The organism is Glutamicibacter sp. FBE19, assembly GCF_015524875.1.
Classification (GTDB): Bacteria; Actinomycetota; Actinomycetes; order Actinomycetales; family Micrococcaceae; genus Glutamicibacter; species Glutamicibacter halophytocola.
The window spans coordinates 1-57671 of record NZ_JACKQN010000012.1; the positions used below are offsets into that span (position 1 = coordinate 1).

The 57671-nt window shown below is 58.3% G+C and carries 51 protein-coding genes and 5 tRNA genes (1 of these 56 running past the window's edge); 27 read left to right on the top strand and 29 right to left on the bottom strand.

Annotated elements, in window-relative coordinates:
• Positions 1–268: 268 nt before the first annotated feature.
• The 14 genes from H6F58_RS15875 to H6F58_RS15940 all read right to left on the bottom strand — a co-directional run bounded on the left by H6F58_RS15875 (position 269) and on the right by H6F58_RS15940 (position 10963).
• Positions 269–1273, bottom strand: a complete 1005-nt coding sequence (locus H6F58_RS15875) for a hypothetical protein (RefSeq protein WP_171918396.1) — start codon at positions 1271–1273, stop codon at positions 269–271.
• Between the two features lie 539 nt (positions 1274–1812).
• Positions 1813–2748, bottom strand: a complete 936-nt coding sequence (locus tag H6F58_RS15880) for a hypothetical protein (RefSeq protein WP_146275269.1) — start codon at positions 2746–2748, stop codon at positions 1813–1815.
• A gap of 161 nt (positions 2749–2909) precedes the next feature.
• Positions 2910–3518 carry a DsbA family protein gene (locus tag H6F58_RS15885; protein WP_146275270.1) on the bottom strand — a complete coding sequence of 203 codons (609 nt, stop codon included), beginning with the start codon at positions 3516–3518 and terminating at the stop codon, positions 2910–2912.
• Between the two features lie 48 nt (positions 3519–3566).
• Positions 3567–4859 carry an ATP-dependent Clp protease ATP-binding subunit ClpX gene (gene clpX / locus H6F58_RS15890; RefSeq protein WP_060701801.1) on the bottom strand — a complete coding sequence of 431 codons (1293 nt, stop codon included), beginning with the start codon at positions 4857–4859 and terminating at the stop codon, positions 3567–3569.
• Between the two features lie 169 nt (positions 4860–5028).
• Positions 5029–5688, bottom strand: a complete 660-nt coding sequence (locus H6F58_RS15895) for an ATP-dependent Clp protease proteolytic subunit (RefSeq protein ID WP_146275271.1) — start codon at positions 5686–5688, stop codon at positions 5029–5031.
• Between the two features lie 46 nt (positions 5689–5734).
• Positions 5735–6331 carry an ATP-dependent Clp protease proteolytic subunit gene (locus H6F58_RS15900; RefSeq protein ID WP_060701803.1) on the bottom strand — a complete coding sequence of 199 codons (597 nt, stop codon included), beginning with the start codon at positions 6329–6331 and terminating at the stop codon, positions 5735–5737.
• A gap of 247 nt (positions 6332–6578) precedes the next feature.
• Positions 6579–7910 (bottom strand): trigger factor, encoded by a 1332-nt coding sequence (tig, locus tag H6F58_RS15905; protein WP_060701804.1) that lies wholly within the window; start codon positions 7908–7910, stop codon positions 6579–6581.
• An 88-nt stretch (positions 7911–7998) separates the two neighbouring features.
• Positions 7999–8073 (bottom strand) — tRNA-Pro (locus tag H6F58_RS15910).
• A gap of 157 nt (positions 8074–8230) precedes the next feature.
• Positions 8231–8305: transfer RNA gene (locus H6F58_RS15915), tRNA-Pro, on the bottom strand.
• A 143-nt stretch (positions 8306–8448) separates the two neighbouring features.
• A tRNA-Pro gene (locus H6F58_RS15920) sits at positions 8449–8523 on the bottom strand.
• Between the two features lie 447 nt (positions 8524–8970).
• A tRNA-Gly gene (locus H6F58_RS15925) sits at positions 8971–9044 on the bottom strand.
• 185 nt (positions 9045–9229) lie between these two features.
• A complete protein-coding gene (locus H6F58_RS15930; RefSeq protein ID WP_171918394.1) occupies positions 9230–10198 on the bottom strand; it encodes a DNA glycosylase in 969 nt (322 codons plus the stop codon).
• Positions 10199–10200: 2 nt separating this feature from the next.
• The gene (locus tag H6F58_RS15935; protein ID WP_146275273.1) at positions 10201–10674 is read right to left on the bottom strand and encodes a ribose-5-phosphate isomerase; all 474 of its coding nucleotides are present in this window, start codon (positions 10672–10674) and stop codon (positions 10201–10203) included.
• Positions 10637–10963, bottom strand: a complete 327-nt coding sequence (locus H6F58_RS15940; protein ID WP_146275274.1) for a hypothetical protein — start codon at positions 10961–10963, stop codon at positions 10637–10639. Before H6F58_RS15940 ends, H6F58_RS15935 begins: the two co-directional genes overlap by 38 nt.
• On the opposite strand from H6F58_RS15940, the gene pepN reads away from it, so the two are divergent.
• From pepN to H6F58_RS15955, 3 genes are all read left to right on the top strand, one after another.
• Positions 10962–13502, top strand: coding sequence for an aminopeptidase N (pepN, locus tag H6F58_RS15945; protein ID WP_171918393.1), 2541 nt, complete (start codon positions 10962–10964; stop codon positions 13500–13502). The genes H6F58_RS15940 and pepN overlap by 2 nt on opposite strands.
• Before the next feature lie 98 nt (positions 13503–13600).
• The gene (locus tag H6F58_RS15950; protein ID WP_075972471.1) at positions 13601–14095 is read left to right on the top strand and encodes an OsmC family protein; all 495 of its coding nucleotides are present in this window, start codon (positions 13601–13603) and stop codon (positions 14093–14095) included.
• Positions 14088–14588 (top strand): globin, encoded by a 501-nt coding sequence (locus tag H6F58_RS15955; protein WP_146275276.1) that lies wholly within the window; start codon positions 14088–14090, stop codon positions 14586–14588. The genes H6F58_RS15950 and H6F58_RS15955 overlap by 8 nt, the downstream gene beginning before the upstream one ends.
• Positions 14589–14651: 63 nt before the next feature.
• Here H6F58_RS15955 and H6F58_RS15960 read toward each other — a convergent pair whose 3' ends face one another.
• Entirely contained in the window at positions 14652–15311 is a 660-nt protein-coding gene (locus H6F58_RS15960) for a hypothetical protein (protein ID WP_146275277.1), read from the bottom strand.
• 173 nt (positions 15312–15484) lie between these two features.
• Here H6F58_RS15960 and H6F58_RS15965 point away from each other — a divergent pair, with 173 nt between their 5' ends.
• Positions 15485–16375, top strand: coding sequence for an acyl-CoA thioesterase II (locus tag H6F58_RS15965; RefSeq protein ID WP_060701809.1), 891 nt, complete (start codon positions 15485–15487; stop codon positions 16373–16375).
• A gap of 34 nt (positions 16376–16409) precedes the next feature.
• On the opposite strand, the gene H6F58_RS15970 is transcribed toward H6F58_RS15965, so the two are convergent.
• Positions 16410–18146 (bottom strand): 2Fe-2S iron-sulfur cluster-binding protein, encoded by a 1737-nt coding sequence (locus tag H6F58_RS15970; RefSeq protein ID WP_195182140.1) that lies wholly within the window; start codon positions 18144–18146, stop codon positions 16410–16412.
• 93 nt (positions 18147–18239) lie between these two features.
• Positions 18240–18725 carry a redox-sensitive transcriptional activator SoxR gene (gene soxR, locus H6F58_RS15975; RefSeq protein ID WP_146275279.1) on the bottom strand — a complete coding sequence of 162 codons (486 nt, stop codon included), beginning with the start codon at positions 18723–18725 and terminating at the stop codon, positions 18240–18242.
• 135 nt (positions 18726–18860) lie between these two features.
• On the opposite strand from soxR, the gene H6F58_RS15980 reads away from it, so the two are divergent.
• The gene (locus H6F58_RS15980; protein WP_146275280.1) at positions 18861–19364 is read left to right on the top strand and encodes a flavin reductase family protein; all 504 of its coding nucleotides are present in this window, start codon (positions 18861–18863) and stop codon (positions 19362–19364) included.
• Between the two features lie 71 nt (positions 19365–19435).
• Here the strand turns inward: H6F58_RS15980 and ettA are convergent, their stop codons facing one another.
• The 3 genes from ettA to H6F58_RS15995 form a co-directional block, all read right to left on the bottom strand.
• Positions 19436–21118 (bottom strand): energy-dependent translational throttle protein EttA, encoded by a 1683-nt coding sequence (ettA, locus tag H6F58_RS15985; protein WP_060701813.1) that lies wholly within the window; start codon positions 21116–21118, stop codon positions 19436–19438.
• A 112-nt stretch (positions 21119–21230) separates the two neighbouring features.
• A complete protein-coding gene (locus tag H6F58_RS15990; protein WP_171918391.1) occupies positions 21231–21680 on the bottom strand; it encodes a single-stranded DNA-binding protein in 450 nt (149 codons plus the stop codon).
• A gap of 76 nt (positions 21681–21756) precedes the next feature.
• Positions 21757–22593 carry a CPBP family intramembrane glutamic endopeptidase gene (locus tag H6F58_RS15995; protein ID WP_171918390.1) on the bottom strand — a complete coding sequence of 279 codons (837 nt, stop codon included), beginning with the start codon at positions 22591–22593 and terminating at the stop codon, positions 21757–21759.
• Between the two features lie 177 nt (positions 22594–22770).
• Between H6F58_RS15995 and H6F58_RS16000 the strand changes: the two genes are divergently transcribed.
• Positions 22771–22844, top strand: a tRNA-Arg gene (locus H6F58_RS16000).
• A gap of 75 nt (positions 22845–22919) precedes the next feature.
• Here H6F58_RS16000 and H6F58_RS18010 read toward each other — a convergent pair.
• Positions 22920–23159 (bottom strand): hypothetical protein, encoded by a 240-nt coding sequence (locus H6F58_RS18010; protein ID WP_206693759.1) that lies wholly within the window; start codon positions 23157–23159, stop codon positions 22920–22922.
• A 737-nt stretch (positions 23160–23896) separates the two neighbouring features.
• On the opposite strand from H6F58_RS18010, the gene H6F58_RS16005 reads away from it, so the two are divergent.
• Positions 23897–24991, top strand: coding sequence for an MFS transporter (locus tag H6F58_RS16005; protein WP_171918388.1), 1095 nt, complete (start codon positions 23897–23899; stop codon positions 24989–24991).
• 11 nt (positions 24992–25002) lie between these two features.
• Here the strand turns inward: H6F58_RS16005 and H6F58_RS16010 are convergent, their stop codons facing one another.
• Positions 25003–25449 (bottom strand): Lrp/AsnC family transcriptional regulator, encoded by a 447-nt coding sequence (locus tag H6F58_RS16010; protein ID WP_060703400.1) that lies wholly within the window; start codon positions 25447–25449, stop codon positions 25003–25005.
• A 156-nt stretch (positions 25450–25605) separates the two neighbouring features.
• On the opposite strand from H6F58_RS16010, the gene H6F58_RS16015 reads away from it, so the two are divergent.
• From H6F58_RS16015 to H6F58_RS16040, 6 genes are all read left to right on the top strand, one after another.
• Positions 25606–26328 (top strand): LysE family translocator, encoded by a 723-nt coding sequence (locus H6F58_RS16015; RefSeq protein WP_060701818.1) that lies wholly within the window; start codon positions 25606–25608, stop codon positions 26326–26328.
• A 149-nt stretch (positions 26329–26477) separates the two neighbouring features.
• Positions 26478–27167 carry an ABC transporter ATP-binding protein gene (locus H6F58_RS16020; protein WP_084793207.1) on the top strand — a complete coding sequence of 230 codons (690 nt, stop codon included), beginning with the start codon at positions 26478–26480 and terminating at the stop codon, positions 27165–27167.
• Positions 27164–27775: an energy-coupling factor transporter transmembrane component T gene (locus H6F58_RS16025; protein WP_060701819.1), complete on the top strand. Its 612-nt coding sequence runs from the start codon at positions 27164–27166 to the stop codon at positions 27773–27775. The genes H6F58_RS16020 and H6F58_RS16025 overlap by 4 nt, the downstream gene beginning before the upstream one ends.
• Before the next feature lie 39 nt (positions 27776–27814).
• The gene (locus H6F58_RS16030) at positions 27815–28390 is read left to right on the top strand and encodes a biotin transporter BioY (RefSeq protein WP_060701820.1); all 576 of its coding nucleotides are present in this window, start codon (positions 27815–27817) and stop codon (positions 28388–28390) included.
• A 4-nt stretch (positions 28391–28394) separates the two neighbouring features.
• Positions 28395–29831, top strand: a complete 1437-nt coding sequence (locus tag H6F58_RS16035; protein WP_195182141.1) for a class I adenylate-forming enzyme family protein — start codon at positions 28395–28397, stop codon at positions 29829–29831.
• Entirely contained in the window at positions 29828–30991 is a 1164-nt protein-coding gene (locus tag H6F58_RS16040) for a thiolase family protein (RefSeq protein ID WP_060701822.1), read from the top strand. Before H6F58_RS16035 ends, H6F58_RS16040 begins: the two co-directional genes overlap by 4 nt.
• Before the next feature lie 18 nt (positions 30992–31009).
• Here the strand turns inward: H6F58_RS16040 and H6F58_RS16045 are convergent, their stop codons facing one another.
• The 6 genes from H6F58_RS16045 to H6F58_RS16070 all read right to left on the bottom strand — a co-directional run bounded on the left by H6F58_RS16045 (position 31010) and on the right by H6F58_RS16070 (position 36283).
• Complete coding sequence (locus H6F58_RS16045) at positions 31010–31354, bottom strand: metal-sulfur cluster assembly factor (RefSeq protein ID WP_060703402.1); 345 nt, start codon at positions 31352–31354, stop codon at positions 31010–31012.
• A 228-nt stretch (positions 31355–31582) separates the two neighbouring features.
• Positions 31583–31927, bottom strand: a complete 345-nt coding sequence (locus H6F58_RS16050; RefSeq protein ID WP_060701823.1) for a metal-sulfur cluster assembly factor — start codon at positions 31925–31927, stop codon at positions 31583–31585.
• Between the two features lie 10 nt (positions 31928–31937).
• Positions 31938–32696 carry a Fe-S cluster assembly ATPase SufC gene (gene sufC / locus H6F58_RS16055; RefSeq protein ID WP_060701824.1) on the bottom strand — a complete coding sequence of 253 codons (759 nt, stop codon included), beginning with the start codon at positions 32694–32696 and terminating at the stop codon, positions 31938–31940.
• Positions 32697–32757: 61 nt separating this feature from the next.
• Positions 32758–34038, bottom strand: a complete 1281-nt coding sequence (gene sufD / locus H6F58_RS16060) for a Fe-S cluster assembly protein SufD (protein ID WP_084793209.1) — start codon at positions 34036–34038, stop codon at positions 32758–32760.
• A 2-nt stretch (positions 34039–34040) separates the two neighbouring features.
• Positions 34041–35501, bottom strand: coding sequence for a Fe-S cluster assembly protein SufB (gene sufB, locus H6F58_RS16065; protein WP_060701825.1), 1461 nt, complete (start codon positions 35499–35501; stop codon positions 34041–34043).
• Complete coding sequence (locus tag H6F58_RS16070) at positions 35498–36283, bottom strand: metalloregulator ArsR/SmtB family transcription factor (RefSeq protein ID WP_060701826.1); 786 nt, start codon at positions 36281–36283, stop codon at positions 35498–35500. The genes sufB and H6F58_RS16070 overlap by 4 nt, the downstream gene beginning before the upstream one ends.
• A 189-nt stretch (positions 36284–36472) precedes the next feature.
• Here H6F58_RS16070 and H6F58_RS16075 point away from each other — a divergent pair, with 189 nt between their 5' ends.
• The 3 genes from H6F58_RS16075 to H6F58_RS16085 are packed head-to-tail and all read left to right on the top strand — an operon-like array spanning position 36473 to position 39156.
• Positions 36473–37429, top strand: coding sequence for an ABC transporter ATP-binding protein (locus tag H6F58_RS16075; protein WP_060701827.1), 957 nt, complete (start codon positions 36473–36475; stop codon positions 37427–37429).
• Positions 37426–38187, top strand: coding sequence for an ABC transporter permease (locus H6F58_RS16080; protein ID WP_060701828.1), 762 nt, complete (start codon positions 37426–37428; stop codon positions 38185–38187). Before H6F58_RS16075 ends, H6F58_RS16080 begins: the two co-directional genes overlap by 4 nt.
• 30 nt (positions 38188–38217) lie before the next feature.
• Positions 38218–39156, top strand: coding sequence for a COX15/CtaA family protein (locus H6F58_RS16085; protein WP_060701829.1), 939 nt, complete (start codon positions 38218–38220; stop codon positions 39154–39156).
• Between the two features lie 478 nt (positions 39157–39634).
• Here the strand turns inward: H6F58_RS16085 and H6F58_RS16090 are convergent, their stop codons facing one another.
• A complete protein-coding gene (locus H6F58_RS16090; RefSeq protein WP_060701830.1) occupies positions 39635–40582 on the bottom strand; it encodes a heme o synthase in 948 nt (315 codons plus the stop codon).
• 785 nt (positions 40583–41367) lie between these two features.
• Here H6F58_RS16090 and tkt point away from each other — a divergent pair.
• From tkt to glgA, 11 genes are all read left to right on the top strand, one after another.
• Positions 41368–43482, top strand: a complete 2115-nt coding sequence (gene tkt / locus H6F58_RS16095; protein WP_146275290.1) for a transketolase — start codon at positions 41368–41370, stop codon at positions 43480–43482.
• Between the two features lie 18 nt (positions 43483–43500).
• Positions 43501–44604: a transaldolase gene (gene tal, locus H6F58_RS16100; protein ID WP_195182142.1), complete on the top strand. Its 1104-nt coding sequence runs from the start codon at positions 43501–43503 to the stop codon at positions 44602–44604.
• The gene (locus H6F58_RS16105; RefSeq protein WP_195182143.1) at positions 44605–46179 is read left to right on the top strand and encodes a glucose-6-phosphate isomerase; all 1575 of its coding nucleotides are present in this window, start codon (positions 44605–44607) and stop codon (positions 46177–46179) included.
• Between the two features lie 7 nt (positions 46180–46186).
• On the top strand, positions 46187–47707 hold the full coding sequence (zwf, locus tag H6F58_RS16110) for a glucose-6-phosphate dehydrogenase (protein WP_060701834.1): 1521 nt from the start codon (positions 46187–46189) through the stop codon (positions 47705–47707).
• A complete protein-coding gene (locus H6F58_RS16115) occupies positions 47704–48645 on the top strand; it encodes a glucose-6-phosphate dehydrogenase assembly protein OpcA (protein ID WP_146275292.1) in 942 nt (313 codons plus the stop codon). The genes zwf and H6F58_RS16115 overlap by 4 nt, the downstream gene beginning before the upstream one ends.
• Complete coding sequence (gene pgl / locus H6F58_RS16120) at positions 48635–49375, top strand: 6-phosphogluconolactonase (RefSeq protein WP_195182144.1); 741 nt, start codon at positions 48635–48637, stop codon at positions 49373–49375. The genes H6F58_RS16115 and pgl overlap by 11 nt, the downstream gene beginning before the upstream one ends.
• 80 nt (positions 49376–49455) lie before the next feature.
• The gene (locus tag H6F58_RS16125; RefSeq protein ID WP_195182145.1) at positions 49456–50442 is read left to right on the top strand and encodes an FAD-dependent oxidoreductase; all 987 of its coding nucleotides are present in this window, start codon (positions 49456–49458) and stop codon (positions 50440–50442) included.
• A 235-nt stretch (positions 50443–50677) separates the two neighbouring features.
• Positions 50678–53116 carry a glycogen/starch/alpha-glucan phosphorylase gene (locus H6F58_RS16130; protein WP_195182146.1) on the top strand — a complete coding sequence of 813 codons (2439 nt, stop codon included), beginning with the start codon at positions 50678–50680 and terminating at the stop codon, positions 53114–53116.
• A gap of 110 nt (positions 53117–53226) precedes the next feature.
• Positions 53227–55413, top strand: coding sequence for a 1,4-alpha-glucan branching protein GlgB (gene glgB / locus H6F58_RS16135; protein WP_195182147.1), 2187 nt, complete (start codon positions 53227–53229; stop codon positions 55411–55413).
• Positions 55410–56744 carry a glucose-1-phosphate adenylyltransferase gene (glgC, locus tag H6F58_RS16140; RefSeq protein WP_060701840.1) on the top strand — a complete coding sequence of 445 codons (1335 nt, stop codon included), beginning with the start codon at positions 55410–55412 and terminating at the stop codon, positions 56742–56744. Before glgB ends, glgC begins: the two co-directional genes overlap by 4 nt.
• A gap of 7 nt (positions 56745–56751) precedes the next feature.
• A protein-coding gene (gene glgA / locus H6F58_RS16145) for a glycogen synthase GlgA (protein ID WP_060701841.1) crosses the window boundary here: on the top strand, positions 56752–57671 show its 5' portion. It continues 526 nt past the right edge of the window; only the first 920 of its 1446 coding nucleotides appear in the window; its start codon is at positions 56752–56754; its stop codon lies beyond the right edge, outside the window.

Genomic DNA, 57671 nt, shown 5'->3' on the forward strand with positions numbered 1-57671 from the left:
GAATGGCCGCCCAATGCGTTTCAGCTCTTCTCCTCCCCCGCTTTTTGCTTTGGCGGTGAAGGGCGGATGAGTTTTCTTGGTTTTGCCTGGCGCCGGCGTTCTTCGTTGAAGTGCTCCAGTTGCTCCTCAGCGCATTGCTCTAAATCATGCCGTTGCGGTGGGCGGCTGGGCCCGTCTTTTGAAGAATGCTCTTGTGGCATCGTCTCTTCTTTCTCCTTGAAATGCCTCGAAAAGCCTCATTGCTTTTCCTCCGCCCACCTTCAGCGATCTAGCTTTGCGCGTTCTGGTACGCTTGCTGGATTACCGAGCCCCAGTATGGGCCGAACATCGTGTTGCGAACGGTGTTGTAGCCGAAGCTGTTTACCGAGTTCTGGTACGACGATGAGCCCGAGCCCAAGAACCATGGTCCGCCCGAGGAACCGCCAGTCATGTTGCAAGGAATACCTTGCGACTGAGTCTGGCCAAATGGATCGTCGGTTGCCGAACCGGCACAGGATTGCAGAGTCTCACCATTGAATGGTGAAGCAGCTGGGTAACCATAGGCTGTGTAGTACTCACCGCGCGGCTGGTTGAAGGCAACACCCGAAGCGCCAACGGTGTCGGTTAGTGTCGTGCCATTGCTGTTCGAAACCACAGCGAAGCCCGTGTCGTAGGTGATGTCGCCATCATCTGACCACTGGGCGGTAGTGACCAGTTCGGTGGCGGCGAAGGAACCGTAGGGCGCATTTCCATTTTCATAGGCAGGTACGAAAACCCAGCGAGTTGCAAAGGCGCCAGGGCCCTCGTTCAAGCAGTGGCCCGCGGTGGACACCGTGGATTCGTTCGTTGACACGACTGAATTGCCGGAGCAAACATAGTCCTGCCCGCCGAGGGTGAAGAACACCTTGCCGATATGCGATACGGGCGCCTCTTGTCCGCGGGTTTTCCCGCCAGCCTTTGTGCTGATTTTTCCTGCTTTAGCGTTGGCTGACTGGCCAGGAACTTTGGAAGCTTTGCTGGTATCCACCTTGGCTGCGGATCCCGACTTGCCAGCGACCAGTGCGTCAGCGCTCTTGGCAGCCTTCATTCGGTCGGCAGTCCAATACTCAAGCGCCGAATCAGACTTCTGCGACGATATCTTAATCGATTTGATGTCATCGTTTGTTGAGGTGGGTGCCGCACTGGCCATTGGTGCAACGCTGAGCATCATGGCGCCTGCCAAAAGTGCGGCTCCGGCCAGCCTCCGCCGGCCTTTGACCTTCGAGGAATTCGACTTTACTGAACGAACTTGCACGATATAACTCCTTGTCCAGTGGCGGATGGCCACTATCGATGGGTGTGCCGCAGCACTCGTGCAAATTAGTCAAACACACACTTCACACAATTTCTATAGGAATTTTTTCCTCCGCTAACGTCAACGAACGCGACGGTTTAGCCTGCGAACATGAAGCAACTCAGGTTCTTCACAGGTAAATCCGAGCCGTTGGATTCAGGAGACAAGACGACCCGTTACGTGGCGATCAGTTCCCGGCGACCAGGACAGTCCCAGAAAATTCGGTTTAGCCAGCTCTCATCAGAGGAACCCCCAGACATACGAAGCATCTGGGTTGCACTCAATAAAATTATGAAAGAAAAACTTCGGTATCAGGTACTTTATGCACCCGGGCCGGTCTTGAAGAGTGCAAAAATCAGTTACCGTTTTCGTTCAAAAAGGACTTATTGAACCGTTGGCCTCCTTGAACCAGGACGGTGCCGGCTCCTTCTCGAACCAAGATGTTGCGCAGTACTCCAATAGCGGACGTAAGCCGAATTCACTCAAGCAAAGCCGGTGGGTCAGTGGTTCGTGAGTTCACGCATGCGCGTGCGCAAAAGAGGCACTGACGCCATTCCAAGAATTCCCGCGGCAACAGCGGTGATGATGAAACTTGTGGCCAAGCCACCGGTAATCTGGTCAAAAATGGCGCGTGCCAGTTCCCTATCCATGTTGGCCAGTAAGCGCTCTTGGATAAAGTCGGGAATCACGGTTTTAATTGCGATGAAGCCCAGCGCGGTGACAACAGCGAGCCACAACAACGATTTTGAGAGGTACCGCGGAGCGAGCAGGATTCCGGCAACAAGCAAAGCGGCGTTCAGGTAGATTGCCCACGGTCCAATATTGCCAACCACCAGGTAAGCCTGTTTCACCATGGGCAGCGCATCGTTCTGGATCAATTTCAATTGCCAGTCGAAATGGCCCGATACGGGTAGATCCGGAATACCCAATCCAGTCAATGTCTTTGAAATCCCGGCGAATACTGCGTCCAGCTCGAAAGTTAGATTTCCTGCCTGGTCAAGAGAAGCTGAACTCTGACCAGTGAAGATTTGATCTGTTCGTTGATGACTCGCACGTAGTGCCGATTGCCAGTTCGTAGCGAAATTCTCAGATTGAACGACTCGCAATGCAGCATTCTCAATTGTCTCGTTTGCCTTTGATGCCAGCTCTTCAGCGGGGATGAGACGCGACAACCATCCTGAGCCAGCGACGGCGTCAAGGCGTTCCTCAATCCGAAGCTGCCCGGAAATTGACTGCGCGACTTGCCCAGAAACCAGTTCTTGGAGTTTTTGATTCTGCGCCAGTGGGCCCAACGTCTTTACAAAGCCGTCGGTATTGGTCAGATGCCCTGAGGCCCATAGAGCTCCGACCGAAAACGGGGCCACGATCACGCCCACAACTATGCAGGCAATGGACACTATTTTTCGCCAGAGAGGCATATGCACACGACTTTCCACAACGTACTCCCTAGATAAGGTGGCCACCTATCCCCCGGTGGGAATAATTCTGAGGATGACCACTGAAAGTGCCAGCTTTACCCAACGCGATGTCCAAGACTTAACGCAACGAAGGACGCCCCTGAATTGTGAGCGTCCTTCTATCGGTGCATCCGGAATACTTACTCGAAGGTTGGGCTCTCGGTACGAGTGCGCTTCATTTCGAAGAAGTATGGGAACGATGCCAGCTGTGCTGCTGCATCAAACATCTTTCCTGCGTCTTCACCAGTCGGAACTCGGGTGATAACCGGCCCGAAGAAGGCCACACCGTCCACAGCTACGATGGGAGTGCCCACGTCTTGGCCGACCTTGCTAATGCCGGTTTCGTGGCTGGCTCGCAATGCTTCGTCGTTGGCATCGGTATCGGCTGCCTCGGCCAGTTCTGCAGGCAGACCGGTCCTCTCAAGCGCCTTCTTGATCACTTCGCCCCGGTCGGAGATTTTCTCGTAATGGAACAGCTCGCCCATGGCAGTGTAGAGGCTGTCCTTGACTTCTTCGCCATGCACTTCTGCAGCTTTCAGAACTACGCGCACCGGACCCCACGACGAATCCATCATTGCACGATAGTCTTCAGGCAAATCCCGGCCCTCGTTGAGCACCGATAGGCTCATGACGTGCCAAGAAACGTCAATGTCACGCACCTTTTCAACTTCCTTGATCCACCGGCTCGTTGCCCAGGCAAATGGGCAAATTGGATCAAACCAGAAATCAACGTGCTGACGCTCAGCCATGCGTTACCAACTTTCCTACGAAAATCAAACTCTTGATCAATGAACAGGTTAGGCGGACTTCTTGTCGCGCTTGGCGACCATTGCGTGTGACAGCATTGCCGGTTCTTCACCGTCAATGACCGTGGCACGTGTCACGACAACTTCAGCAACATCTTCACGACTTGGCAGGTCAAACATGACTCCGCCAAGAGTTTCTTCCAGGATCGACCGCAGCCCGCGGGCACCAGTCTCGCGTTCGATGGCCAGTTCCGCAACGGCATCAAGCGCCGACTGATCGAAGCTCAGTGCAACCCCATCCATCTGGAACATCTTCTGGTACTGCTTGAGCAAAGCGTTCTTGGGCTCAGTCAAGACACGAACAAGTGCTTCCTTGTCGAGATGTTCAACAGTGGTGATCACTGGAAGGCGGCCGATAAATTCCGGAATCAATCCGAACTTTAGGAGGTCTTCGGGGCGAACATCCGAGTACGATGCTGTCTCGTTCTTGAGCGCCGTCAAAGGAGCGCCAAAACCGATACCCTTTTGTCCTGCGCGGGAGGAAATGATCTCTTCTAGACCCGCGAAAGCGCCGGCAACAATGAAGAGAATATTGGTGGTATCCAATTGAATGAAATCCTGGTGCGGGTGCTTTCGACCGCCCTGCGGTGGAACAGCAGCAACAGTTCCCTCAAGAATCTTCAACAACGCCTGCTGGACACCTTCACCGGAAACGTCGCGCGTGATCGACGGGTTCTCGCTCTTGCGGGAGATCTTGTCGATTTCGTCAATGTAGATGATGCCGGTTTCGGCTTTCTTAACGTCGTAGTCTGCTGCTTGCAACAACTTCAACAGGATATTCTCGACGTCTTCACCGACATAGCCCGCTTCAGTCAAGCTCGTCGCATCAGCTACAGCAAAAGGAACGTTTAGTTTCTTGGCCAGGGATTGTGCGAGATAGGTCTTGCCACAACCGGTCGGACCAATCAACATGATGTTCGACTTTGAGACTTCGACTTCCCCCAATGGGTCATCATTAGTCAATGCCGCCACGGGTCCATGATCCTGGTTTCCATGGATGCGCTTGTAGTGGTTGTAGACAGCGACCGAAAGCGCGCGCTTGGCGTTCTCCTGGCCGATAACGTACTCCTGCAGCGAGTCAAAGATCTCTCGTGGCTTAGCCAAGGAGAACTCCTCATGCACCTGTTCTTCTGCAAACTCTTCAGCAATGATTTCGTTGCAAAGTTCAATGCACTCAGTACAAATGTAGACACCATGGCCTGCAATTAGCTTCTTAACCTGCTTTTGGCTCTTCCCGCAGAAAGAGCATTTCAGCAGATCCGAGCCTTCACCCATGCGTCCCATCGCACCATTCTCCTGTTTACTTGAGTAGCTGTGGACTTACTCAATTCTAGGCTAGTTGTCCCCCAAATTAGATGAATATGGCGGTTTACCTGTGTTGCGCCACTTCAGTTGTCATGAAGTGGCCTCACTTGGTAAACCGCCATTCATCGGGGATTATTCCGAGTTAGTGCTAGCTGCCCAGCTGAGCGCGGTTCAGCTTGCGTGGCGTCAGGACCTCATCAACAATGCCGTAGGCCTTGGCTTCCGTTGCAGTCATGAACAGGTCGCGTTCTACGTCATCGCGAACCTTTTCAACTGGCTGTCCCGAATGCGAAGCCAGGGTGTCTTCCAGCCAGCTGCGCATGCGCATAACTTCTTCAGCCTGGATCTGCAGGTCCGTAGCGGTACCCCGCTCACCGCCACCCATCGCTGGCTGGTGGATCAGCACGCGTGCGTTTGGCAGTGCAAGGCGCTTGCCCGGCGTACCGGCAGCCAGCAGGACAGCTGCAGCCGATGCGGCCTGGCCCAAGCAAACGGTCTGTACCTCTGGGCGGATGAACTGGATCGTGTCGTAGATTGCAGTCATCGCGGTGAACGATCCACCCGGCGAGTTGATGTACAGGGTGACATCACGCTCTGGATCCATAGATTCCAGGACTAGCAACTGCGCCATGACGTCATCAGCCGATGCGTCGTCGACCTGAGCGCCGAGGAAGATGATGCGGTCCTCGAACAGCTTTGCGTATGGATCCTGGCGCTTGAACCCGTAAGGGGTCCGCTCTTCGAACTGCGGCAGAATGTAGCGAGCCGATGGCATCTGGCCACTGACAGCTTCAGTATTGAAGTTCATGGTTATCTCCTAGGACAAATCTTTGGGTATCAAGTGGTGGGTTCGGCTACTGACGTTCTACTCCGCCACCACCGGTGACAGACCCGGCGTGCTTTGCAATCTGGTCGAAGAAGCCGTAGGCAAGACCTTCTTCAGCGGTGAACCACTTGTCTCGCTGGTTATCAATCAGGATCTGCTCAACACTCTGACCGGTCTGCTCAGCGGTCAAGTCACTCATGACCTTCTTCATATGCATGATCAGCTCAGCCTGGATCTTGATATCCGAAGCAGTGCCGCCGATACCGCCAGATGGCTGGTGCATCAGGATGCGAGCGTTCGGAGTCGCGAAGCGCTTGCCCGGGGTACCCGAGGAGAGCAGGAACTGGCCCATCGAAGCGGCAAGGCCGGTAGCCACGGTGACAACATCGTTCGGGATGAAGTTCATCGTGTCGTAGATGGCCATGCCCGCGGTGATCGAACCGCCAGGCGAGTTGATGTACAGGTAGATGTCCTTCTCCGGATCCTCGGCCGAGAGCAGGAGCAACTGCGAGCAGATGGCATTCGCATTGTCGTCGCGGACTTCGGAGCCCAGCCAGATGATGCGCTCCTTGAGCAAGCGGTTGTAGATGTAGTCGTCACGGCTGGCCGGATCGACGGCTGCCATAGTAGGAGTGCGCGAATCATTTGACATGTTCTCTACCTCTTCCAAACGTGTAGATCAGATTCTGGGATTTCTATTTCCAACCCCAAAGCTGCAACTGGTTACTTTGAGATTACTTACTTCAAGGCTTTGATGGGGCGATTCATGCCCCTGTTTCGCTCACGGCGCATGATGCACGCCTGCAGCGAACAAAAATGGCCATTGGCCGCCTTTTTCAAGGCGGCCAATGGCCATAGGAGTCTAGAAAAGACTACTTTGCTTCTTCGACTTCAGCCTCGGCAGCTTCTTCTTCGCCTGCTGGCTTCACGAAGGAAGTCAGGTCAACAGCCGCACCGTTGGAATCGGTGACGGTAGCGAATTCAAGAACCTTGGCCAATGCCTTGCGACGACGAACCTCGCCCATCAGCATTGGGACCTGGCCGGCGCCGTCCAGCATCTGAGCGAACTGGTTTGGCTCCATGCCGTACTGGCCAGCGGTCTGAACGATGTAGTCGATCAGCTCGGACTGCTCCACGCCAACTTCCTCGGCGTCTGCGACAGCGTCCAGGATGATCTCATTCTTGAAGGCGCGCTCGGTGTTCTCGCGAACCTCTGAACGGTGCTCTTCGGTGTCGTGATCGGCTTCGGCGTCTGGAGCGTTGAAGTGCTGCTCGATCTGCTCATCGATAACCGAAGCAGGAACTGGAACCTCTACCAGTTCAACCAGCTTGTCCAGAACCAGCTCGCGAGCCTCTACGCCCTGCTCAACGATCTTTCCCTCTGCTGCATCCTTTGCCAGGTTTTCGCGCAGTTCGGCAATGGTGTCGAATTCCGAAGCAAGCTGAGCGAAGTCATCATTTGCTTCTGGCAGTTCGCGCTGCTTGACGGCGTTGATAACAACCTTGACGGTTGCTGCCTTGCCAGCGTGCTCGCCACCAGCCAGGGTGGTTTCAAAGGTTGCGTCTTCGCCAGCGGACAGGCCGGTAACAGCCTCGTCCATGCCCTCAAGCATGTTGCCGGAACCGATCTGGTAGGACAGGCCCTGAGCCGAGTCAACTTCTTCGCCATCTACCGAAGCGGTGAGGTCGATGGTGACGAAGGAATCTGCAGCTGCTGGAGCTTCAACTTCCTTCAAGGTGCCAAAGCGGCCACGCAGGTCGTCGAGAGCCTTCTCGATGTCCTCGTCAGCAACTTCCTTTGCCTCAACAGAAACTTCGATGCCCTTGTAATCCGGCAGCTCAACCTTCGGGCGGATGTCAACTTCGAGGGTGAAGACCAGCTGGCCTTCGCCTTCCTTCTCGATCGAAGGCAGCTCGGTGATGTCTACCTCTGGGCGGGACAGAGGGGTGAGTTCGTTCTCAACCATGGCCTTCTGGTAGAAGTCGTTCAGACCTTCGTTAACTGCGGTCTCGATGACGTAGCCACGGCCAACGCGCTGATCGATCAGGCGGGAAGGAACTTTGCCCTTACGGAAGCCTGGGATCTGAATCTGCTGAGCGATGGTCTTGTACGCCTCATCGACGCGGGGCTTCAGTTCCTCGTAAGGAACTTCAACGGTCAGCTTAACCCGGGTCGGGTTGACGTTTTCGACGGCGCTCTTCACAGCGTTGTACTCCTGAGTTGTCTAATATTAGGTCTAATCTGCAAAAAAACCCCGCAACATGGTGGCGTTGCGGGGTTGTTCGACAGAGTCGGGGTGACAGGATTCGAACCTGCGACCTCACGCTCCCAAAGCGCGCGCTCTAGCCAAGCTGAGCTACACCCCGATTAGCAGTGAACAGTCTAACCCGAGTCATCCTGTATCCACTAATCGTTTGTGATGCTTACTAGTTACCTTTGACAGTTTTTAGTGATCACAAGATCTAAATAATATTTAGCTCTCAATTTTCATGTTCAGAAATCCAAGGATTTCTTCTCATAAAGTCGGGGTGACAGGATTCGAACCTGCGACCTCACGCTCCCAAAGCGCGCGCTCTAGCCAAGCTGAGCTACACCCCGATTAGCCGGCCGCTCCGTGTTTTCACAGCGGATGACGCCTAACCGTTTATTGGCGAATCTGAGAAGTTATTTCTAACAATCAGTTTCATCAAACCCAATTTCTTGGATTCAAATTATGGTTGAAAATTTCTTCATCCATAAAGTCGGGGTGACAGGATTCGAACCTGCGACCTCACGCTCCCAAAGCGCGCGCTCTAGCCAAGCTGAGCTACACCCCGATTCAGTTCAGAAAACCGAACCTCATCTGGACTTTCCGTCCCATGACCTTCTCGGGAATCATTTGTTTCCCGTGCTGATCACAAGAAACTAAGTTACACGGGTTCGAACCAAAAGCAAAATCGAATCTCAGTCATGTCGCCACGCCCAGCGCGCCCAATTCCCTGAAATTCCGGTAATCACACGGTTGATCTGGGACTGCTTGAAGAGATAAGTGAGTTGAATAACAGCAACATTCCAACGTTGGCCCCCTCAGGCCCCTCGCGCTGGACTAAAGTCCTGCTCCCCCGGGGACCAAAGAGATCGCCCCGGCAGAGCGAAGTCCGTATGCCAGTTCAGGCGCAACGACAAAAATTGGAGAAGAATCCGCATCACGGACAAGCTGCCTCACCCTAGGCATTCAGGGCTCCGGATACGCGAAAAGGCCCCGCTATGCGGAGCCTTTTCTCTGGAGGGGATGACGGGAATCGAACCCGCGTAATCAGTTTGGAAGACTGAGGCTTTACCATTAAGCTACATCCCCGTTTCGAAGCCCCTGCGCTTCGAACAAGATTGAGTCTAGACCATAAAAGATGCGCTTTGCAAATCGGCCATTCCCCGTCTCACTTGGAACCTCTTGGATAGCATTTAGATTGCGCAACTCAAAGCCCTACACGCCGGAGAATCAGAGGAAAAGTATTCCGCTGATCTCATTTACGGCCCCGAACGCTATTCCGCTCTTTTCGATCGCGGCATCTTTTGGCACCGCGGGCACCAATAGAGCTTTCTTGAGGCGACCTCGGCAAGAGAAATTTTTCCAGTACAACGGCGACAACCCATACCCTGGCGCTGATATACGTAGTAGGCATTCTCAGGCCAAAGTGGCAATCCGTCTTCGCGATCCTCGGGCAAAGTTGTGATGATCTTTCCATCACGAACACCATCTTCCATGACAGTGACGATATCCAGCCAGAGTTTTTTGGCCTTCTGCGAGGTAAGTTGATTTGCAGGAAGCTCTGGCGCGATTCGATTGCGGAAAAGCGCCTCGGCCCGGTAGATGTTTCCAACACCACTGATCAGATTTTGATTCATCAAGGCGATCCCGATGGCAGTTTTTGTGCGAGACAGATTGTCTCGAAACTCCTTGCACCCCTCCTCCAGCACCGCTTGTGCCTGCTTCGGATCAGAACGTGACTTGGACGCTTGGAAGTCGGCCGCGGCTCCAGCCAACGGGTCAGGCCCGAGTTTACCTAGCTGGACTTGCACCTGCGCGTAATCAAGCACTTCGCAAGCCGTGGGACCGCGTAAATCCGCCCAGCCGTGTTCTGAGACTATGCGTGCGCGAACGACGCCAACAGGAGCGGGCGGGCCTGCATACTCCTCAGGCTTCCCACCAGCTCCAACTTCTCTCTCGCCAATTTTCCGTGGGGCGCCAATTGAAGATGCGCCGGCAAAATGCCCGTCTCCCCCAAAGCTGAACGCGCCGTACAGCCCTAGATGTACGCGCAAGTAGAGGTCGTTAGAAAATCGACAAAAGAGTTGCTTGCCCTTCGCGAAGGCCAATTCAAGTTCCTGCCCGTCAATACGGGCAGCATCCTCGCTGAAACGACCCTGTGGCGATGAAACCTGAACCACTTGCCCACCAAAGACGTCGTCGAATTGGCGGGCAAGACGGTGAAGGGAATGTCCTTCTGGCACGACTAGTCGATGACCTCGCCAGTGGTTTCGTAAGTAGCGATCTTGCCGATACGGCGCACGTGACGCTCTGCGTCACTGAACGGTTCAGCCAAGAAGGCTTCGATGAGCTCCGCTGCTTCTTCAACGGAATGCTGGCGTCCGCCGACAGCAATAACGTTGGCATTGTTGTGCTCACGGGCGAGCTTTGCCGTGTCCAGGTTCCAGGCAAGCGCGGCGCGAATGCCTTCCACCTTGTTAGCGGCAATTTGTTCGCCGTTACCCGAGCCGCCAAGGACAATTCCCAATGAGTCCAGACCAGCGCGCTGATCTTCCACTACTGCCTTGGCCGCGTTGATGCAGAAGGCTGGGTAGTCATCCTCCGGATCGTAGGCTTTGGGACCATGGTTAATCATTTCGTAGCCCTTGGCAGTCAGGTGTTTCACCAAGTGGTCGCTCAGTTCAAGTCCGGCATGGTCTGTAGCGATATGCACGCGCATAATCTAAAGCCTCGTTTATCTGGGAGGGGTCAAATACTTTCTCATCTAGCTTAGCGATTTCAGGCGGACCCATTGCCATGTTGAAGTGCATGGCCGGCATTTTTACGGGGCCACCCGCGGGTTCATGACCCAAAGCGCCATGTTTTCGGCGCAAATTTGAAAATTGAGTAAATTGATCACCGAGATGACTTGCTTTATACCCCGTCGCCAATGACACAATATAGAAATATTCAATATCCGTTTCATAACTGCCGCGGATGCACACCTCATGAAGAACTGGAGAACCCATGCCAGGTTTGAACCTCACTCGCGCCGAGGCTTCTACTCGCGCAGAACTGCTCAACGTCGACAGCTATGAGGTGAGCCTGGACCTTACCCGCGGCGACCGCGTCTTCACTTCCAAGACGACCGTGCGCTTCACTGCTGTCGAGGGGTCTTCCACGTTCATTGATGCCGTCACGGATTCAGTACGTTCCATTAATCTCAATGGAATTGATCTGGATCCGGCCGAAGCCTCGGATGGCATCCGCATTCAGCTTTCAAACCTCGCCGCGCACAATGTCCTGGTCATTGACGCAGACGCGCTGTACATGAACACTGGCGAAGGGCTTCACCGCTTCGTTGACCCGGTGGATCAAGAGGTTTACCTCTATACCCAATTCGAAGTGGCGGACTGCCGTCGCATGTTCGCCGTGTTCGAACAGCCCGATCTTAAGGCCACTTTCCAGTTCACGATCACCGCTCCTAAGTACTGGAACGTCATTTCCAATGCGCCAACTCCGCAGCCCGTTGAGCAGGGCGAAGCAGCAACCTGGGCCTTTGCACCCACCCAGCGCATCTCTTGCTACATCACCGCGCTGATCGCCGGACCGTATCAGGTTGCCCGTGATTCGCTCGTTTCCTCCAGCGGTCGCACCATCGAGCTCGGCGTCTTCGCTCGCGCCTCCATGATGGAATACCTGGACGTTGAAAATATCGTGACGATCACGCGTCAAGGCTTCGAATTCTACGAAAAGAACTTCGGCGCACCATACCCGTTCGAAAAGTATGACCAGTTGTTCGTTCCGGAATTTAATGCCGGCGCCATGGAAAATGCTGGTGCAGTCACTTTCCTCGAAGAGTATGTGTTCCGTTCCCGCCCTACCGGTGCCATGGTGGAACGCCGCGCCATCACCGTCCTTCACGAGCTTGCACACATGTGGTTCGGCGATCTGGTCACCATGAAGTGGTGGAACGACCTATGGCTCAACGAATCATTCGCTGAATTCATGTCCACTCTTGCTGCTGCCCAGAACACCGAATTCACCAGCGCTTGGACCACCTTCAATACGCTGGAGAAAAACTGGGCCTACCGCCAGGACCAATTGCCTTCAACCCACCCGATCGTGGCCGAGATCAATGACCTTGAAGACGTTGAGGTCAACTTCGATGGCATTACCTACGCCAAGGGGGCCAGCGTTCTTCGCCAGCTCGTAGCCTTTGTCGGCCAGGAAGAGTTCATGGCAGGAGTACGTGAATACTTCGCCAAGCACGCCTGGTCCAATACCGAACTGCCAGACCTGCTCAGCGAATTGGAGGCCTCCAGCGGACGCGATCTGAGCGGTTGGGGTGCGCAGTGGCTTGAAACGGCCGGAGTGAACACCCTCACCGCCGATATTCAAACAGACGCCGCGGGTGTAATCACTTCCTTCACCATTCGCCAGTCGGCCATTGCCGAGCACCCAACGCTGCGACAGCATCGCCTCGCCGTCGGCTTCTACAGCCTCGATGAGGCAGGAACCTTGCAGCGCGTGCACCGCGAGGAACTCGACATCTCCGGCGAGGCCACCGAGGTATCTGCCTTGGCTGGCCTGCAGCGACCAGACCTGGTGCTGCTCAATGATGATGATCTGACCTACGCGAAAATCCGCTTGGATGAAGGATCATTGGCTACTGCCACCGAGCATTTGAAGGATTTCAATGAATCCCTGCCTCGCACCTTGGTCTGGTCGGCTGCTTGGGATTCGGTGCGCGATGCGGAATCGCCAGCAAGCATCTACGTTCAGCTGCTCTTGAACAACATTGGCCACGAAGCCGACTCGACGGTCATCATGGTTCTGCTGCGCCAGCTGAATACTTCGCTGGATAGCTACGTTGCAGCCGAGCACAGCACAGAATTGTCGATTCGAGCCGCAGACCAGTTGTGGCAGCTTGCCTCGGACGCGAAGGCCGGTTCGGACGCGCAGCTGCAGCTGGCCAAAGCCTTCGCACATCGCTCGCGAACTGCCGAACAGCTGGACCGTGCCCAAGGCCTGTTCGATGGGTCAACCTCCCTTGACGGACTAGTGATCGATACCGATCTTCGCTGGTCCCTGGCGATCGCTTTGAGCGCCGGCGGCCGACTATCCGATGAACAGATTGATGCCCTTCTGGAAACCGACGACACCGCCAAAGGCAAGGCATCTTGGTACACCGCCCGCGCTTCGCGTCCTACTGCGCAGGCCAAGGACGAAGCCTTTGAAGCCGCCACGGCAGCGACGCTGTCCAATGACCAGCAGAGCGCCATCATTTCAGGATTCAACAACGTGCACGACAAGTCATTGATCGCCGGCTACACCGAAAAGTACTTCGGCCTGTTGATCAATGCGTGGGAAACCTTCTCCCACGAAATGGCTAAGCAAATCGTGCTTGGCTTCTACCCGAATTCCCAGGTCTCCCAGCAGACTTTGGACCAGACCGAGGCATTCCTCGAATCCCTCGGTGACAAGCACCCGGCACTGCGTCGCTTGTTGACCGAGTCTGCTGCTGATGTTCGACGCGCCCTGGCTGCGCGCCTAGCGGATGCCTAGAACCCAGCGTTAGCAGATACATCTCACCTCAGGGTGCACTCAGAGCTCACCATGTTCCTGAGTGCACCCTCATGGTTTAAAGATGTAAGAATGAACGTATGGATCTGTCGCGGCATGAATATCACATCAGTCTGGAATGGACTGGAAATCGCGGTACCGGCACCGAGAGCTACCGTGGCTACGGTAGAGACCACGTGGTGCGCTCAGTAGGCTTGCCAGATCTTCCAGGAACTGCTGACCCGACTTTTCATGGAGACAAGGACCGGTGGAATCCGGAGCAGCTACTGCTCGCGGCGTTGAGCCAATGCCACATGTTGTCGTATCTGCACGTCGCCGTGGCACACGGTGTCATCGTTACCGGCTACAGCGACTCTGCCCATGGCCTGCTCCAGCTCAACCGTGATAATAGCGGCGAATTCGTCCAAGCTGTCCTGCATCCGGCGGTTGGCCTTGCCGACGAAGCACAACGAGAACTTGCGGACTCGCTGCATGGGCAAGCGAACAAAGTCTGCTTTATCGCCAGATCCGTGAATTTCCCGGTCCTTCATGAACCTGTCCCTCCGAACCTTTCCCGAGGAATCAATAATGAGTGAACACCCCCAGATCCCGCATAGCGTCAAGCAGGATCCGTTCAGCAAACCCCTCGTTCTGGGGCCTTCCAGCCAAGAATTCCTGGACCTGGCGGAAGAATCTGTTGACGCTTCCCAATTCCCCGGGACCTTCTACCACGAGGTAGGCGGCCGCGAAGTCTTTGCTCAGCTGACCAAGAATTTTTACGCTTCGGTCGCCGAAGATCAGGATTTCCGCGCCATGTACCCCGAGAAGGATCTGCATCCAGCACAAGTACGGCTGCAGTTGTTCCTTGAACAGTATTGGGGCGGACCGACCACATATTCCGAACACCGCGGCCATCCTAGATTGCGTATGCGCCACGGTAGTTTCACCGTGAACTCGCATTACCGCGATGTGTGGCTGGGACATATGAACAAGGCAATTGACCAGCTAGAGTTGCCACCGCTCCAAGCCGAGACGCTCAGGGATTACTTCGAGCGAGCAGCTCACTCGATGCTGAACACTCCCGATTAATCTGGAGAAAAATCAAATGTGCTGGAACCAAATTTGGTTCCAGCACATCGTTTTAATGCTCATCTAACCGAGCAATGAAGATTGTCGAAGGACTGCATGTCCACGACCATTGCTAATTCTGCGCCATGTCCCCTGTCGCAGCACTCTGCTTTCGCCGTTTGGCGATAGGAACCCCAAGGCATGCATCGCAAACGCTGCGCCCATAGGAAGCGGCGGTTCCTGGCCAGCGATTTCGGAGGACCAAACTCGTTGACGGATCTGGGATATGACCGGCTTGCCAGGGTTTTCTGGCAACGCTTGAGCCACGGCGTCAATTCCCGTCTGTGCCGCTGATGACAGTGCGTGATCGGGAATTGTTCCTGAATCTTCCCATCCTGAAAGCGGAACAGAAATTCCAGCCCATCGGGCCGTGGCCTCTACGGGAGGCAAGGTGAACTCGACGGAAGAATCCCCCATTCGAGCTAATCGATCCTGAATCGACGACAGCGAATAACTCGCATTGATCTCGGCCGGTTGAGCTAGTCGATGCACTCGCATGCCTAAAATCGTGTACTGGCCTTGGCCCAGCTCGGCCGGGACCAAAACTGGGACGTAAACAGCTAAGGCAGTGCCTCTGGCAACAAATAGTGCAGCATCATCCTCAATAGTTTTTGCCCGACTCACAAAGTTCGCAAGATCGCTTACAGAGTTAACATCGTCAAGAATCAATACATCGCTTGCCATGGATTAATATTCTCACGCTCAATCGCTTCGGAGTCATTGAATTAGCTGATGGCGTGATGCGCACCCGAAAAATCGTATAGATTACCTACGAGCAGGGAAAACCAGATGTCAATATTACTTTAAAGTAATATTGATTTTGGTTCTGCCCCACCGCACTGCAAGGAGTTTAGAACGTGACCGGAGACCTAGGTACCACTCAGATATTGCTAGACCTTCTGGATCTGGACGGCAACCATCAGGCGCGAACTGATGAAGACATATTTGTCGGCCAGACACCAAGGCAAAACCGCAATCGGGTTTTCGGCGGCCAGGTGCTGGCCCAATCGATCATGGCGGCGACCCGCACTGTAGATGCCACTCGTTCAGTGCACTCATTACACGGATATTTCTTGAGGCCCGGCGACCCCAACCAAAACATTACATTCGGCGTGCAGCGGCTTCGAGACGGCCGGTCTTTCTCGGCCCGGCGGGTTCATGCCTATCAGAACGGTGAGCCGATTCTTTCGATGATCGCTTCCTTCCAGGAGCCAGCCGAGGGCTTGGAACATCACGATCCAATGCCGTTCCAAGCGCCTGATCCTGAATCGCTGCCAACAACTGCGGAGCTCGTAGGGCATTTGAACCATCCCGTGGCAAAGGAGTGGGCCTTTGAGCGCCCCTTCGACGTACGCCACGTCACCGAGCCGATTTATTTAGAAGGCGACAAAAACAAGGTTGCCGATAGCGCCGTATGGCTGCGCACGACTTCCGCCATGCCCGATGACTTGGCTCTGCACCGTGCGGCGTTGGCGTATGCCAGCGATTACGTCCTTTTGGAACCGGTGTTGCGCGCTCACGGCTTGGCCTGGGTGCACCAGGGGCTGAGTATTGCCAGTCTCGATCACGCGATGTGGTGGCACCAAGACTTTAGGGTCGATGAGTGGCTTCTATACGTTCTTCATTCGCCTTCCGCCTCATCAGCGCGTGGTCTGGGAACTGGACAATTCTTTAATCGCGACGGGCAACTCGTAGCAACTGTGGCCCAAGAAGGAATGGTCAGATTGCCTGAATTCGGCAAAAAATAAGAACCGCCCTTTTTGATTCCGGCCAATATCCAATTCAGAGATCGAGCTCGACATTTTCCGCTGGGACAGAAACACACGTAAGTATCTGCCCTGCGGGAACTGCGGCGCTCGGTTCCATCGGATACGTCACACTGCCCTTGAGCAGTTTCACCGCGCATTGCCCGCATGACCCTGCCCTGCACAAGCTGGGCGCATCCAGGCCTTCTGCTTCGAGCGAATCCAACAGGACACCGTCTTCGGGTTTCCAAATAAATTCTGTCCCTGAGCTCTGGCAGCGGACGCTCGCCGCGGGTAGCCCTTGGAAGAGTTTTGCTAGATCAGTTTGTGGCGAAACGAAGGTCTCCCCATGGATTTTCTCTGGCAGTATCCCCTGTTCCAGACAAAGGTCATGGACCTCTCGAGTAAATCCCTCAGGTCCACAAATCACGATGCTGTCGCAACCGTCGACAATGCCCGCGATCTCATGACGAGTAGGACGCCTCTCTGAACTGTCGAATCGTTGATATTCAGCATTGGCATCCACGAGGCTCGAAAGCTCCCGCACTTGCACGGACAATTGGCTCGGCCGACCGCGTTCGACATGCAGCAAGCGAAGCTCCTCAACTAGTGAGGCTGCCTTGGGGTCCCGCAGCAAACCAATAGCCGGGGTGATTCCGATCCCGGCAGTCACGAGGGCAGTTCGGCGACGCAGCACATTCGGTGCAGTCATTGTGCCATAAGGACCGGAAACCAATAGTTCGTCGCCGGCCTGGAGTTTTGCCAGACGCCGGGAGACATCACCTTGCACCTTTATCGCGATCTTGACAGTACCGTCGTTTACCGAGGTGATTGTGTAGTTGCGCCACAATGGGTCTGGGAGGTGAACCCGAAGATACTTGCCTGCTTCATCATGTTCGCTGAACCAGCCAAACGGGTCGCTCAGGGTGAGTTCGACAATTTCTGGGCTGTGCGCGGTGGTACTCAGCACGGTGGCAAATCTCGGCGAACGTTTAGCGGGCACGAGATGGGATTCTTCCTCGCGCATCTCTTCAACTTCTATCCCCGAGCCAACGTCTAAAGGGCCGGAGGTGAGGACGGTCCCATAGATTCCGCAGTGGAGATGGCCAAAATGAGTGGCAAGTAATCGGGGTCCGTTTGTATCGACTTCCGTTGTCTCTGGATTAACAGAGGTAGCCGAGCACCGTTCGATGGATTTGGTGATCGCAATCCTGGCGCCACCGATTCGCAGCACTTTCCCGATCAGTCCGAATTCAGCAAATGCGGGAAGGCCTTCGACGAGGATATTACCGCGATATCTGCGAGGGTCTAGGTCAATTCCTCCAGCTTTGGACAGCTGTCTCACGGTATTTGGATTAATAATTGAAATCCCCGATAGCTGCGAATCGAACATCCCATTGGGCGTAGAAATGACATCTCGCCGATAAGGTCCTTGCGTGGGAAGATGCACGGATAAATACTCGCGCAACTCACGACGGCCGTCCACGTGAGATGAATCGAAAGTCAGAGCATCCCCATCGGCTTCCCTAGGCGCCGATACAGTAATGAAAGGCGGTTCCGACTTTACCGACCACTTTTGCAGGCTCTTGTTGTTTTTGAGAATAGTGAAGCTAAGGCAGCTGTTCCATTCGCCGTCCGCGACCTCCACGGTGCCATTTGAGAAGGCCACGCTTCGATCGCCCAGTATTCCTCTGCCAACCTCAACTGGCGCGGAAGTAATCGGTTCTCCCGGCAGGCCCTTGATGGGAAAACGGAACATCTGATCAATTCTCATGGTCCCAGTCTAATTACTAGTCAAGGCAGGAAGCGACAAGATGAATATCTGCGATTCGACTCGCGGCTCACCAGTTCAAGACGCCTATTCTTCTCAGTCTTCGGCATCAAGTCGTCGGGCCCCAGATCCTTGGCGGGAAAGTTGATCTGCCGGGTTCAAGAGGCTGCATGCCTGCATGGATAGGCAGCCGCAACCAATGCAGCCCATGAGGCGATTTTCTAGTTCTTCGATTGCTCGCCTGCGCGCTTCAAGGACAAGCTTCCACTGCGCGGTGGCCCGAATCCAGTCCTCTTCGGAGGGCAATCGATCCATCGGCACGGGAGCTAGTGCTCTCTTAATGTCGCTGAGAGCAATGCCCAATTGCTTGCCAACAGTAATCAGTGAAATTCGGCGAAGCAGGTGCCGCGGATAACGTCGCTGGTTTCCTGCCGTGCGCAATGACGCGATTAGTCCGACCTCTTCATAGAAATGAAGCGCAGAGCGAGCCACACCGGTGCGCTCGCTAACTTGGCCAATGGACAAAAGTTCCTCGGCCGGAACATCTTTTGGGCCTTCGTCTTGACTTGACGTGGGAATCATCACCCATCCTCTCCTTGACCTCAAGGTTACTTGAGGTCTTAGCCTTGAGGTATTCAGTATCGTTGGCGGGAGATCAAAATCTTCCGTGTCGCCCGCTGAGCAACGCATTTCAACTCAGCTTAAAGGAGCTACTTGATGAGCCAATTGTCAGATGAATTCCGTGCCGCGTTCCGTCATCATCCAGCTGGCGTTGCACTCATTACCGCAACAGTGGACGAAATACCGTACGGATTGACGATTTCATCATTGGCTTCCTTGTCGATAGATCCTGTTGCCGTCTCATTTTCGCTTGCAAAAGAATCGGGAGCCGCGGGCGCCGTACTGGCAGCACCAAGTTTCATCATCCACATGCTCGGAGAAAAACATGAAGCTCTGGCGAATAATTTTGCACGGCCCGGCGCTCCCCGTTTCACGCCTGATCAGAACTTCCATTTGCTGCCTACGGGTGAACCGTACTTGGCAGATGCGCCCGTTGCCTTCAGGTCTACAATTCATTCTTCAGTGAGCGTCGGTGGCTCGCGATTGATAGCGGCAGAAGTGCACGACATTTTTCGCGGTGAAGAGCAGCAGCATCTACTGCACCAGAACAGGGAGTATCTAAAGCTCTCCGGGCTGTTCGCTGCCGTGCATCAGGACTGAATTTTCAGATCAGAATTGACCCCGGATACAGCTATGGCCGCCACAAGTGGCGGCCATAGCTGAATCTTGTCCTAGTCGCGGGTTAGACGGCGGTGGGTTACGCGATGCGGCTTCGCGGCATCAGCGCCCAAGCGCTCAATCTTGTTCGCTTCGTAGGACTCGAAGTTGCCCTCGAACCAGTACCAGTTCGAAGGGTTCTCCTCGGTGCCCTCGTAGGCCAAAATGTGTGTTGCGACTCGGTCCAGGAACCAGCGATCGTGGGAGACCACGACAGCGCAACCCGGGAAATCAAGCAAAGCATTTTCCAGCGATGACAGGGTCTCAACGTCCAAGTCGTTAGTTGGCTCATCGAGAAGCAACAGGTTGCCACCCTGCTTCAGGGTTAATGCCAGGTTCAAGCGGTTACGCTCACCACCGGAAAGCACGCCAGCCTTCTTTTGCTGGTCTGGTCCCTTGAAGCCGAACGCTGAAACATAAGCACGCGACGGCATTTCAACCTGACCAACATTGATGTAGTCCAGACCGTCGGAAACTACTTCCCACAACGACTTGTTGGGGTCGATGTTCTCGCGGTTCTGGTCAACGTATGAGATCTTGACGGTTTCGCCAATCTTCAGCGAACCCCCATTCAGATCTTCCATGCCAACAATGGTCTTGAAGAGAGTCGACTTACCGACACCGTTCGGACCAATTACGCCAACGATGCCGTTTCGTGGCAGCGAGAAGGACAGTCCGTCAATCAGAACGCGATCGCCGAAGCCCTTCTTCAAGTTGTCAGCTTCGATAACGACCTGGCCCAGGCGAGGACCTGGCGGAATCTGGATTTCTTCGAAGTCCAACTTGCGGGTGCGCTCTGCTTCCGCTGCCATCTCTTCGTAACGAGCCAGACGAGCCTTCGACTTGGTCTGACGGCCCTTGGCATTCGAACGAACCCATTCGAGTTCTTCAGCCAGTCGCTTGGCAAGCTTCTGGTCCTTCTTGCCTTGAACCTCCATGCGTTCGCGCTTCTTCTCCAGGTACGTGGAGTAGTTGCCTTCGTATGGGTGGAGGCGACCGCGGTCAACTTCACAGATCCATTCGGCGACGTGGTCCAAGAAGTAGCGGTCGTGGGTAACAGCAAGGACTGCGCCTGGGTAGGCGGCTAGGTGCTGCTCCAACCAGAGCACAGATTCTGCGTCCAAGTGGTTGGTTGGTTCGTCAAGAAGCAGCAAATCTGGCTTCTGCAGCAACAGCTTGCACAAGGCGACGCGTCGACGTTCACCACCGGATAGGTGCGTGACCATCTCGTCGCCTGGTGGACAGCGCAATGCATCCATCGCCTGTTCAAGCTGATTGTCGATGTCCCAAGCGTCAGCCGCATCAATAGCTTCCTGAAGCTTGCCCATCTCGTCGAGCAAAGCGTCGAAGTCGGCTCCTTCTTGAGCCATCTCTTCTGAAATCTCGTTAAAGCGCGTGATCTTCTCGTAGATCTCGCCAACGCCTTCCTGGACATTGCCCAAGACGGTCTTTTCTTCGTTCAGCGGTGGCTCCTGCATCAGGATGCCCACCGAATATCCTGGCGAGAGTCGTGCCTCGCCGTTGGACGGGGTGTCGAGACCCGCCATGATCTTCAAGATCGTTGACTTACCAGCACCGTTCGGTCCCACAACACCAATTTTGGCGCCTGGGAAGAACGACATACTGACATTGTCAAGGATGACTTTGTCACCAACGGCCTTACGAGCCTTGGTCATCGTATAAATGAATTCCGCCATGCTCTTAAGGCTAGTCGGTGACAGGGGTCAATTCCGAATTCTCAGCTAACTATTTTGGTTGGCGGTGTCCGGTTTCATATGAATGAACCAAACATCGCCAACCATCTCAAAATCAAGCCGCCTGATCGGTGCCTTTTGGCCAACTTGCATCGGCCTCCGTTGAACCCCCTTGGTGAACTTTACGGTCCGCCTCTGCCATGTCAGTGCGAACCCGTGTGAAGGAGCTTGTGCCGAATCGTAAATCATGCCCGATGCTATAGGCCTCAATATCCGCGCTATTGCCCTTCGTTCCATCCGCACGTTCAAATTCACGGATCTGCAGTTTTCCGAAAATCATCACATGGTCACCTTGCACCAGTGACTCCATGGTGTTTTCGGCCAATCCACGAAATGCGCTTATGGAGTACCAGTTCGTGGGCCCATCGACCCATTGGCCCGACTCTTGGTCCCTCTTTCGCTCATGTGTTGCAACGCGAAATTTTAAGACGGACACACCTTTTGAAGTCACGCTTAATTGTGGATCCGTGCCGACAATCGCACGGATAGTCACCTGATCACTCACGAGTATCTACTCCTTAGGTTCCCTACGCCGAGGACTCTTCTCGGCGTTGGTTCCCATATTGCTGCAGTGCTCGAAGCTAGTTTTCGAGGTTCTGGCGAACTGTGGAGATTGAACCTGGAACCCCTGATCGAATCGCGCTGACAAGCAGGATCACTGCAATAACTACCCCGGGGAGAATCCAGCCAGTCCATCCCAGGATTGACGATTCCGTTGAGTCCATCGACGCGCCGAGTGTCATAAAAAGTGAGGTCAAACCTACGCTGGCGTTAAACACGCCGTGCGCCAATGCGGCTGGCCAAACCGACTCGCTGTACGAACGAATCCAGCCGAGGAATGCGCCGAGCACAATGCAGACTCCGCACATTGCGATGACTCCCCATCCAGGGGACAGCGGGTAGTTATAGCCAAGAAGGATCAGAGGTGCGTGCCAGAAACCCCAAATAACACCCGAAAAGAGAATTGCCACCAATCTTCCCGTGGGCACCAGCCGCGGCCAAAGCCAACCACGCCAGCCGACTTCCTCGCCTATCGCTAGGAGTGCGTTGGCCAGCCCTGCAAGGACAATGAGTAACGCTTGATCTGCAAGGTAGAGCACTGGGCCCTTAGTCCCGGAGACGAAATTCAGGAGCGTGAAGTTTTGGAGATCGCCAGGAAAGACCCCAATCCACGTACCGATGAAGGGCGCCTGAACAACTAATGCAATGGGTATCAGCAACGCAAGAAGGACTGACACGAGAAATCGCATCGAGCGCTTTAACGGCCAGATACCTGTGTCACGCAGGAACGCGGACCCGCGTCGTTCGAGTAGAGATACCGCCAAAGCAGCCGCGGCAGGAGTGAACATCATGAGGGATGCAATCGTGGTGAAGCTCGGTTCGTTGAGCCCTTTGCCCAACCACAAGGGAGTCGCCACACACCAGGCGAGTATTAGGCTCAGTCCAATGAAGCACACGACACTCAGGCGACTGCCATATTTCAATCTCAGCAACCTAAGTACCCCTAGCCAGCGTTCTATGTTGAAGGATGCTTCCACCCTACCGACTTCAAGTCGAATTTTCGGCGAGCGATAAGCTAGACTATTTTCGGTTATGCCTCCGTAGCTCAGCTGGATAGAGCAAGAGCCTTCTAATCTCTAGGTCGTGGGTTCGAATCCCGCCGGGGGCACGAACACAAAAACCGCTGTTCGCTTGGTAAAACAAGTGAATGGCGGTTCTTTTTTGTGCCGATGCTCGGGACATTTCAAGCGTTTGCACCACAACAACACCACGATTTTGGTTTCACCCTCCCCCGCTCGGGCGCTCCCTCCGCGTTCCTTCCGCGTTCCTTCCGCGTTCCTTCCGGCGAGATGATACTGAATTCTGGCTCCAGATCAAGCAACCACTGATCAGTGAGCTTCGTCGCCACATCATCATGCATATCACCCAGCATCTGCTGCCACTTGGCGAGCATTGCCACCTGCGACCATTGGAAGATGTCCATGGGCACCCTCGATTCAGGTTCGAGCAAAAGCAGCCTCGCTGCTGCCGCATGCCCACTACCGCGTCCCCGCCCAACCGGAACACCAGACCAGGACGGAAACTCTTCCATGGCTGCCAGCCATCGCGGTAATAATGAATCGGGCATCTGGGCTACGACAACTGATCTGAATCGACGCACTGCGCATGCCTCCTAGGCTCTTCAAAACAGGCAAGGAATCCACTGACACGCGTTGAATGGCAAGTCGAACCGAACAGGCGCCCGCAGCCGGCGCCCGAAACGCAACCACGCCCGCATGGAAGTGCGCCCTCCCAGTTAGAGGCAGGAATTCTTCCGGGAAGATACTTCAATAACCACTGCTCGTCTACTCTTGCTCGTAGACGGCGGCCTCCTCCGATTCGCAATTGGCTGAGTCCGACCGCGGGTGCCCTCGATTCAGATTCAGCTCCCTCGACACAGGCACGTCTGGCGAAAAATGCTCTTCGGCTCCCATTTCCTATGCGCGAGCTGAGCAAGACCGACACATCACCGCTGAATATCACCCAGGGTTAACTGGCTAGTAACTTGGTAGACGAGATTGCGATAAACTCTAGGAAATATAGAAACCAAGGGAAAACAGGGAATACTGTCAGATGACCCAACCGGTCGCCATTAGAGCGCGACGCCTGCCTACAGAACGCACCAGTATCAATTTAATATTCCTGCTTGCGGGATTATCGTTCGCTTCCTGGGCAGGGAGGTTGTCGATCATTGATGATGTCCTCGGATTCTCGGGTCTAGGCCTCGGTTCATTTCTCCTCTGCATGACTTTGGGCACCTTGATCGGCTTGTCGGTGATCCCGCTGATTAGCAAATACATCCCAACCAAGCGCCTCCTTTGCATTCTGCCTCTAGGACTTGCACTTTGCCTGCCGGTTCTTGGCGTAGCGATTTCACTTGCGGAGAGCACTTGGCTTGCCTACCTGGCGCTCTTCATCAACGGAATCATTTTTGGATGCCTCGACATCATGATGAACGTCAGCGGCGCCCGGATCGAACGCCAATTCGGGCGTAGCATCATGCCATCCCTGCACGGCTTTTTCAGCTTGGGATCACTGTTGGGCGCAGGATTGGCTACAGCTACGATCGCTATGCAAGTACGCAGCATCTGGCACTTCGCGTTCGTTTCAGTATTGATCATTGCCCTTGCCTTTATCGCCCACCTTGGCCTTTCGGAATGGGACAACGAAAACTTCGCTGAGAGGGCCAAGGCGGCTGCGGATGAGCGACCGCAGGGACTGCGCAACCTTGGACTACTGCTGCTGCTTGGCCTGATGGTGGCCGGCCTCAGCTTCACCGAAGGCGCGGCCAACGATTGGATCGCGGTTGCCTCGGTAAGCGGCCATGGGCTGGAGCACGAGGAGGGCGCGCTGATGTTCACCCTCTTCGTGGGAGCCATGACCGTCGGACGCTTCCTTGGGGGGCACCTGGTTGACATGATGGGGCACAAGTACACCCTCTTGCTCATGGGTTCGATAGGGCTACTGGGTGTCACATTGTTCATCATTGGCTCAACCCCGTTTTCCATCGGGCTGGGCTCTGCGATGTGGGGGCTGGGCAGTTCGCTTGGGTTCCCCGTGGGAATGAGCATTGCAGCATCCCGTTCGGTGAGGCTGGGACCCAAGGCAGTGAGTATCATCAGCGCTTTCGGCTACGGAGCAATGCTCGGCGGCCCACCGCTGATTGGCTTTATCGTTGATGAAGCCGGACTCCCCCAGGCCTTGTGGATTTGCGCTGCAGTCCTCGTAGTGTCCCTGCTGCTAACACCGCGAGTAAGCCGTCGCCCACGGCCATAAGCACACCCGCTCTAGACCGGTAGTACGGCTCGCTCTTTGATGTTGCGCATGACGATGGTGCTGGTGAGCTTCTCCACGCCCGGCAGTTCGACCAGCACTTCATCATAAACACGCTGGTAGTGGCTCAAATCCTCGGCAAAAACCCGCAACAGGAAGTCGGGTTCGCCGAATAGCCGCTGCGCATCGACAATCAATTCTTCGCGTTCGACTGCCATCTCGAACTCTTTGAGCTGGGCGCGGTCCTTGAGCGTAGCGAAAACCAAGGCTTCAAAGCCGAGCCCGATTCGCTCAGGGGCGATCACAGCTTGATATCCAGCAATCACGCCCGAGCGCTCAAGTTCGCGGATACGCCGATGGCACGGAGCCACGGACAAGCCAATTTTGGCTGCCAGAGCTGTAGCGCTGATGCGTCCGTCAAGTTGCAATTCAGCAAGTATTGCACGGTCCAAGTCATCCATGAACTTAGCGTACAGCACAAATATATTGCGCTGTTTTCGAGAAGTGCATGATTATTTTGCGTCCATCTCCACTTTTGGCCAAAAACAGGCAAACACATTTGGTGTTAGTTTTCCTAGGCTTGAGGCAACGCAACTTGTTCCACAGAAGGTTGGATAATGGATTTCGCCCAGCTCACATCTTTTCTCCTGGTCTCAGTCACCTTGGCGTGCACGCCAGGAGCTGATTGGGCGTACATCATTTCCTCTGCCTTGAGGAAGCAAACCTACCAGCCCGCCGTCTGGGGACTACTTTCGGGCTATCTCGTCCATACAGCGTTGCTGGTATGCGGGATCGCCGCGCTCGTGGCCAGTTCGCCAACCATGCTGATGTGGCTGACCGCGGCAGGATCCATCTACTTGCTCTGGCTTGGAATTTCCACGCTTCGGTCCTGCAAGAAGGCGACATTCTTCAGCGAACCTGCAGGCCCATCCGCCGATGAGATCTCCCACCGAGAGCTGGACGCGACAACCGAAACACGCAGCGCTGCGAGCGCAGGTGTCGCCCTGCTCCCTATGGCCGAGCAAACGATCCCGGCTCGCACCTCGTTTTTCAAGGGCCTGCTAACCAGCGGAACGAACCCCAAGGCCCTGTTGTTGTACGTCGCGCTCATCCCCCAATATCTGGATGCATCGCTGCCCATGCCGATGCCAGTTCAAACAGGCATCCTCGGATTGACCCACTTTGGCGTATCCATTGCCGTGTACTTCGCGGTTGCCTTGGCCGCTCGCGCCTTGCTCCGATCAAGGCCTCTTGCAGCTCGCATTGTGACGTTACTTTCCGGGATCATCATGGTGCTGCTGTCTCTCGGTTTGATGTTCGATCAATTTTTCGCCGCATAGCTACTTCATTGAACACCGATCAAGACAATTGAACAGTGATCAAGTATGCTCTTAACCGATGGCGATTCAACCATCGATAGAGTTGGCCTAGGCGAGGCAGTTTTCGTTGCTGAGCAATACTGAGCCCTGAGCATCACGCTGGAGCACTTGTGGATCTACTGTCAATCCGATTGGAGAACGTCTCCGTTCGCTACGACGATCGGGCAGTACTCCGGGACGTCAGCATCAGTCTCGACGAACAACGCATTGGCGTGATTGGCGCCAACGGGGCAGGCAAAAGCACCTTGTCCCGTTTGCTCAATGGGCTCGTGCTGCCAACCGACGGGGCCGTCCATGTCGGAGGGCTGAACACCAGGCAGCATTCCAAGCAGATCAGGCGGGAAGTTGGGTTTGTCTTCCAGAATCCTGCCAATCAGATCATCATGCCCATCGTTTCCGACGATATCGCGTTTGGCCTGAAGAACTTGTCTCTGCCCAAATCCGAGCGGCAACAGCGCGTTGCCGAGACTCTGGACGAATTGAATATTTCGCATCTGGCGGATCGCGAGAGCCATACGCTCTCGGGTGGCGAACAGCAAATGGTGGCACTCGCTTCGGTATTGGCAATGCGGCCGCGCACTATCGTCTTCGACGAACCAACAACGATGCTGGATCTACGCAATCGGCTGGCCCTTCAGCATGAAATCGCCAAGCTATCCCAGCGAGCCATCGTCGTGACACACGACTTGGAAATTCTTGAGGATTTCGAACGCGTCCTCGTGATCACCGATGGAACGATCGCGTTTGATGGGGATCCCGCCGAAGCGATAGCTCATTACCGGCAATGGAGCCACGCATGATCGCCGCCAATAACTCGTCGTACCTTGCGCGAATCAAGCCCGGATGGAAGTTCGGTGCCCTGCTGGTTCTGAGCATAGCGCTGTATCTGATCACTTCGTGGATAGTTCTGTTGGCGCTGTTCATCGCAAGTGCCGGGTTGCTGCTCTCAGCTCGCGTTGACCCAAAACAGCTTCGTTTGCCGCTGATCTCGATCACCGTCATCCTCGGTATTGTTTTTGTTCTGCTCGGGATTCAAACCGACTGGCTTAACGCGTTGCGCTCGGTCCTGCGGCTGCTGACCATGTGCCTTCTTGCGTACTCGGTCAGCCTCACGACAAAATTTGAAGCCATGCTGGAGCTCTTTCAGCAAGTCGCTTCTCCCATTCGTTTCGTAGGCGGGAATCCAGCGCAAATTGCCTTGGCTTTTTCGATGACCATTCGCTTCATTCCAGAACTTAAAAAGGTGTACGTAGAAGTTCGCGAAGCCCAGCACGCTCGCGGATTGGCCAACAATCCACTGGCGGTGACCGTGCCGCTGGTCATCAGGTCATTGAAAATTGCTGAAGAAACAGCCGAGGCATTAGATGCCCGTGGCTATGATTCAGACCCAGCACCCCATCAGCGCTGAACCTCACCAGCATCACACTCGCAACATCAAGGAACCCCAATGTCTCGGAATTCTTCTTCGCAAACCAAAAACACGGTTTACGTTGCCCTCTTCGCCGCAATGATCGCAGCAATGGGCCTGCTTCCCCCTATCACCGTGGGCATCATTCCTGTGCCAATTACCCTGCAAACACTGGGCGTCATGCTGGCCGGAGCGCTTCTGGGCCCGTGGCGCGGAGCCATGTCCTCGCTGGTCGTCGTGGTCCTTGCCATCGCAGGCCTGCCGTTGCTTTCAGGTGGACGCGGGGGGCTGGGAGTGCTGCTCGGCCCCACCGGTGGCTATCTCGTCGGCTGGGTATTCGGTTCACTGGTTATTGGCCTGCTCTTCAAGTACTGGGTTCTTCGCAGGACTGGAAATGCAACGCGATTGCTTGCAGGACTTGCTTCCGTCATCATCGGCGGAATCGGTGTTATCTACTTGTGTGGCGTCCCTTGGACCGCGGCGATTACGGGTCTTGATTTTGGCACCTCGCTCATTGGATCAGCCGCTTTCCTCCCCGGAGACTTGTTCAAGGCTGTTGTTACGACGCTTGTCGCTCTCACCGTTCACCGCAGTTACCGCGGGCTGATGAGCTAGCAGCATGGACTTTTGGCATGCCCTTGCGGGCTGGGCAGATCGCTGGCCCGACAAGCCTGCGGTGATCTCTCCCCGTGGCGAGTTGACCTACGCCCAGCTTGCAGGGCGCGCCCAGCATCTTGCTGGTACTTTGCACCAACTAGCGCAGCAGCGCGTTGGCATTCTGACCAGCGACCCGACCACGATGGCTGTTGCCTTTCACGGCGCAGCCCTGGCGGGAAAGACCCTGATTGTCCTGGATCCGGCATGGCCTGCAGCCTTGCTTCATTCGATGATCAGAACCCTCAATTGCAGCCACGTGATGGCAAATGATGTCCTCGAACTCGCCCCGCGAATCCCGGCGACTACCCTAAGGATCCCGGATACATCCGATGCAGGGCCGTGGGTTGCGCACCAGCATCCCGATGACCGGGAACTTCTCATCATCTGCACTTCGGGAACCACCTCCCGGCCCAAAGCCATCATCAGGAGCGCGGCGTCATGGCAGGACTCCGTGGCAGGCGGCGCCTGCGTCTTGGAAGCCACGGAAGAAGCCATTACATTGTCCCCCGGGCCAATTTCGCACGGTCTTGGCCTTTACTCGCTGGTCGAGTCGATTCATACCGGTGGAACATTTGCGGGCACCGGACGATGGAGCGTTCAAGACACCAGATCCCTGCTGGGACGCGTTAGGTGCAACCGAATAGTCAGCGTGCCGACAATACTTGACCGGCTCCTTGCCCATGTGGAAGCAGAACTGCTATCGACGATCCGCTGGGTCGTCAGTGGCGGTGAATCACTATCTGCGCCGCTCGTTGCACGCCTTTATGGCCTGCCCGCGCTTGATTCCTGCGTCGAGTACTTCGGAAGCAGTGAACATAGCCTCATCGCCTACTCTTATCGAGAACCCGATGAAAAAAACGGGGGCAGTTTTTCAGGCCGGCTTTTCCCAGGCGTTTCAATTCACCTGCATGACCTCGATCCGGATACGGGAATTGGCACTGTCTACGTAGACAGCCCTTTTAACGCGGCCGGCTATGACCCGCAAACGGCACCACCCATTGCCCGGTGCAACAATTCGACCAGCATTCTGGACATGGCCATCCAATCCACCGATCAACGCATTACCTTCATCCGCCGCGACGATGGCATGCTGAATCTGCACGGCAACAACATTCACCCATCGGAACTGCTCGATGTACTCTCGAAGTTGAATGTTCATCAAGCCAAAATTCGCCTCGAAAGCATAGAGGGTGAACTGCGCCTGGTCGCGTACGTCCGCTCCCCCGTTCTCGAGCGTGAAATTATCCAAAATGCCTTTGCTAAGCAACTGCCGATTTTCAAGATGCCACACGAGGTCATCTTCTTGGAAGACTGGCCCCAGGCCTTTAGCGGCAAAACGTCTGTCGCGCACTTGGCGGATGATGCCCCAGAAATAGTCAAGAGAATACGATTACGATGAATAACGCCTATGTGATTGGCGCGCTTCGCACGCCAATTGTGCGAGCCGGCAAGGAATACGCACGGATCAGCGCCGACAAGCTTCTCGCCCCCTTGCTCACAGCCCTATTGGAAAGGGCAGGGCTAAGCCCGGACAAAGTCGATCATGTGTATCTGGGCAATGCTGCCGGGCCTGGAGGAAACATTGCCCGCGTTGCGGCACTTGCATCAGCATTGCCTCAAACGGTGAGCGCTACCAGCATGGATGCCCAATGCGCCAGTGGGCTGGAGGCCATCGCTGCTGGTGCCCGAATGATTCGCTGTGGTGAGGCCGACATCGTTCTAGCTGGCGGAGTCGAGTCGGTCAGCACCGCTCCCTGGAGGGTTGAGAAGCAAGAATCGGTCACAAGTCCGCCCAGGCTGTATTCGCGTGCAAGGTTCACTCCAGCTCCCGACGCCGATCCCGATATGGGTGTCGCGGCAGAAAACATCGCTGCCCGACTCGGAATCAGCCGGGAACGCCAAGATGCCTTCGCTTTGCAAAGCCACACACGAGCCATAGGGGCCCAGGCAGAAGGACTGTTCCACGATGAGTTGCTGCCGGTAAACACGTCAACGGGACTCATTGCCCAGGACACCTGCCCTCGACCTTCGCTCACCCCGAGGAAGCTTGCGGCCCTTAAGCCAGCTTTTGTGGAGGGCGGGAGCGTCACAGCGGGAAATTCATGCCCTGTCAACGATGGTGCTGCCGCTGTGCTGATTGTGAGCGAAAAGGTGCTGCAGGGCTTGAACCCGGCATTCGCGTTGAGGTACCTGTCTTCGGCATCTGGCGCGTGCGATCCCGAGATTCTTGGCATGGCCGCCGTACCGGCCTATCAGAAGCTGACAAGGATGCTGGGCAGCGACCAGCCAGTTCATGAGCCCTTGATTGAATTCAATGAAGCTTTCGCCGTGCAGGCGTTGGCTTGCCTCGAAGAGCTGGGCATCGATTCAACCACAGTGAATCGTCAAGGTGGTGCACTGGCGCTGGGTCATCCCTATGGGGCAAGTGGCGCCATATTGACCACAAGGCTGTTTTGGCAGGCAAGCAAACTTCGCCTTCCTGGCCAGCGGGCCCTGGCGCTGATGGCAGCTGCTGGCGGAACCGGAAGCGCCATCGCCTTCGAGTCCGTTGTTTCTTGACGTCGAACGGTTTCGACCCTAGATATTAAAACCTAGTGCCCGCATCTGCTCTCGCCCTTCGCCGGTGATGCGTTCTGGGCCCCATGGCGGGCTCCACACCCAATTTATGTGGTGTACGGTGACAAGATTTTTCAAGGCTTGGCTGATTTGCTCTTCAAGGATGTCCGTGAGCGGACACGCTGGCGTTGTCAGAGTCATATCGATTTCAAGCACGGCACCCTCAACGAAACGCAAGGCATAAACGAGTCCCAGGTCAACGATATTGACACCAAGTTCTGGGTCGATAACGTCCTTGAGGGCCTCCGCTATCTCGCCTATGGGGCGTGCGATCTTACTATTTGCAGTTGGTGCTGTTTCGCTCATCAACGACTCCACCTATCATTCTAAGGTTCCCCTAATTCTATTAAACGAAACTATAGTCACGTTTTTGCTTCTAACGCCAATCGGAGTCTCGTTGCGTTGGGAAACCGGCCAGGTGCGATCGTTCATGTTGGCTCAGCCTTGGCGGGCCAAGACCGGATAATTTAAAACACGAAAGGCCACCTCCATCCATATCGGATGAAAGCAGCCATTCGTGTTGATTTGTCGAGCTTAGATGTTGAAGCCGAGGGCTCGCATCTGATCGCGGCCATCGTCGGTAATGCGTTCTGGACCCCATGGCGGCATCCAGACCCAATTCAGGCGGTGGTCATCCACGACGCTCTCCAACGCCTTGGCTACCTGCTCCTCGATAATATCGGTGAGTGGGCAAGCCGCGGTGGTCAGGGTGAGGTCCAGCAGCAGTACGCCGTCTTCTGCGTACTTCAAGCCGTAGAGCAGCCCCAAGTCGACGATGTTGACGCCGAGCTCCGGGTCGATAACGTCCTTTAGCGCTTCCTCAACATCTTCCAGCGGAGTCGAGACGGCTCCCTGGCTTTGTTCGGTTGATTCACTCATGAAATTACCTTTAGGCCTTGACGTTCAGGTAGCGGTCGTAGCCTTCTTCTTCCAGGCGGTCAGCCAGTTCCGGGCCGCCCTGTTCAGCGACACGGCCGTCAACGAACACGTGCACGAACTCTGGCTTGATGTAGCGCAGGATGCGGGTGTAGTGGGTGATCAGCAAGGTGCCCATGTCGTTCTCGGCCTGGGCGCGGTTAACGCCCTCGGAGACGACCTTCAGCGCGTCAACGTCCAGGCCAGAGTCGGTCTCGTCGAGAACCGCGAACTTTGGCTTGAACAATTCGAGCTGAAGGATCTCAACACGCTTCTTCTCGCCGCCCGAGAAACCTTCGTTGACGTTACGGCCAGCGAAGTCGGCATCGATCTTCAGCTTGCCCATGGCTTCCTTGACGTCCTTGGTCCAGGTGCGCAGCTTCGGAGCTTCTCCGTCGATTGCGGTCTTGGCGGTGCGCAGGAAGTTGGTCATGGTTACGCCTGGCACCTCGACTGGGTACTGCATAGCCAGGAACAGGCCAGCCTTGGCACGCTCGTCAACGCTCATCTCCAGAACATCTTCACCATCGAGGGTGATGCTGCCGGAGGTGACGGTGTAGCGCGGGTGGCCAGCGATGGTCGAAGCCAAGGTCGACTTGCCCGAACCGTTGGGGCCCATGATTGCGTGGGTCTCGCCGGTGTTGATGGTGAGGGTTACACCCTTGAGAATTTCCTTCTCGCCCTGCTCGGTTTCAATCGAGACGTGCAGGTCCTTGATTTCCAGAGTAGACATACGTCGATCCGTTTCTTTCTAAAAAGCTCTGAGGCTAAAAAGCTGGTGAAGCGAGCGCTACCTAGTTCTCGGTAGCAGCCAATTCTTCTTCGATGGTGTCGGTCAGTCGCTCCTGCAGAGCTTCGTCGCCGATTTGCTGAACGATCTCGTTCAGGAAGCCGCGGACTACCAAGCGGCGGGCGGTCTTTTCATCGATACCGCGAGCCATCAGGTAGAACAGGTGCTCATCGTCGAAACGACCGGTGGTCGATGCGTGTCCGGCACCATCAATCAGGCCGGTTTCGATTTCCAGGTTTGGAACCGAATCGGCGCGTGCGCCGTCAGTCAGCACCAGGTTGCGGTTAGCTTCGTAGGAATCGGTGCCAACAGCGTCCTTCTGGATAAGCACATCGCCAACCCAGACGGTGTGCGCGTCCTTGCCCTGCAGCGCGCCCTTGTAGAGAACATTCGACTTGCAGTTGGCCACGGCGTGGTCAACGAACAAGCGGTGCTCCAGGTGCTGCCCAGCGTCGGCGAAGTACAGGCCGTACAGCTCGATTTCCGCGCGTTCGCCGGTGAAGCGAGCCGAGGGGTTCACGCGAACCAGGTCGCCACCGAAGGAAACTGCGATGTGCTTGAACGATGCGCCCTGGGCGACGAGAGCCTGCTGCGAGGACGCATGCACTGCGTCATCTTCCCAAGCCTGCAGGGACACGACGGTCAAGCGAGCGTTGGCACGAACGTCGAATTCAACGTTCTGGGCCAGAACTGCCGAACCAACGTGGTCCAGGATCACGGTGGCTTCCGAGTTTTCCTCAGCCACAACGATCAGGTGCTGAGCTGCTGGAGCCAGCGAATCTCCGGTGATGCGAACGCTGGCGTTGGCACCCTCGGCGTTCTTGGGAATGGTCAGCACCTGGGTCTCGGAAGCGAACTTCCAAGCGTTGGCCGAAACACGGTCGTCCGGGGTGTGCGCCACGCCGTTCAGCGCGTCATCTGCCGACACGGCTGACAAAGTTGCGATTCCGTTGCCGGTCAGCTCGACCTTGGGAGCCGCGCCAGTGAGCTCGTCACTGTGCAGGCCCTTCAGCCGCTTGAGCGGGGTGAAGCGCCAATCTTCTTCGCGACCGGTCAGCTTGGCGAAATCCTCAACGTTGGTGCTGGTCAAGCGACCGGCACGCGAGGAATCCGGCACGCCAACGCCGCCGCCATGGCTGTGCGCCTTGGCCGACGCTCCGCCCAGGGGCGAATTGTCGTTGTCGTTGATCGGCGAAAGGTCTTCGCCCTCTTCGGTGAAACCAGGGATGGACGGAGCGCCGATGCGAACCTTCTCATCCGGGATATGGGTGGTGGTCTCCGACATTCTTAGCCGACCGATCCTTCCATCTGAAGTTCAATAAGGCGGTTCAGTTCGAGCGCGTATTCCATGGGGAGCTCACGGGCGATTGGCTCAACAAAGCCACGCACGATCATTGCCATTGCCTCGTCCTCGGCCATGCCGCGGGACATCAGGTAGAACAGCTGCTCTTCGGAAACGCGCGAGACGGTCGCCTCGTGGCCCATGGTCACGTCGTCCTCGCGAACGTCGATGTATGGGTAGGTGTCCGAACGCGAGATCTGGTCAACCAGCAACGCGTCGCAAACCACCGAGTTCTTGGTGCCCTTGGCGCCTTCCTGGACCTGGACCAGGCCGCGGTAGGCCGAGCGGCCACCGTTGCGAGCCACCGACTTGGCCACAATTGCCGAGGAGGTGTTCGGAGCGATGTGAACCATCTTGGAACCGGTGTCCTGGTGCTGGCCTTCGCCGGCGAAGGCGATGGACAGGGTCTCGCCCTTGGCGCGTTCGCCAACGAGGTAGACCGCAGGGTACTTCATGGTGACCTTGGAACCGATGTTGCCATCGACCCATTCCATGGTTGCGCCCTCTTCACAAACGGCACGCTTGGTCACCAGATTGTATACGTTGTTCGACCAGTTCTGGATGGTCGTGTAGCGAACGCGCGCGTCCTTCTTCACGATGATTTCCACAACCGCGGAGTGCAGCGAGTCCGACTGGTAGATCGGGGCGGTGCAACCTTCGATGTAGTGAACGTACGAGCCCTCATCGGCGATGATCAGGGTGCGCTCGAACTGGCCCATGTTTTCCGTGTTGATTCGGAAGTAGGCCTGCAGCGGGATCTCAACGTGTACGCCCTTGGGAACGTAGACGAAGGAACCTCCGGACCACACAGCGGTGTTCAGCGAAGCGAACTTGTTGTCGCCTGCTGGAATGACCGAGCCGAAGTACTCTTCGAAGATCTCAGGGTGTTCCTTCAAACCGGTGTCGGTGTCGAGGAAGATGACGCCCTGGGCTTCGAGGTCTTCGCGCAGCTGGTGGTAGACAACCTCGGACTCGTACTGGGCAGCCACGCCGGAAACCAGGCGCTGCTTTTCAGCCTCGGGAATACCCAGCTTGTCGTAGGTGTTCTTGATGTCTTCAGGAAGTTCGTCCCACGTCGCAGCCTGCTTTTCAGTGGAGCGAACGAAGTACTTGATGTTGTCGAAATCAATGCCCGAGAGGTCTGGACCCCAGGTTGGCATTGGCTTGCGATCGAAGTACTTCAGCGCCTTCTGGCGGCGCTCCAGCATCCATTCTGGCTCGGACTTGAGGGCGGAAATATTCGCCACAACGTCCTTGTCGACGCCGCGGCGAGCGTTTGCACCCGCGTCGTTCTTATCTGACCAGCCATATTCGTAATTGCCGATTCCGTGGAGTTCGGGGTTCTTCTCCAGAATTTCGGAAATTACACCTGGGTCGGCAGACTCCTGTGCAATCTGATCCGTCATCGCGGCCTCTCCTGCTTCGTGAACTGAATTCGAGTTCTCTTCTCGGCGCGCATTGGCGCCTTTCCACGTCCCACAGGGATGTGGGTCGTGCACACGTGTCCGCCGCCGGCCAAGGTCGACAATCGTCGAACATCGACACCCAGCAACCGGGCGAACATTTCAGTTTCGGTGTCGCAAAACACCGGAAACTCTCGTGCCAAGTCTTGTATCGGGCAGTGTCCCTGGCACAGCTGAACGCTGTGCATCAAGGCCGTTGCCACTTTCGTATCAACTTTTCGGGTGTACCCCACGAACCCATCGGAACTAAGCAAGTTGCTTAGCACTTCGGCTCGTGCTTCCAGCCCTTCAACCCCGGCCAACGCCTTGGCGTACCGGGTTTCCATTTCGGCGAATCGATTACGCGCGAACTTTCGGATCGCATCGTCACCGGCAGCATCGCCAAGCATCTTCAATGCATCGGTAGCAATTTCCAAATAGTCGTTGCCAAGCTTCGTCTGGCCGCGGTGCGAGAGCACGTAGCGACGAGACGGGCGCCCGGCGCCCGACTTCTGGTTTGCTACCAGTTTCACCTCAACGAGCCCTGATTTTGACAGCGCATCAAGGTGACGGCGAACCGCAGCTGGCGTGAAACCCAGCTTGTTGCCAAGCTCGGCGGCACTGACCGGCCCGTCCTCTAGTACTGCGTAAAGGACGCGATCGCGCGTGCGTTCCTCGGTATCCCCAACTGCACCAACCGTGTCGGCAGTGGAGCCACTAGGTGAGTCTAAATTTGATGAATACACAACACAATCATGCGTAAATTTTTGCGCCAGGTCTAGTAAGGAAGGACTTACTAAGGGAGAGCTTGCCCACTTATCGATCTACTCCTTATTAACTATTGGCACCTTTTTATTCTCTCGCTCACGCGCAACGGTGGCGAGTGTTGGTGACACAGTCCTCAAAAACAGGAGTTCGACATGTCGTAGAATGTTTTGGTGTCTTCCGTAACCCCCAGTCTCATCATCAATGAACTGGCCAAAGATTTAGGGCCAGTTCCCGCCTTGGACAACCGCATGCTGCGCGTCCTGGAGTCGGTGTCCCTGAAGGCTTATCCAGGCCAAGTCACCACTCTTCTCGGGGCCAATGGCGCCGGCAAGTCGACTACGTTGGCCTGTGCCCAGGGCCTTCTGCAGCCAGAAGGCGGCACCATTGAGCTGCTGGGTCAAAACCCCTACGGCGACAACCCTGAACTTCGCTCGCGAGTCGGCGTCATGCTCCAAGACGGCGGATTGCCGCCATCGATGCGACCGGTCCCGCTCTTGCGGCACGTCGCATCCCTGTACCGAAACCCCATTGACATCGATGCGCTGATCACCCGACTGGACCTCGAATCCTTTGGGACGCGCACCATCCGCCGGCTCTCCGGCGGCCAAAAGCAGCGGGTCGCACTGGCCCTGGCCCTCGCCGGGGACCCCGAAGTTGTCTTCCTCGATGAACCAAGCGCAGGCCTCGACCCGCAATCGCGCCAAGTCGTCTTCGACTTGATCGCCGAATTGCGCGACGCCGGCAAGGCCATCATCCTCACCACGCACCTTATGGATGACGCGCAGCGCCTCAGCGACTACGTGTACATCATCGACAAGGGCTGCACGGTAGCGCAGGGAACGGTGGCTGAACTGACCGCTCGTGCCGCCGAAGACCAGGACGCCCGCCCGATATCCTTCGCAGCTCCGGTCAACCTGGTTCTGCCCGAACCGCCAGCCGGGCTATATCTCTCAGAGACCTCAGCCGGTGAATATCGATTGGACGGTGTCAGCTCCCCCGATCACCTGCATTGGCTTACGAGCTGGTGGCTCCGAGAAGGCATCCTGCCATCACAACTGAACCTGCAGTCACGAAGCCTCGAAGACGTATTCCTCGAATTCGCACAGAAGGAGGAACGCGCATGAGCGAACAAATAACAGCAAGCAACGCCGTGTCGCCATTTAAGCGCATTCTCATCCAAGGCAAGTATGAGTCTTTGCAAATGCTGAGCAACGGGGAACAGCTGATCCTCGCGGTGGTCATGCCGATGATCGCGCTAGTGGTACTCACGCTCACCGATCTTCTTGACGGAGTTGCCGAGCGAAGCATTGATGCTGCAGTTCCAGGTGTACTGGCATTGTGCGTGATCTCGACGGCGTTTACCGGCCAAGGAATTGGCACCGGATTTGATCGGCGCTACGGCGTACTGAAAATGTTCTCCACGACGCCGTTGGGCAAGACTGGCCTGATTTTCGGCAAAGTCATTGCAGTGCTCACGGTCTTGCTGATTCAAGTAGTGCTCATTACGGTGGTCGCGCTCTTCATGGGCTGGGAACCGAATGCTTGGGGCATTGCTCCCGCAATCCTCTTCCTGCTGCTCGGCGCGGCAGCATTTACCTCGCTCGGCCTGCTCATCGCGGGCACAGTCCGCCCAGAAGCGACGCTGGCCATTACCAATCTGGCCTGGATCCTCCTGGCCGGTGCAGGCGGCGTGCTGTATCCACTGAGCATGGCACCAGCATGGATTCAGCCAACGCTCAACGCTTTGCCATCTGCAGCGCTTGGAGATGCCATGCGCGAGGCACTAATCTCGGGCCACTTCAGCATCGCTGGACTTATTTTCCTAGTTCTCTGGTCGGCTGCTGGCTCATTTGCCGCCATCAAGCTCTTCAAATGGAACTAACCACCACACACATCCTCAAGGGAGATTTCCATGTCTTCAGACCTGGCCACTAGAAGCTGGGCCGACAAGCTGCCAACGAAGGTCACCCGCCTTGTGCACGGCCTCGCGATTGCTTCGCTGATCTCTCAGGTGGGCATCATCGTGACCGGTGGCGCAGTTCGCCTCACCGAGTCCGGCCTCGGTTGCTCGCATTGGCCTAATTGTGTTCCCGGTTCCATGACGCCGGTTCCTGCGATGGGAATCCACGGCATCATCGAGTTCGGCAACCGCACTTTGACGTTTGTTCTCTTGGCGATCGCCATCGGGTTCCTGCTCTCGGTTTGGTCCATGCGGCGCACGCACTCGACCGTTTTCAAGCTGGGACTGGCTCTTCTGCTGGGCATTCCAGCACAGGGTGTCATCGGTGGCATCACGGTATGGACCGGGCTGAACCCTTGGGTCGTGTCCTTGCACTTCCTGCTTTCTGGAACCCTGGTGATCCTGGCTACCCTGCTGGTCAACCGCACACGCGCAGAAATCAAGGCCCAGGAGAATCCGCCAACAACCAAGACCATTCGCCAGACTGCGACGGCTGCGTGGATCTTCGGCATTCTGGCAGTCATCATGGGCACGATCGTCACCGGAACAGGACCGCATGCAGGTGACGCGACGACTCCGCGGCACATGTTTGATCCACTGCTGGTCACCCGCATGCACACTGCTCCGGTTTACTTGCTGATCATCGCTACCGCCGCCTTGCTGGTCTTGGCCTACAAGACCGGTGGCAATGACCGTTTGCGCGCATCCGCATGGTGGCTCGTGGCCGTCATTCTTCTCCAAGCAGCTATCGGATATACCCAGCACTTCACCGGACTGCCAATCGGTTTGGTACTACTGCACATGCTTGGGGCCAGCCTGCTGCTGGTATCCAGCACTGATGCCTGGGATCGAGCAACGCTTCTTCCCAAGTACCAGCGGGTCGATAACTAGTCACAAAGTAGAGCACGCGCAGCCAGGCATTTTCGTTGCCTGGCCACGCGTGCTTTTTAGCGCCCGAACGCAACTGATATCAGCTGAGATCCAGCTCAGTATTTTCCGTCGGCAGTACTTGCAAGGACGCCGAACAGCAGTGCCTAAAGGCTCTGTTGCTTTGACGCCCTATGTTGAAAGCGAAACCTGGCAGCAAGAATTCTGAGCGGACCTCCATCATGAGCACTTGACGCAGCTTGGGCACCAAAAGGTCGTCAGGTTCACGCGTCCTGCACGGGAATTTCCATTTGCCTCCCGCCGTCCCCTGCCTTGCTAGCTCAAGAGGATGCAACGTCCACGAGCAATAATGGACTTCGCAGATTCCCTATAGCCGACCTGCGGTCCTCCGTTTAGTTGCCACTGGCACCAAAAACCCGGCCACCCGATCCAAGTGATCGGGTGGCCGGGCAAGTTAAGAATTCTGTGAATTATTCGGTGGCTAGCCGAAGAGCGGGCTTCCCACAAAAGGATCAATGGCGAGAGCCAAGAAGACAATCGACAAGTACGTGATGGAGATATGGAAGACCTTCATCGCCTTGCGGTTGACTACCGCAGGCTTGTGGTCGCCCTGTGCTTCGCGGTAAAGGACATGCGATTCGTAGATGAACCAGATGCCAGCACCGCCGGCAATGGCCGTGTAGACGATGCCTGCGTGGCCCAGTGGCACCAGCAGAAGCGAGCAGACTACGGTGGCCCAGGCATAGAGAACAACCTGAACAGATACGCGGCGGGCGTTGGCAATTGCCCCGAGCATCGGCACCGATGCGGCGTTGTAGTCGTCTGCATATTTCATGGACAGCGGCCAGTAGTGCGGTGGCGTCCACAGGAAGATGACCAGGAACAGGATGATTGCCGGCCATTCAATGGTCTCTTTGACAGCAGCCCAGGCGATTAGCACCGGCATGCAGCCTGCGATACCGCCCCAGACAATATTCTGAGCCGTGCGTCGCTTCAGGATGATCGTATAGAAGACCACGTACAGAAGGATTGCTGCCAGACCGAGGGCGGTGGTCAGTGGGTTTGTTCCGACCCACAGCACCACCAGCGAAGCAATCGCCAGTGCCCAGGAGAAGATCAGCGCTTCCTTGGGAGTCAAGTCGCCGGTGACCAGAGGACGCCCCTTGGTGCGCTTCATCAACTTGTCCATATCGCGATCGATATAGCAGTTGAAAGCGCCTGACGCCCCAGCAGCCATTGCACCACCCACAAGGGTGGAAATCATCAGCCACAACGAAGGGAATCCGCGCTGGGCAAAAATCATGGTCGGGAAGGTGCTCACCAGCAGCAACTCGATGACACGAGGCTTGGTCAACGCCACGTAGGCGCTGGCCTTGCGCTTCACATAGTCTCCGGTGCTTTCACCAGGCTGACGCGAGGCGCGTGGCACTGATGCTCCGGCGACACTTTGAGTCTTCAATTAAACGCACTCAGTTCTTCACGGGTACAAGACAGACACAATCATTCTACGCCTGATAGAAATTCTTTGAAACTCCCCCGCGTATAGTTCATCGGCAAAAGTTCGTGACCTTGGTCAACCCCTCAATTCCCATTCCGCAATAGCGAAAATTCCCCAGCTAGTCGAAAATGACCTGTGCACCATCCGCCTCCGAGGCCACGACCAACCGCTCACCTAACAGCGAACACCGTCATCTGATATCAACATTCGGACACCTGAGCCATTCCGTTTTCGGTAATGAATAATTGAAGGCTGAACAATTTTTTCACCGCTGATTTCGAGTCGTAGCGAGATTTCCACCGCAACGCTCACTACCGAATCAACAGCACCTGAATTTGATTTAACGCATCGTTACAAATTTTCAATTTTGTTCAAACCCACAGTGGAGCTCATGTGCCGCAGGTCTCAAGAGGCTTCTGGGCTATGGATGCTGGTTCCCAGCCGAGCACCGAACGATGCCCGGCACTGAAGGCGGCAGCCACCGGCTTTCTCTCCGGAACGAATCAACCGTTACACGGCGGAAATAAACTTGCGCGTCATCTTGCTATAACCATCACCTCACACATCGTTTTCGCGATAGAGTTGGACGAGATTGCGCCGTCGCAACCTACATATTTCTGGTCTTCAACGAGCTCAGGAACATATAGGAGGCGACGGCGTATTGCGTGTCAGCGGGAGATATCTCCCGTCCGAGCCTGAATGGAAGGAACGCCGCTGTGGCGACTGAATCCTTAGTAGAAGAGTTTTCACTGACCGAGTTGGATCGTAAGGCCATCGACACCACCCGTGTCCTGGCAGCCGACGCTGTTGAAAAAGTTGGCAATGGCCACCCCGGTACCGCAATGAGCTTGGCCCCGGCTGCCTACCTGATTTTCCAGAAGCACCTGCGCCACGATCCGAAGGATCCGAACTGGATCGGTCGCGACCGTTTCGTTCTCTCCCCTGGTCACACGTCATTGACCTTGTACCTGCAGCTGTTCCTCTCCGGCTACGGCTTGGAAATGGAAGACATCGAAGCACTGCGCACCTGGGGCGCCAAGACTCCGGGCCACCCGGAGTACGGCCACACCGCCGGCGTCGAGATCACCACCGGCCCGCTGGGCCAGGGCCTGGCCTCCGCCGTGGGCTTCGCCTACTCGCAGCGCCGCATGCGCGGCCTGCTGGATCCAGCTGCTGAAGCCGGGACGAGCCCATTCGACCACACCGTCTACGTCATCGCTTCCGATGGCGACCTGCAGGAAGGCGTCACCTCCGAGGCCTCCTCGCTCGCCGGCCACCAGGAACTTGGCAACCTCGTAGTGATCTACGATGACAACAAGATCTCCATCGAGAACGACACCGACATCGCCTTCACTGAAGATGTGCTGGGCCGCTACGACTCCTACGGCTGGCACACCCAGCGCGTTGACTGGACCGTCACCGGCGAATACGTCGAGGACATGGCAGCACTGGATGCGGCCATCCGAGCCGCCAAGGCCGAGACCTCCCGCCCGTCGATCATCGCCCTGCGCACCGTCATCGGCTGGCCAGCGCCAACCAAGCAGAACACCGGCGGCATCCACGGCTCGAAGCTGGGCACCGAGGAAGTTGCCGGCCTCAAGGAGGTCCTGGGCTTCGATCCAGCAAAGAACTTCCACATCGACCAGGAAGTCCTGGATCACGCTCGCGAAGTCGTCACCCGCGGTGCAGACCTGCACGCCTCGTGGAACAAGGACTTCGACTCGTGGAAGGCTGCCAACCCTGAACAGGCCGCCCTGCTGGAGCGCCTTGAATCGGGCAAGCTGCCTGAGGGCTGGACCGAAAAGCTTCCAGTCTTCGAGCCAGGCTCCACCATGGCCACCCGCTCGGCTTCGGGCAAGGTCATCAACGCCATTGCCGATGAGCTGCCAGAACTCTGGGGCGGCTCGGCCGACCTCGCCGGTTCGAACAACACCACCATCGACACCGCCAAGTCCTTCGCGCCGGAGCGCCGCTCCACCGCTTCGTGGGACGCCAGCCCGTACGGCCGCGTCCTGCACTTCGGCATCCGCGAGCACGCCGCCGCGTCGATCGTCAACGGCATCGTGCTCTCCAGCCCGACCCGCGCCTTCTCCGGCACCTTCCTGATCTTCTCGGACTACCAGCGCCCAGCCATCCGCTTGGCTGCGCTGATGGGCGTTCCATCGATCTTCGTATGGACCCACGACTCGATCGGCCTGGGCGAAGACGGCCCGACCCACCAGCCGGTAGAGCAGCTCGCCAGCTTGCGCATCATCCCGAACTTCGACGTGGTCCGCCCTGCAGACGCCAACGAAGTTGCCTACGCATGGCGCGGCATGCTGGAACTGACCGATACCCCATCGGGCATCGTGCTCTCCCGCCAGAACCTGCCAATCTACGACCGCGCGGCCACCGGCTTCCGCGGCGCCGAAGGCACCCTGAAGGGCGGCTACATCTTGGCCGAAGCCGTGCGCGACGGCGCAGAGGTCACCCCAGACGTGATCCTGCTGGCTACCGGTTCCGAGGTGGAACTGGCAGTTGAGGCTCGCGAGGAACTGGCCGCCAAGAACATCGCCGCCCGCGTGGTCTCGCTGCCATCGCTGGAATGGTTCGCCAAGCAGGATGCCGCCTACCGTGAAGAGGTGCTCCCGGCAGCCATCACCGCCCGCGTGTCCGTAGAGGCAGGCGTAGCCCAGGGCTGGCGCGAGCTGGTCGGCGCCAACGGCGAGATCATCTCCCTGGACCACTTCGGCGCTTCCGCCGATTACAAGAAGCTGTACTCGGAATTCGGCATCACCACCGCGGCCGTAGTCGCCGCCGCCGAAACCTCCGTGCAGAACGCCGCAAAGTAAGGAACCGAAGCAAATATCATGAGCAACCCAAATACCCAGGCCCTCTCCGATGCCGGCGTTTCAATCTGGCTCGATGACCTCTCCCGAGAACGCCTGACCAGCGGCTCGCTGGCCAAGCTGATCGAAGAGAAGAACGTTGTTGGCGTGACCACCAACCCTGCCATTTTCGCCGCATCGCTCTCCAAGGCCGAGGTGTACGGCGAAGCGATTGCCGAACAGCGCGACAAGTCCGTTGAAGATGCGATCACCGAAATCACCAGCGACGACGTAGCCGCAGCCTGCGACCTGTTCAAGGGCATCTACGAGTCCTCCAAGGGCTTCGACGGCCGCGTGTCAATCGAGGTTGATCCCCGCCTGGCCCACGAAACCGCGCCAACCATCGCCCAGGCCAAGGCCCTGTACGAGCGCGTGAACCGCGAAAACGTGCTGATCAAGATCCCAGCCACCCTTGAGGGCCTGGAAGCGATCACCGAGACCATTGCCGAAGGCATTTCCGTCAACGTGACCCTGATCTTCTCGCTGGAACGCTACCGCGAAGTGATCAACGCCTACCTGATCGGCTTGGAGAAGGCCCACGCCAAGGGGCTGGACCTGTCCAAGATCCACTCGGTCGCCTCCTTCTTCGTCTCCCGCGTGGACACCGAGATCGACAAGCGCCTGGCTGCCATCGGCACCGGGGAAGCCGCCGCATTGCGCGGCCAGGCCGGCGTGGCCAACGCCCGCCTCGCCTACCAGGTCTTCGAGGAGTCCTTCGCCTCGGCGCGCTTCGAGGTGCTGGCAGCCGCCGGCGCCAACGTGCAGCGTCCGCTGTGGGCTTCGACCGGCGCCAAGGATCCTGCCTACCCATCCACCCTGTACGTCACCGAGCTGGTGGCACCGCAGACTGTGAACACCATGCCGGAAAAGACCCTGGATGCCACCGCAGCCGAGGCGGAAATCCGCGGCAATGCAATCGCTGGCAGCTACGATGCCGCCAACCGCGTGCTGGACAAGCTCGCAGCCCAGGGCATCGACTACAACGAGATCGTCAACCTGCTTGAGGTCGAGGGCGTAGACAAGTTCGAGGTCGCTTGGAACGAGCTGCTCGAAGACATGTCGGTCGCACTGAAGGGAGCCAAGTAAATGGAACTAGGTTTGGTGACCTCAGGCGAGGCACTGGCCTCGGTGGATGCGCTGCTTCCAAAGCTCATTGAAGCAAAAGTTGGCAGCCGCATCGCAGCCCAGGACCCCACCGTCTGGGGACCTGCGGCCGAGGCAGAATCCGCTATCCGCCTGGGCTGGGTCAACCCCTTCGAGGCAGCTGGCAAGCTGATTCCAGCCATTCTGGAACTGCGCGAAGAACTGCAGCAGGAGAACCTGACCCGCATTGTCTTGTGCGGGATGGGCGGATCCTCGCTGGCCCCCGAGGTCATTGCCGCGCACGACGAAGTGGATCTGGTCATCTGCGATACCACCGATCCATCGATGGTCAAGCAGATCGTCGAGACCGACTTGGAGCGCACCGTAGTGGTCGTTTCCTCCAAGTCCGGTTCCACCGTGGAAACCGACTCGCAGCGACGCGCCTTCACCGCCGCCTTCCAGGCTGCCGGGATCGACCCGGCCACCCGCCTGGTGCTGGTGACCGATCCGGGATCGCCAATGGACAACCCCGAGGGTGTTCGCGCGGTCTTCAACGCCGACCCGCATGTCGGCGGGCGCTACTCGGCGCTGACCGCTTTCGGCCTGGTGCCTTCGGGCCTGGCCGGCGCGGACATCGAAGCCCTGGTGGAAGAATCCGGGCTGGTCAATGACGTGTTGGCCTCGGACGACGAGGACAACCTGGCATTGCACCTGGGTGCCGCCATGGCGACCGCAGGCCGCGACAAGCTGCTGATCGCCTGTGTTGGCGACGCGCTGCCAGGCTTTGGCGACTGGGCCGAGCAGCTCATCGCCGAGTCCACCGGCAAGGACGGCAAGGGCGTGCTGCCCGTAGCCGCCCATGTTGATGCACCGGAGCTGAAGAACCTGCCTGCCGACGTGGTGCCGCTGTTCGTCTACGACGAACTTCCCGAACAGATCGACGAGGAAGCCACCGCGGTGCATTTCAGCGCGCCGCTGGGCACCGCGTTCATGATCTTCGAGTACGCCACCGCCGTGGCCGGCTACCTGCTGGGCATCAGCCCCTTCGACCAGCCCGATGTCGAGGCCGCAAAGGTGGCAGCCCGCTCGATGCTGGAGGCCCCGGCGGCCGCCGAGCCTGATGCTGTTGACGGATCGGTGCAGCTGTTCGGCACCACCGCCAGCACGCTGGACGCTGCCTTGGATGAGCTGACCGCGCAGCTGCCGGAAGACGGATACTTCGCCATCCAGGCGTACCTGAACCGCACCTCCGACAGCCAGCTGCAGGCCTTGCGCGACCTCTTCGCCGAAAAGACCGGACGCCCGGTCACCTTCGGCTGGGGCCCGCGCTTCCTGCACTCCACCGGCCAGTACCACAAGGGCGGCCCGGCCCAGGGCGTGTTCCTGCAGATTACCGCCGATCACCAGGACGACCTGGACATCCCGGATCGTCCGTACTCCTTCGGCTCCCTGATCACTGCCCAGGCCATCGGCGATGGCGCAGTGCTTTCGGATGCCGAGCACAACCGCCCAGTGCTGCGCGTGAACCTCACGGACCGTGCAGCCGGAATCGCTGCCCTGCTTGAGGCAGCGAAGTAAGGCACCAATGAGTAATCCACTACGCGATGCCCGCGACCGGCGGCTTAACCGCATTGCCGGTCCGGGCGCGCTGGTGTTCTTCGGAATCACCGGCGACCTTGCCCGCAAGAAATTGATGCCAGCGGTCTATGACCTGGCCAACCGCGGGCTGCTCCCCCCAAACTTTGCCATCGTCGGCTTCGGCCGCCGCGACTGGAGCGCCGAGGACTTCGCGAACCAGGCCCGTGAATGGATCCTGGCCAGTTCCCGAACCCCGTTCAATGAAACGGTGTTCGCCCAGCTGGCTTCCGGCATGCGCTTCATTTCGGGCGCATTCGACGATGACGACGCCTACCAGAAGCTCGCCGAAACCCTCGACGAGCTGGCGGAGTCCCGTTCCACCGGTCGCAACCACGCCTTCTACCTCTCGATCCCGCCCAGCTGGTTCGAAATCGTCTGCCAGAAGCTCTCCGAGCACCACCTGGCCAACGATTCAAACCCGGGCTGGGAACGCGTGGTCATCGAAAAGCCCTTCGGCCACAACCTGCAAAGCGCCCGCGAGCTGAACCAGATCGTGGAATCCGTCTTCCCTGCAGACCAGGTGTTCCGCATCGACCACTATCTGGGCAAGGAAACCGTGCAGAACCTGCTGGCCCTGCGCTTCGGCAACCAGATGTTCGAGCCGCTGTGGAACAACAAGTACGTGGACCACGTGCAGATCACCATGGCCGAGGACATCGGCATCGGCGGACGCGCGAGCTACTACGACGGCGTGGGCGCGGCCCGCGACGTCATCCAGAACCACCTGCTCCAGCTGCTGGCGCTGACCGCCATGGAGGAGCCCATCTCCTTCAATGCCGATCACCTGCGCAGCGAAAAGGAGAAGGTGCTCACCGCCGTCCAGCTGCCTGAGGATCTGGGTGCCGCCAGCGCGCGCGGCCAGTACACCTCCGGCTGGCAGGGCGCCGAGGAAGTCGTCGGCTTCCTCGACGAGGAAGGCTTCAACCCGAAGTCCAAGACCGAAACCTACGCTGCGGTGCGCTTGAATATCAACACCCGCCGCTGGGACGGCGTGCCGTTCTACCTGCGCGCCGGAAAGCGCCTGGGACGACGTGTCACCGAGATCGCGGTGGTCTTCAAGAAGGCTCCGAACCTGCTGTTCACCGATCACGAGGATGACGAGTTCGGCCAGAACGCGTTTGTGATCCGGGTGCAGCCCGATGAGGGCGCGACCATCCGCTTCTCCTCCAAGGTGCCCGGCACCCAGATGGAGATCCGCGATGTCACCATGGACTTCGGCTACGGCAACGCCTTCACCGAATCCTCCCCGGAAGCCTACGAGCGCTTGATCCTGGACGTGCTGCTCGGCGAGCCGCCGCTGTTCCCGCGCCATGAAGAGGTGGAGCAGTCCTGGCGCATCCTGGATCCGTTCGAGGAATACTGGGCAGCGCAGCCAACCCAGCCTGATCCCTATGCTCCGGGATCCTGGGGCCCAGCCAGCAGCGATGAGCTGATGGCCAAAGATGGAAGGACGTGGCGACGCCCATGATGATCGATCTTCCCAACACCACCACCTCCAAGGTGGCCAAGAAGCTGATCTCCTCGCGCCGCACCCACGGCGTGGTAGCCCTCTCCCGGGTATTGACCCTGGTGGTCATCACCCGCGAGGGATTTGCGGAGAACGCCATCGAGGCCGCCAACCTGGCCAGCCGCGAGCACCCCTGCCGCATCATCGTGGTAGTGCGCGGCAATGCCAGCGAGAAGAACCGCCTGGATGTGCAGATCCGCGTGGGCGGCGACGCCGGCGCTTCCGAGGTCATCGTCATGCGCACCTACGGCCCGGATGTGGTGGCCGACGAGGCACTGATCTCGGCCCTGCTGCTGCCTGATGCCCCGATTGTGGCCTGGTGGCCGCATGGCGTGCCGAAAGATCCCTACGGCACGGCCCTGGGCAAGCTCGCCCACCGGCGGATCACCGACTCCGCCGAGATGGAGGACCCTACCGCCTCGCTCTTTGGCCGCATCGAGACCTACCAGGCCGGCGATACCGACCTGGCATGGACCCGCCTGACCTTCTGGCGTGCCCAGCTGGCCAGCATCATCGACCTGGTGGGCACCGCGGGCCTGACCGGCATCACCGTGAAGGGCTCGGAGAATTCCCCGTCCACCACGCTGCTGGCCGCTTGGCTGACCATGTGCCTGGATGTTCCGGTGACCATTGCCGCGGACAAGACCACCGGCGGCCTGTCCAGCGTGCGGCTGACCCGCGAAGACGGGGACGTGGAGCTCTCGCGCCCTTCCGGCGCGGTGGCCCACCTGTACCTGCCTGGTTCTGCCCCGCAGCGGATCTCGCTGCCGCGGCGTTCGGTGGCCGAATGCCTCGCCGAGGAAATGCGCCGGCTGGATGCCGACGACGTCTTCGGCGAAGTCATCACCAAGGGCCTGAACCTCACCAACCTCAGGAGCGTTGTCCCCAGTGATCGCTAGGCAAATCACCATTCATGAAGATGTCGCCTCCACGGCGCACGCCATCGCCGCCCGGCTGATCACCTCGATCACCGACGCGATCGCCGCCCGTGGCGTCGCGCACATTGTGGTCACCGGCGGCACCCTGGGCATCGCTTCGCTCGTGGCTCTCGCGCAGAACCCGGCCAGGACTTCGGTGAACTGGTCCCAGGTGCACTTCTGGTGGGGTGACGAGCGCTTTGTCGACAGCGGCAGCGCCGATCGCAACGTGCTGCAGGCCGAGCCGCTCTTTGCTGCACTGGATGAGCTGGGCCTGGACCGCGGCACCGTGCACGCCATGGGCGCCAGCGACCAGTACGACAGCGCCGAGCAGGCCGCCGCCGCCTACACGCAGCTGCTGGCGCAAGAAGCGCCGGAAGGATCGGCCTCGCCCGTCTTCGACGTGCTGATGCTGGGCATGGGGCCGGATTCGCATGTGGCGTCGCTGTTCCCCAACCACACGCGCTCGGATGAGCTCGGGGCCATCGCGGTCCACGACTCCCCCAAGCCGCCACCGCATCGGGTGACCCTGACCATGGGGACCATCAACACCGCTCGCGAGGTGTGGCTGGTGGTCGCCGGCGCCGACAAGGCTCCCGCCTTGGCCGCGGCCTCCCATGAAATCAACGAGGCGGCCGTCCCGGCCAGCGCCGTGCACGGCACGGAAGCCACCCGCTGGATCGTGGATCGCGCCGCATCAACACTGCTCTAGCGAGCACCGCAAGGCCGGCTCCCGGAACCCCTGGTTCCCGGGGCCGGCCTTTGCGCTAAACACCGTCATCAAGGATCTTCATGCCAGAATTGCCCTCCCCGCTCAACGTCACCGTCATCGGCTCCGGAGTCATCGGCCTGTCCACCGCACACGAGCTGGCCTCGCACGGCCACAAGGTGCGCGTGATCAGCGACCAGGAACCGCTGCAAACCGTCTCGGCCATCTCAGCTGCCATTTGGTTCCCTTATCATTCGGAGAACTCCCCCGCCGCCGACGTGCTGCTGGCTCGAACCCTGGCCCGCTTCAAGGCCCTGTCCCTGATTCCGGAGACCGGCGTCGACCTGCGCTTCGGCATGGATATCGAACGCCGCGCGGACGCCGATCGCTCCTGGGCCAAGCATGTGGCCGACTCCGAGGTGGTCGACGCCGCCTTGCTGCCCGAAGGCGCGCTCAGCGCCACCAGCGGCACGGTCCCGGTCATCACGATGCCCACCTACCTTTCCTGGCTGCAGGACCAGTGCCAGCGCCACGGCGTGGAATTCGAGCAGCGTACCGTGAATGCCATTGGCGATCTGCGGGCCGGCGCCGATGCGGTGGTGCTTGCCGGCGGGATGCGCTCAGCCGAACTGCTGGGCGATGACCACAGCGTGTATCCGATTCGCGGCCAGGTGATCCGGCTGGCCAATTCCGCGGGACTGCGCAACTGGCTCAGCGATGACGACCACCCCGGGGGCGTCTGCTACATCATTCCGCGCCGCGATGACATCATCGTGGGCGGCACCGATGCCGCCCACGACACCAACCTCGAAGTTGATGCGCAAACAGCTTCCGAGATGCTCGCCCGAGCCATCAGCCTGGTTCCGCAACTGGCCGGCTGCGAGGTTCTGGAGCACAAGGTCGGACTGCGCCCTGCGCGGGAAACGATCCGCCTGGAACGGGTTTCCGGCCAGGACATGACGGTGATCGCGGCCTATGGCCACGGTGGCGGCGGGGTCACCCTCTCCTGGGGCACAGCGCAGCGCGTGGTGGAATTGCTCGATGCCCCGGCGCAAGCCACGCACCAGTAAACCCGGACTTCACGCCCTGTCAACACCCCGTTTTCCATCGCAGGATATGTTCGGCTCAGCGCACCGGCTTCCCCGGTGCATCCAGGAGGCAAAACACCAGCACCAGCCGTGCATGGGATCCTCGATGACGCTTCAACGTCATGGGCGAGGACAGATAGCCTGCCTTAGAGTAATGTCACCTTTCACGCACCACCAGTGGAAATCCATATCCGTCCGAAGACCAGGAGAGCAGCACATGTCGCAACCCATCGACGCCTTCGAACTCCGCGATGCTGCAGCCGCGCAGCCTGCGCCAACGCCTGCACAGTTTCGCCAAGCCCTGCTGCGCCATCTGCAGTACACGGTCGGCAAGAGCCCGCAGAAAGCTTCGCTCTTCGACTGGCGGATCGCCATGTCCCACGCGGTGCGCGACCACGCGGTCGACCCGTGGTTCAACGCCACCCGGCGCACCTGGGACGAAGACCGCAAGCGGGTCTACTACCTGTCGATGGAATTCCTGATCGGCCGGCTGCTAGAGGACCAGGCCATCAATCTGGGACTGCGCGAGGTCGTGGTGCAAGTGCTGGGCGAATTCGGCTTGAGCTTTGCCGAAGTGGCCGAGGGCGAGCCTGACGCGGCCTTGGGCAATGGCGGATTGGGCCGCTTGGCCGCCTGCTATCTGGAATCCATGGCCACCATGGGATGCCCGGCCTACGGGTACGGCCTGCGCTACGAGCATGGGCTGTTCCGCCAGCACTTCGAAAATGGGCGGCAGATCGAAACCCCGGAAAACTGGCTGGCCACAGACAACCCCTGGGACTTCACCCGCCCCGAGGTCGCCTACCCGGTGGGCTTCGGCGGCGCGCTGGCCGAGCACAACGGCGCCTGGATCTGGTCGCCGGGCTCCCAAGTGCTCGCTTCTGCCCATGACACTCCAGTTGTCGGCTACGGCGGGAAATGGGCCAACACCTTGCGGCTTTGGGCGGCCATGCCCAGCGCCGACCTGTTCGATCTGAACCGCTTCAATGCCGGGGACTTCGCCGCGGCCTCCGAGCCGGAGGCGCTGGCGCGCAGCCTGAGCCGGGTGCTCTACCCGAATGACACCACCGACGGCGGCAAGGAGCTGCGGCTCTCCCAGGAATACTTCCTGACCTCTGCTTCCGTGCAGGACATCCTGCGCCGCTACCTCGCGGCCCATCAGGATCTGCTCAAGCTGCCCGAGTTTGTTGCCATCCAGATGAACGACACCCACCCGGCCATCGCCGGCCCCGAACTGATCCGCCTGCTGGTGGACGAGCACGGCGTCAATTTCGACACGGCAGTGCAGACCGTGACCGGGGTGCTGGGCTACACCAACCACACCTTGCTGCCCGAGGCACTGGAACGCTGGAGCGTGGGCTTGATGCGCAAGATCCTCCCGCGCCACCTGCAGATCATCGAAACCCTGGACACCCAGTTCATCCAGTTGCAGGGCTCTGCCCCCGACCCGGTGCGCCTGGTCAGCAACGACCAGGTCAGCATGGGTGATCTGGCCTTCGCCACCAGCCACAAGGTCAACGGGGTCTCGGCCCTGCATACCGAGCTGGTCAGCAAGGACCTGTTCCCGGTGCACAACGAGCTCCATCCGGGGCGCATCGTGAACATCACCAACGGCATCACCCCGCGCCGCTGGCTCAAGCTGGCCAACCCGTCGCTGGCCACGCTGATCACCGACACCATCGGCGCAGGCTGGGAAACCGACCTGGAACGGCTTCGCGAATTGGAGCCTTATGCCGATGATCCGGCCTTCCGCGATGCCTTCGGACGCAGCAAGCGCCAGGCCAAGGAGCATTTCACCGGCTGGCTTGCCCAGGAGCATGGAATCGAGCTGCCTGCCGACGCGCTATTCGACGCCCAGGTGAAGCGGCTGCACGAATACAAGCGCCAGCTGCTCAATATCCTGTGGACCATTGCGCACTGGCAGCGGATCAAGCGCGACCCGCAGGCCGGCTGGGCTCCGCGGGTCAAGATCTTCGGCGGCAAAGCCGCACCGAGCTACCATATGGCCAAGCTGATCATCCAGCTGATCAACGATGTCGCCAATGTGGTCAACAACGACCCGGAGACCAGTCATTTGCTGCGCGTGGCCTACCCGCCGAACTACGGCGTGTCCATGGCAGAGAAGCTGATCCCCGCGGCGGATCTCTCAGAGCAGATTTCCACGGCTGGAATGGAGGCTTCGGGCACCGGCAACATGAAGTTCGCGCTCAACGGCGCGCTGACCATCGGCACCCTGGACGGGGCCAATGTCGAAATCCGCGAGCACGTCGGCGCGGAGAACTTCTTCCTCTTCGGGCTCACGACCGAACAGGTCGCCGAACGCCGGGCCCAGCCCGGCCACGCGCGCACCGCGCTGGAAGCCAGCCAAACCCTGCGCGATGTGCTCCAAGCCATTGCGGAGGGCGTATTCAGCCCCGATGACCGCCATCGCTACGATGGATTGCTTGATGCGATGTGGAACAGCGACTGGTTCCTGGTGGCCTCGGACTTCGAGGACTACGACCGTGCGCAAAGCGAAGTGGCCGACTGCTACGGCGACCCTGACCGCTGGCAGCGGATGGCCATCCTCAACGTCGCCCGCATGGGCTATTTCAGCTCCGATCGCTCAATTCGCGAGTATATGTCGCAAATTTGGAACGTGGAATCCGCTCTTTAGCCCGGCATATTCGGTCACGGCAAGTCATACAGCTTTGACCTGCGTCATCTTAAGGTCAGGGTGCCCCGATTGTGCTTGGATGAGAGCATTCGAAACAGCAAGGAGTCCCAATGAAAGACGAGGACAAGACGCTTTCGGTGCTCAACGCCCAGCAGGCACGCCTGTTGGCCCAGGGGCGGCACCCGGATCCCTTCGCTGCGCTCGGCCCCACCGACGACGGCAAAAATGTGGTCGTGCGCCTTCCGGGAGCCGAGCAGCTATGGCTGTTCAACGCCACCGATGAGGTACAGCTTCTTGCGGATGCAACCGACCCGGCGCTGTTCACCGGTCCGGCCTTGCCGTACTACCGGTTGCGCATCCGCTGGGCTTCGGGGCAGCTGGAAGAACGCGACGACCCCTACCGCTTTGGCCCAGTCATGGGCCAGCTCGATGAGCATCTCATCGGCGAGGGCGAGCACCAGTGCCTGTGGAACGCGCTCGGCGCCCACCTTCTCACCCATGAAAAGGTGGCCGGCGTGCACTTTGCGCTCTGGGCACCCAATGCCCAAAGGGTCTCGGTAGTCGGAGATTTCAACGCCTGGAACGGCACCGCGCACCCGATGCGCTCGCGCGGCGCCACCGGCGTCTGGGAGCTCTTCCTGCCCGGGCTGGATGAAGGCGTGGTCTACAAGTACGAGATCCTCGGCCCGGACGGCACGCTGATGCCGTTGAAGGCCGACCCCGTCGGCTTCGGCTCCGAGCACCCGCCAGCCACCGGTTCGGTGGTGCGGCAGCTGGGCGCCCACCAGTGGCAGGACCAGCAGTGGGTGGCCCGGCGCGAGGAAATCAACTCCGTCGACGCCCCGATCAGCATCTATGAGGTGCATCTGGGCTCCTGGCGCCGCAGCGGCAACGAATCGCTGAGCTACGTGCAGCTGGCTTCGCAGCTCGTGGACTATGCCGCGGATCTGGGTTTCACCCATATCGAGGTCATGCCGGTCAGCGAGCACCCCTTTGACGGGTCCTGGGGCTACCAGCCCATTGGGCTCTTCGCCCCGACCATCCGCTATGGTACCCCGCAGGACTTCGCCGCCTTTGTCGACGCCGCGCACGCCCGCGGGCTCGGGGTGATCGCCGACTGGGTGCCCGGGCACTTCCCCACCGACCAGCACGGCCTGGGCCGTTTTGACGGCACCGCCCTGTACGAGCACCTCGATCCGCGCGAGGGGTTCCATCCGGACTGGAACACGCTGATCTACAACTACGGCCGGCCCGAGGTGCGCAACTTCCTGGTGGCCAACGCGCTGTACTGGCTCGGGGAATACCACCTCGACGGGTTGCGCGTGGACGCGGTCGCCTCGATGATCAACCGCGACTACTCGCGTGCCGAGGGCCAGTGGATCGCCAACAAGGACGGCGGCAACGAGAACTACGAGGCGCTCGACTTCCTCAAGCAGACCAATGTGGCCAGCTACGGGCAGCATCCGGGCATCGCGATGATTGCCGAAGACTCCACCGCCTATCCCGGGGTCACCCGCCCGGTGGATGCCGGGGGCCTGGGCTTTGGCTACAAGTGGAACCTGGGCTGGATGAATGATTCGCTGGAGTACTTCGGCAAGGATCCGGTCTACCGCAAGCACCACCATAACCAGCTGACCTTCGGCATCACCTACGCCTTCAGCGAGAACTTCCTGCTGCCGATCAGCCATGACGAGGTGGTGCACGGCAAGGGATCGATGTACTCGCGGATGCCCGGCAGCCATGCCGACAAGCTCGGCAACCTCAAGGCCTTCTACGGCTACATGTGGGGCTACCCCGGCAAGAAGCTGCTGTTCATGGGCCAAGAATTCGGGCAGCGCAGCGAATGGAACTACAAGGGCGAACTCGACTGGGGCGTGCTCGATGATCCGGGCCATGCAGGGGTGCTCGCACTGGTGCGCGATCTGAACCGGCTCTACCGCGAACAGCCCGCCCTGCACCGGCGCGACACCCAATCCGATGGATTCCAGTGGCTGCTCGTCGACGACGTGGAGCACCAGGTCTTCGCCTGGCTGCGCCGCGGCGAGCCTGGCGACCCCCATGTGGTTGTCGTCGTGAACCTGACCCCGGTTGAACGCACCGGATTCCGCATCGGGTTCCCGGTGGCTGGACGCTGGATCGAGGCATTGAACACCGATTCCGAGTGCTACCACGGGGCCAATCGCGGCCACGGCGGTGCCATCGAAACCGAAGCTGTCCCCGCTGGCGGCGAGGCACAGTCAGCACTACTTACGCTCCCACCTTTATCGGCAATCTATTTTGTGGAGGAACGCTCATGAATACTGCTCCCGATACCCGCCACCTGATCGGGGCGCCGCCGCGTCTCTCCAGCCAGGCGATGGCCTTTGTTCTGGCCGGTGGCCGAGGCAGCCGGCTCGAAGAGCTCACCGACCGCCGCGCAAAACCGGCGGTCCACTTCGGCGGCAAGTCGCGCATTATCGATTTCCCGCTCTCGAACGCCCTTAATTCCGGGGTTCGCAAGATGGCCGTCGCCACCCAATACAAGGCGCACTCGCTGATCCGCCATATGCAGCGCGGCTGGGGCTTCTTCCGGGCCGAGCGCAACGAGTACCTCGACATTCTTCCTGCCAGCCAGCGCGTCCAGGAAAACAAGTGGTACCTGGGCACCGCGGATGCTGTCACGCAGAATATCGATATCGTCGACGACTACGACATCGAGTACGTGATCATCCTGGCCGGGGACCACGTCTACAAGATGGACTACGAGATCATGCTGCGCCAGCATGTGAACACTCAGGCTGATGTGACCATCGGCTGCCTGACCGTTCCGCGCGCCGAAGCCACCGGCTTTGGCGTCATGCACGTGAACGGGAACGGCCGAATCGTCGACTTCCTGGAAAAGCCGGCGGATCCTCCCGGGATGCCTGACGATCCGGAGATGGCACTGGCTTCCATGGGCATCTACGTATTCAACTGGAAGTTCCTGCGCGAGTTGCTGCTGGACGATGCCGAAGACGCGAGCTCAAGCCACGACTTCGGCCACGATCTCATCCCCGCCATCGTGAAGAACGGCCGCGCTTTCGCCCATAAGTTCACCGACTCCTGCGTGATGAGCGGCCTGGAAACCGAGCCGTACTGGCGCGATGTGGGCACCATCGATTCCTTCTGGCGGGCGAACCTCGACCTCACCGAGGTCGTCCCCTCGCTGGACCTGTACGACAACAGCTGGCCCATCTGGACCTACGCGGAATTGACGCCTCCGGCAAAATTCATCCACGATGACGAGGCCCGGCGCGGGCATGCGATCGAATCGCTGATCTCGGGCAACTGCATCCTTTCCGGTGCCGAAGTCCACAAGTCGCTGTTGTTCACCGGCAACCGGGCCCACTCCTTCTCGAAGCTGGACCAGGTCGTGTCGCTGCCGAACGTCGATGTGGGGCGCAATGCCGAGCTGGCCAAGTGCGTGATCGACAGCCGGGTGCGCATTCCCGAGGGCCTGATCGTCGGCCAGGACCCGGTCGAGGATTCGAAATGGTTCCGCCGCACGGATTCCGGCGTGGTGCTCATTACGCAGCCCATGCTCGACCGCCGGGCCGCAGTGCTCGACGGCCGCCTGGACTTGGGCGCCGATGCGCTGGAGGGGAAGTAGGAACCCGATGGCTAAAAGACAACTGCGCGTGCTGTCTGTCGCCTCGGAATGCGCTCCGCTGGTGAAAACCGGCGGCCTGGCCGATGTGGTTGGCGCCCTGCCGGCGGCACTGGAACCGCTGGGATGGCGCAGCCGCATCCTGATGCCTGCCTATCCGGGCCTGCTCGAGCGGGTGGGCCGCACCCGGCGGATTTGGCGCGAGGAGAACCTCTTCGGCGGCCCGGCCTCGGTCCGTTCCTGCCGCTACGAGGGGCTGGACCTCCTGCTGCTGGATGCCCCGCATCTCTACGACCGGCCCGGCGGACCATATATGGTCGATGGGCACGACCACCACGACAACCACGTGCGTTTTGCGGCGCTGTCCTGGGTGGGTGCCCGGCTGGCCATCGAGGGAACCTCGGACCGCTGGCGGCCGGATGTGGTGCATGCCCACGATTGGCAGGCCGGGCTGGTGCCCTCGTACCTGAAGTACGCCGGCGCCCAGACGCCCAGCCTGCTGACCATCCACAATATCGCCTTCCAGGGAATCTTCGGACCTGACCAGCTGGATGCTTTGCACCTTCCGACATGGGATTTCCATCCGGACGCCTTGGAGTACCACGGGCTGGTCAGCACCCTGAAGGCGGGCCTCGTCCATGCCTCGAAGGTGAGTACCGTGAGCCCGAGCTATGCCCAGGAGCTGACCCGCGAGGAGTTCGGCTTCGGGCTCCAGGGGGTCGTGTCCATGCGTGGCGAACGCGGGGAACTGAGCGGGATCCTCAACGGGATCGACACCGAAGTCTGGAACCCTGCCACGGATCCGGCGATAGCCAATTATTCCGCGGCAGATCCTGGCGCCAAGGCTGCAAACCGGCAAGCGCTCATCGAGGAATTCGGCCTTGAGGAACCTGCCGGCCCGCTGGCGGTGGTGGTCACCCGTCTCACCCA

What these genes read in the sequence shown, in the direction of transcription:
- clpX (WP_060701801.1), bottom strand. Translation starts at nt 4,859, where the DNA reads ATGGGACGCATGGGTGAAGGCTCGGATCTGCTGAAATGCTCTTTCTGC.
- glgB (WP_195182147.1), top strand. Translation starts at nt 53,227, where the DNA reads ATGAAAGACGAGGACAAGACGCTTTCGGTGCTCAACGCCCAGCAGGCA.
- H6F58_RS15935 (WP_146275273.1), bottom strand. Translation starts at nt 10,674, where the DNA reads ATGCGCGTGCATATCGCTACAGACCATGCCGGACTTGAACTGAGCGAC.
- sufD (WP_084793209.1), bottom strand. Translation starts at nt 34,038, where the DNA reads ATGTCGGAGACCACCACCCATATCCCGGATGAGAAGGTTCGCATCGGC.
- H6F58_RS15960 (WP_146275277.1), bottom strand. Translation starts at nt 15,311, where the DNA reads ATGGCAAGCGATGTATTGATTCTTGACGATGTTAACTCTGTAAGCGAT.
- H6F58_RS16080 (WP_060701828.1), top strand. Translation starts at nt 37,426, where the DNA reads ATGAGCGAACAAATAACAGCAAGCAACGCCGTGTCGCCATTTAAGCGC.
- tal (WP_195182142.1), top strand. Translation starts at nt 43,501, where the DNA reads ATGAGCAACCCAAATACCCAGGCCCTCTCCGATGCCGGCGTTTCAATC.
- H6F58_RS16025 (WP_060701819.1), top strand. Translation starts at nt 27,164, where the DNA reads ATGATCGCCGCCAATAACTCGTCGTACCTTGCGCGAATCAAGCCCGGA.
- H6F58_RS16030 (WP_060701820.1), top strand. Translation starts at nt 27,815, where the DNA reads ATGTCTCGGAATTCTTCTTCGCAAACCAAAAACACGGTTTACGTTGCC.
- H6F58_RS16105 (WP_195182143.1), top strand. Translation starts at nt 44,605, where the DNA reads ATGGAACTAGGTTTGGTGACCTCAGGCGAGGCACTGGCCTCGGTGGAT.
- H6F58_RS16015 (WP_060701818.1), top strand. Translation starts at nt 25,606, where the DNA reads ATGGATTTCGCCCAGCTCACATCTTTTCTCCTGGTCTCAGTCACCTTG.
- H6F58_RS15980 (WP_146275280.1), top strand. Translation starts at nt 18,861, where the DNA reads ATGAGCCAATTGTCAGATGAATTCCGTGCCGCGTTCCGTCATCATCCA.
- H6F58_RS16085 (WP_060701829.1), top strand. Translation starts at nt 38,218, where the DNA reads ATGTCTTCAGACCTGGCCACTAGAAGCTGGGCCGACAAGCTGCCAACG.
- H6F58_RS18010 (WP_206693759.1), bottom strand. Translation starts at nt 23,159, where the DNA reads ATGGACATCTTCCAATGGTCGCAGGTGGCAATGCTCGCCAAGTGGCAG.
- soxR (WP_146275279.1), bottom strand. Translation starts at nt 18,725, where the DNA reads ATGATTCCCACGTCAAGTCAAGACGAAGGCCCAAAAGATGTTCCGGCC.
- sufC (WP_060701824.1), bottom strand. Translation starts at nt 32,696, where the DNA reads ATGTCTACTCTGGAAATCAAGGACCTGCACGTCTCGATTGAAACCGAG.
- H6F58_RS16045 (WP_060703402.1), bottom strand. Translation starts at nt 31,354, where the DNA reads ATGAGCGAAACAGCACCAACTGCAAATAGTAAGATCGCACGCCCCATA.
- ettA (WP_060701813.1), bottom strand. Translation starts at nt 21,118, where the DNA reads ATGGCGGAATTCATTTATACGATGACCAAGGCTCGTAAGGCCGTTGGT.
- H6F58_RS16035 (WP_195182141.1), top strand. Translation starts at nt 28,395, where the DNA reads ATGGACTTTTGGCATGCCCTTGCGGGCTGGGCAGATCGCTGGCCCGAC.
- H6F58_RS15895 (WP_146275271.1), bottom strand. Translation starts at nt 5,688, where the DNA reads ATGAACTTCAATACTGAAGCTGTCAGTGGCCAGATGCCATCGGCTCGC.
- H6F58_RS16130 (WP_195182146.1), top strand. Translation starts at nt 50,678, where the DNA reads ATGTCGCAACCCATCGACGCCTTCGAACTCCGCGATGCTGCAGCCGCG.
- sufB (WP_060701825.1), bottom strand. Translation starts at nt 35,501, where the DNA reads ATGACGGATCAGATTGCACAGGAGTCTGCCGACCCAGGTGTAATTTCC.
- H6F58_RS16040 (WP_060701822.1), top strand. Translation starts at nt 29,828, where the DNA reads ATGAATAACGCCTATGTGATTGGCGCGCTTCGCACGCCAATTGTGCGA.
- glgC (WP_060701840.1), top strand. Translation starts at nt 55,410, where the DNA reads ATGAATACTGCTCCCGATACCCGCCACCTGATCGGGGCGCCGCCGCGT.
- H6F58_RS16125 (WP_195182145.1), top strand. Translation starts at nt 49,456, where the DNA reads ATGCCAGAATTGCCCTCCCCGCTCAACGTCACCGTCATCGGCTCCGGA.
- H6F58_RS15970 (WP_195182140.1), bottom strand. Translation starts at nt 18,146, where the DNA reads ATGAGAATTGATCAGATGTTCCGTTTTCCCATCAAGGGCCTGCCGGGA.
- H6F58_RS16010 (WP_060703400.1), bottom strand. Translation starts at nt 25,449, where the DNA reads ATGGATGACTTGGACCGTGCAATACTTGCTGAATTGCAACTTGACGGA.
- H6F58_RS15950 (WP_075972471.1), top strand. Translation starts at nt 13,601, where the DNA reads ATGGATCTGTCGCGGCATGAATATCACATCAGTCTGGAATGGACTGGA.
- H6F58_RS15885 (WP_146275270.1), bottom strand. Translation starts at nt 3,518, where the DNA reads ATGGCTGAGCGTCAGCACGTTGATTTCTGGTTTGATCCAATTTGCCCA.
- H6F58_RS16115 (WP_146275292.1), top strand. Translation starts at nt 47,704, where the DNA reads ATGATGATCGATCTTCCCAACACCACCACCTCCAAGGTGGCCAAGAAG.
- pepN (WP_171918393.1), top strand. Translation starts at nt 10,962, where the DNA reads ATGCCAGGTTTGAACCTCACTCGCGCCGAGGCTTCTACTCGCGCAGAA.
- H6F58_RS15900 (WP_060701803.1), bottom strand. Translation starts at nt 6,331, where the DNA reads ATGGCAGCCGTCGATCCGGCCAGCCGTGACGACTACATCTACAACCGC.
- H6F58_RS16050 (WP_060701823.1), bottom strand. Translation starts at nt 31,927, where the DNA reads ATGAGTGAATCAACCGAACAAAGCCAGGGAGCCGTCTCGACTCCGCTG.
- zwf (WP_060701834.1), top strand. Translation starts at nt 46,187, where the DNA reads ATGAGTAATCCACTACGCGATGCCCGCGACCGGCGGCTTAACCGCATT.
- H6F58_RS15955 (WP_146275276.1), top strand. Translation starts at nt 14,088, where the DNA reads ATGAGTGAACACCCCCAGATCCCGCATAGCGTCAAGCAGGATCCGTTC.
- H6F58_RS15940 (WP_146275274.1), bottom strand. Translation starts at nt 10,963, where the DNA reads ATGGGTTCTCCAGTTCTTCATGAGGTGTGCATCCGCGGCAGTTATGAA.